The following is a 57671-nucleotide window of genomic DNA, read 5'->3' as shown; positions in this document are numbered from 1 at the left end:
GCAAAGCCCAGTTCCTCCTGATACTGGAACAGCAGGTAGCCCAGCATGTGGAACACAATGACGATAAAGACACTGCTCAGAAAGCCGCCCAGGGGGTAGGCGATGACCGGATGGAAGTGCACGAAGGCCATTTCCTGTGCAGCGGCCGAGGCCATGGTCATCAGTATCAGGAAGCCGTAAAGCACGAAGTAGGGCCAGCCAATGGACGAAATCAGTGCGGTGATGTTCAGTGGGTTCAGGGCCGGGAAGATGGAGTCTTCCATGGCCAGGATCATGATGGTTGCAGGCACGGCCAGGTAGGCCAGCGCGGTGACCACGACACCGGGAATCGGCCCCAGCAATGCGAACGCGGATACCACCGCGCCCACCATGACCAGAACAACCACGAAACTCTGCAGGCCAAGGGCAAAACCGTCCCCGGACCAGGCCTCGGCAACCGGGGGTGGTTTCATGTGGCCACTGGCGGTGTGGCGGATGACGGTGTAGCAGTACTTGATCAGCACCAGCAAAAGCACGATGTAAACCAGCCCCCCGATCAGGCCCGGGCTGAGAAACAGTGGCACCAGGGTGCAGACAATGATCACCAGCAGTGGATCGGAGTGGAACGGGTAGCGAAAGAACGCCGATAGCCGCTGCCAGAAAGGCTCGGCTTCCGTCGCCGCGCCCAGGTAACGCATCTGGCGCCCGCAGTGTGGGCACAGACCACTCTGTTGCCGAGGGTTGGCGTCCGGCATGCAGGCGGAACAATAGTGGATCAGGCACTCCCCGCAATGCCACTTGGCAGGTTCGCCGGGGTGGTAATGGCAATCGTTCTTCACAGCGTGGTTTCCTGGAGCAATTGGCCACATGGTTGCAGATTGGAGGGGAACAGGCTACCGGGTCGGTCACAGAATCATACCCACGCGAGCAAGGCATTGAACGGGCGTTGCACACATCACACACATGCGCTTTTTAATTATGTATATTAGTTAATGAATCGCCGGTCCAGGGAGAATCCACAGGGCCGGGTGGCTGTCAATATGACGTAAAGGAAGTCGTTATGAAGCGTGTTTTGCTGGTCCTGCTGGTGGCGGCCGTCGCTGGTGTGTTTTACGCCAACTACCGAATTACCAGTGAGGTGGAGGAGCGGCTGGAAGTGTCGAAGATGGGCCTGTCCATGTTCGGGGAGTTCAGCTGGGGAGATGTGTCGGTGTCGCCCCTGGGTGCGCTGAGTATCACCGACATCCGGTTCAGCCCCCATGGGTTACCGGAGGCATACCGGGTGGACGATATCCGCTTTGAAACCGCCCATCTGTTCGAGCTTTATAACATCGCCTTCCAGCTCGATCAGCTCGAGATACCTGATGAAATGCACATGGTCGTGTCCGGACTCCGGCTGGATATGGATTCCAACCTGTTCCGCGAGCTGGAGGCTGAAGCCTCCGGGCGGGGAAGCCTGATGTCCCGCCTGGTGACGGCCGGCTGTGGTGACCGCGATTACTTCAGCGTGGATGATTACCTGGACATGGGCTACGGCGTGTCGGTATCGGATATGACGGTGGGTTATCGAATGTCCCATTCCGGAACCCGTATGAACCTGGATCTGGACCTGGTGTCCCGGGGGATGATGCAGGTGGATACGGATATGGCTGTGGATCTCAACCCCACCGCCGCTCTGAATGCCTCCACCGTCAGTGATGCCAGCATCAGCCGCGTCAGGGTCGCCATTACCGATACCGGGCTGAACGACCGCCGTAATGCCTTCTGCGCCGACGAGGCCGGGGTGGCTCGCGCCACTTACCCGGAGTACCACCAGCAGGCCTGGATGCGGGAATGGAACCGGGAGGGCCTGGAGCCCAACGAGACCCTGGTGCACGCCTATCGGAGCTTTACGTCGGGCGCCAGTGACACCCTGATCCTGGCCATCGACCCTTACCCGAACCTGGATGCCAATGACCGTGCCATGAGCCTGGACCCCACCTACCTGTCCGGGCGCCTGAGCCCGTCGGTGGCGGTAGCGGGTGCGGACCCACAGCCATTCAGTGTCACCAGCGTGGAACCGGTGGTCGAACAAGTGACGGAAGAGGCCAGTCAGGAAGAGGATGCCCCGGATACGGCTCCACGGGATATTTCCGGAAGCCTTCACCAGCACATCAACCGGGATGTGCGCCTCACCCTGACCGATGGTCAGCGTCTGGACGGGCGCATCAAGAGTATCGGTAACGGCCGGGTGCAGTTCAACCGGCGGCTCCATGGCGGCACCATGGTAGTCCCCATACCGCTGGCTCAGATCAAGCAGGCCCGGCTGGCGGGTGAATGATGCGGATTGTCGGGGGCCCGCTACACGTGCCCCCGGCAGGTGATCAGCCCTCTTTCATACGGTCGGTATAGGGCGGCCAGCCCAGGGGCTTGCCCGCCAGCAGGTGAAGGTGGATGTGAAACACCGTCTGCCCGGAGTTCTCGCCGCAGTTCATGACCACCCGGTAGCCATCGTCTGCAAAACCCATGTCCTTTGCCAGGTGCGCCGCAACCCAGTAGAGGTGCCCCACCAGTTCGCGGTCATCCTGCTGGATGTCATTGATGGTGGCGATGGCCTTCTTGGGGATAATCAGCAGGTGTACTGGCGCCTGTGGGTTGATGTCCCTGAATGCCAGGCTGAGGTCGTCCTCGTAGACAATATCTGCGGGAATCTCGCGGTTGATGATCTTGGTGAAAATGGTTTCCGCCATGTCTGGGTCCTTGTTGGTTGTGTTGGTGGTGATCCGTTTCGCCTCTCTGAAGCCGTCTCGGTGAACGGGAGGCTACCGCTGTCCGGTCAGCCGTCCCGGGCCAGGCGCCCGGTTCAGAAGTGCCTCGACCGGTGCCGGCAGGCCTTCATCCAGGCCCATGGCGTATCGGGCCACACGGTTGCGGGCGAAGGGCAGGCCCTGGGCCAGGCCCAGGCCCAGATTGCGGGCCGCCCAGACCGGTGTCAGCGAATTGCTGAACAGATGGTAGAACATATCCATGGTCAGCATCATACGGCGGTTGGCCGGGCGGCGCTGCTCCTCGTAACGGGCCAGCAATGCCGGTGCCGCCGGATCCTGGCCCTTGCGCCGTGCTTCATCCAGCAGTTCCTGAAGGCAGCGGGCGTCCTGGAAGCCCAGGTTGACTCCCTGGCCGGCCAGCGGGTTGATGGTGTGGGCGGCGTCCCCGGCCAGCACCACGCGGCCCCGGGAATACTGGTGGGCATGCTGGCGGGCAATGGGGAAGCTGGCCCTCGCGGACAGGGCGGTGAGCGGGGGCAGCTCGTCCGGGAAAGCAGCCTGAACCCGGGCCAGGAAATCCGCTTCCGGCAGCGCCTTGAGCTCGGCCAGGGTCTGCGGAGCGTCATACCACACCAGTGATGCCCAGCTCTCTCCGGCGTGGGCCGGGCCGGCATCGTGCAGTGGCAGGAAGGCCCGCGGGCCGGTGCTATGGAAGGCTTGCCAGGTGATGTCCTGCGGCGCCCCCCGGTAACGGACGCTGGCCACCAGCGCCTGCTGCTGGTACTGGTTGCGGGTGACGCCAATACCGGCCAGCTGGCGCACTCGTGATCCTGCGCCATCGGCCCCGATCACCAGGCGGCCGCGAACGGCGGTGTCGTCTTCCAGGGTGGCCGTGACGCTGTCGCTCTGCTCCTCCAGCCGCTGAATGCCAGACCCGGAGAACAGGGTGATCTCGTCCTGCCCACTGGCGCGTTTCCAGAGAGCGGTCTGGGTGACGCGGTTTTCCACTATATGGCCCAGATGCGAGGCTTTCAGGTCCTTCGCGGAGAAGGTGGTCCGGGGCGGCTGGCCGGGCAGCCACTGGCTGATGGGATGATCGCGGGCCTCCCAGACCGACAGGCGCAGGTAAGGGGTGGCGCGCATGGCCATCATGTCGTGCCAGACACCAAGGCTGCGGAGGTAGTTTTCACTGCCCGCACTGAGTGCCGACACCCGGATGTCGGGGTCGTCATGGTCACTGAAAGCCGGGGCCTGTCCCTGGTCAATCAGGGCAATGGTGTGGCCCCCGCTGGCAAGGCCATTGGCAATGGCGGCGCCAACCATGCCGGCGCCGACCACGATAAAGTCGAAGGTCTGAGTCATAAGAGCGTTCCTGGTCAGATGCCCCAGTTTACGGACCTTGCCGGTGCAGGCAAGCGGGCATCCTTGTCCGGGCTCAATATCCGGCCAGTTCCCAGTGCTCTATCTGTTCATCCGACGGTACGCTGCTTTTGCGCCGGCGCTGCATCCACGCCGGTTTTTGGGTGCCCGGGCGGATGAACCCCTTCTCGATGACCACCGGGTCCACCAGTGCCAGGAAATCGTCGGTCTTCATGTGGATGGATTCTTCATGGGAGCCGGCCGGGAAAGCGATATCCGGCTGCTGGGTCAGTGCTTCGCAGCAGTAGACCGCCATGTCAAAGAGGTTGCCGAAGGGCGGTATGGCGCCCACCTCGCAGTCGGGAAAGCGATCCTTGAATTCCATCTCGTCGGCCAGTTCCAGGAAGTCGGTTTCCAGGACATTGCTCAGACGATCCCAGTGAATGCGCCAGGTGGATGGCATGACCAACATGGCCATCTTGCCATCCAGTTCGATGATCACCGTCTTGGCCACCCGGTCGCCGGGTATATGGCCATGGTGGGCGAGTTGCTGGGCAGTATAGGCGGGGGGATGGGAGAGGGCGATGAAATCGGCCCCGGACTTCTTGAGGAAGGCTTTCAGCTTTTTTCCCGGCATAGTGCTACCTCCTGCCAGTGCGACGTATTGGCTGTGCCATGACGGCACGCAGCTATTGTCCAGCTTAGTCATTTGCACGGGGATTGCGAGAGGGTGGAGCGAAAGACTGTGATCCAGGACGCTTGTGGATCATGACGGGATTGGTGTAACCAGAAGGAGAGCCGCCCCATGGCAGGGCGGCCCTTCGGGAGCCGGGATTATTCGGCGTCGGTTTTGCCTTGCTGGTAGACGTGAAGGTCCCGCTGGGGGAACGGGATGGTAATGCCTTCGGCATCGAACGCCTTCTTGATTTTCTCGTGCATGTCCCAGTAGACCGGCCACAGGTCGTCGGTCTTCGTCCAGGGGCGGACAATGATGTTGACCGAACTGTCCCCCAGAGATCCCACCGAGATGCGCGGTTCGGGTTCCGGCAGTACGCGTTCGTCGTCCTCCAGGCAGCGCTTGATAATGGCCCTGGCCTTGTCGATATCGTCATCGTAATGGATGCCGAAGGTCATGTCGCAGCGGCGGGTGTCATAGAAGCTGACGTTCACCAGCGACGAGTTGGCCAGGGAGCCGTTGGGGATGATAACGCGGCGATTGTCGAAGGTGTTGACGATGGTGTACAGGATGTTGATTTCGTCAACGGCGCCGAGGAACCCCTCGGCCTCAATGGTGTCACCCACCTTGAAGGGCTTGAAAATCAGGATCAGTACCCCGCCGGCGAAGTTGGCCAGGCTGCCCTGGAGGGCCAGGCCGATCGCCAGGCCGGCGGCACCAATAATGGCAATGAACGAGGTGGTGGCAATGCCCACCATGGAGGCTACGGAAATAAGCAGCAGAATCTTGAGGATGATGCTGACCAGGCCGCACAGGAAACTGTTGAGGCTGGGGTCCTTGGCCTTGAGCCGGGCATCGAGGAGGTTGACGACCCGGTGGATCAGCCAGAGGCCCACCAGCAGGGTGATAATGGCCAGCAACACCTTGGGGGCGTACTGAATGAGCATCTCAACACCTGTGTCGATCCATTCGCTGGCCCTGCCACTTGCGCTAAATAGCTCTTCCATACTGTCTCCTGATTTTTTTGGTGATTTCGGGTCCTGAAGGGAAGCCTCAGGGGCCAGCTGGCGCCCTGGCTGAGCAATCCGGGCGACTCCGGTTTATACGGTCCTCGCCCGCTGAGCCCATTCCATCAGCGCATCCGGGCCGCCAGTCATGGTGATGCGACCGGATTTCTGGCCGAGCTGGTAGTCGTACATGGGATCATAGTAGTCGGTCAGTAGCGACTTGATCCAGATTTCGTGACCGGACAGATCCCCTGTCCGGGCCTGTGTCTCCAGTGCCTCCTCCATGATCCCGCGCAGTCGCTGATGGCGCTCACCGCCGAGGCGCTTGCGGATACGGTCCAGGGCGCTGAGCAAATAGTCGCAGAAGTTTTCCCAGCCGGCTTCCTCCCCATCGCGATCCTGGTAGTCGCGCACCATGGCTTCCACATAGTCTTCACGGATAATGGCGACGCGTTCGGCCATGGGCCTTTCCAGGACCAGAAGCGGTGCTGATGCCATACGCTCGCTCAGCTCCGGAGGCAGATTGCAGCGCCCCACCAGGCGGCTCTCGTCTTCCAGATAGATGGGGCCACCCCTGTCCTGTGCCTTGAGCATGGATACCGCCATCGCGTTTTCAAAGTCGATCTGGGCCGGCTGCGGTGTGACCTGCCGGCCAAAGCTGGAGCCACGATGATTGGCCAGCCCTTCAAGGTCCACCGGGTTCGGCATGTGATGCAGTACCCGGGTTTTGCCAGTGCCGGTCCGGCCACTGATTACGTGGAAGGTGCCCTGTTGGATGACCTCATCCAGCGAGTCGATCAGAAAACGGCGCAGCGCCTTGTAGCCACCCGTGACCAGTGGGTAGTCGATACCGGCTTCCCGGAGCCATTGCTGGGTCAGACGGGAGCGCAAGCCGCCGCGAAAGCAGAACAGGTAACCCTCCGGATGCTGGATGGCAAACCGTTTCCAGGCGGCGATGCGCTCGGCCTTGATATCACCGGAAACCAGTTGATGGCCCAGGCGGATGGCCTCTTCCTGGCCCTTTTCCTTATGGCAGATGCCCACCCGGTGACGTTCGTCGTCGTTCATCAGGGGGGCATTGCTGGTATTGGGGAAGCTGCCCCGGGCGTACTCGACAGGCGCACGCACGTCCATCAGCGGAATGTCGTTGAGAAAGAGCTGGCGGAACTGGTCGGTATCGGGTCGGGTACTCATGCCTGCGGGGTGTCGTCTGTTGGATATGGGGGCGCCAGTATAACGGATGAGCCGGGGGGCTGTCGTGACCGTATCGGGAGGGGCCACTTTCCGGGTTCGCCCGTGTAGAATACGCCCGTTGCGAATGCCGAGACGACCCATGACTGACCATCACATCATTCCCGAAGACCTGACCCGGATCATCAGGCGTACGCTGCCCCACGGGCGGCTGGCGGTATCGCGCCCGGCCGGCTGCCCGTCATTGCGGCTTTATCTGTTTGATCCCCGCGTGCTGGAAGGCCCCCTCAGCCACGAAGATGCCCAGGCGGTGGTGGCGGAGCCGGCCTACTGGTCGTTCTGCTGGGCCAGCGGGCAGGTGCTGGCGCAATGGATTCTGGACCACCCGGGCACGGTAGCGGGCAAACGCGTGCTGGATTTCGGCTCGGGCTCGGGCATCGTGGCCGTGGCGGCGGCCATGGCCGGGGCCGCCGAGGCGATTGCCTGTGATCTTGATCAGGATGCCCTGGCGGCTGCCAGGGCCAACGCCCGGCTCAATGGTGTCAGTGTCACCCTTTGTGACGACTGGTATCGGCGACCGTCGTCGTTGGATCTGATTACCGCGGCTGATGTGCTCTACGATCGGGATAATCGGCCATTCCTGCAAGCATTCCGGGAAGCGGCCGGGGGCGTATTGCTGGCAGACTCGCGGATAAGGGATCTGGAAGAGCCGGGGTACGATGTGCTGGGAATGGTGTCGGCCACCACCTGGCCGGATCTGAACGAGTTCGAGGAATTCAATCAGGTACGATTGTACCGGTCCGGCGAGGAGACACCGGAAAAGACGGTGCGCACGGGCGATGGGGTAAAGATCGGGGTGTGAAAAAAGAAGAGGGCAACCCTTGCGGATTGCCCTCGTCGGAACAGGTCGTGGCTTCCATGCTCTGTCGCAACCGTCCTGTTGCAGTATTGTCCTTGCCAGGTCCCTGGCGCCAGCATCCGAGCCAGCGGTCCGTAATTAGGTTTCCCTTAAGCCTTCTTTCCGTAGGGTCCCTGCTTCCCCTCACGATCCTGTGAGGAGCATCCAATGCGTCTTCCCTTTCCTTGTCATCCTTGACGGTTCCCATCTTACCAAGGGAAAAATTCCAGGCGCATGACAAAACCGTGATGTTTCCGTCTCGGAGTGATGCTGGAAACTCCAGGTCCTTTAAAAACAACAAGGTAGATATTTCGGCTGCCAGAGATTTCGCATTGCCCACGGGAAGTTCTGGCAGATTCTCACGCCAATGTAGGAAATATCGCACACGGGGAATGGCGAAATTCGCTAATCCGGTTGTCAGGCGGCCGGGCGAATACCTGTCAGCCGGAAAAAAAGTGACATCAGGCTGTAGCCGATGGTGATGCCAATGACGTCGGCGAGCAGGTCAGAGAGCGCGAAATCCCGCCAGGGCGTAATCGACTGGCCCAGTTCCAGCGCCAGCCCGAACCCGGTGAGCACCAGCAGTGGCGGTATCAGCCCGAGCCGGGGCCATCCCAGGCGGGTGAGCATGGCCAGCTCCATGAAGGCCAGCAGATGATTCACCTTGTCGCTGGCCGCCGAGGGAATCGGGTAGGGCTCGCTGGTGAAGCCCAGCCAGGTAATCGAGACAATGGAGATGCAGAACAGGGTTCGCCAGAGAAGTTGACAGGCAATCAGCTTATGAATGGATTCTGGTAGTCGCATAACCCGTCCGGTTGAGGTAGTACGGGGAACTCTGATGACTTATCACGTTCAGCGGCTCCCCGGCTTCATGATATGCTTTGCGCCCCGTTACTGCCACGCGTCATGAGGCTGCGAGCATGTTGCAAGGTAATTTTTTCAAGGGCCTGGGTTACCTTGGCGAAGGTTTCGGGCTGATCCGGCAGCCAGGGTTGCGTCTGTTCGTCATCATTCCTCTGATTCTCAACCTCCTGTTGTTCGTGGCTCTGATCTGGGCCATGGCCGAGGGCTTTGCCCTGTTGATTGCCACGGTCATGGCCTGGTTGCCTGACTGGCAGTGGCTGCAGGCCCTGGACTGGCTGTTCTGGCTGCTGTACGCGCTGGTGATATTGCTGCTGTTCGCGTACGGCTTTGTGATCATGGCCAATCTGATTGGTTCCCCCTTTTACGGGTTCCTGTCGGAACAGACGGAGAAGTATCTTACTGGTCAGGAGATGAGTGACGACGGTGGCTGGATGCAGATACTGAAAGACATTCCCCGCGCACTGGGCCGGGAAATACAGAAAATCGTCTATTATCTGCCACGGGCACTGCTGCTTTTTATCATCGGGGTGATCCCCGTGGTCAACCTGGTGGCGGCGGTGCTCTGGTTTGCCTTTAACTGCTGGATGATGTCTCTGCAGTACGTGGACTATCCGGCGGACAACCATCGTGTCAGTTTCGGGGCCTTGCGTCGCCGTCTGGCGGCGCGCCGCCTCAGTGCCCTTGGGTTCGGTTTGCCTGTGGCCCTGCTGGCGATGGTGCCGGTGGTGAACCTGTTTGTGGTACCGGCGGCTGTCTGTGGCGCTACCGCTTTCTGGATCAGGGAGCCTGATCCCACGGCGATCGCGCATCGTTAAATCTGGTTCGGCCCATTACAGGCCGGTCTACACCATCATTGAACTGTTTGGGAGGATTCTTGGAAGCACCTGCTTTTGCCATTGGCCAGCGCTGGGTCAGTCATTCGGACGCGGGCCTGGGCCTGGGTATTGTTACGGAAGTGGCCGGTCGCACGGTGACCCTGGGGTTCCCGGCCGCCGATGACGAGCGTACCTATGCCATTGATAGCGCGCCCTTGTCCCGTATCGCCTTCCAGATGGGAGAGGACATCGAACTCTTTGATGGCCAGGTGCTGACCGTGCAGGCGGTGGAGGACCGCGGTGGCGTGCTAATCTACCATGCCGTCGACGACAGCGGCAACCTGCAGGAGATCTCAGAGGTCCGGCTGGCCAGCCAGGTCAGTTTCTCGGCGCCCCATCAGCGGTTGTTCGCCGGCCAGTTTGATCGCAACGGGGCGTTTCGTCTGCGCCTGGCCACTCTGGAGCATCAGGATCGCCTCGCCAGGTCACCGGTGCAGGGGCTGCTCGGGGCACGTACCCAGCACCTGCCTCATCAGCTGTACATCGCCCATGAAGTGGCCCGCCGATACGCGCCCAGGGTGCTGCTGGCGGACGAGGTGGGGCTGGGCAAGACCATCGAGGCAGGCCTGATTCTTCACTATCAGTTGCACACAGGGCTGGCTCGCCGGGTGCTGGTGGTGGTTCCGGATTCGCTGGTTCACCAGTGGCTGGTGGAAATGCTGCGCCGCTTCAATCTGCGGTTTTCCATCGTTGACCACTCCAGTTACGAGGCGCTTTCCGAGCCGGACCCTGAGTTCGACGAGGAACAGCCCAACCCGTTCGACCAGAGCCAACTGGTGCTGTGTTCCCTGGACTTCCTGACCGGAAACACCCTGGCCCAGCGGGACGCGGTCGCCGCGGGCTGGGACCTGATGGTGGTGGACGAGGCGCACCATCTGGGCTGGAGCCCCGAACAGGCTAGCCCGGAATATTCCATGGTGGAAAGTCTGTCGGAGGAGACGCGGGGCCTGCTGCTGTTGACGGCAACACCGGAGCAGGCCGGCGAGGAAAGCCACTTTGCCCGCCTGCGGTTGCTGGATCCGGCTCGCTTCCATGATCTGGAAGCCTTTCGGCAGCAGGAGCAGGACTATCAGACCATCAACCAGGTGGTGCGGGAGCTGCTGGCGTCGGGACAGCCACCGGGGGCGGAACGTCAGGCCCTGCTGAAAACATGGCTGGGTGACGATCTGGATGAACTGATGTCGTCCGCGGACCCGGTCCGTGCCATTGTCGATGCCCTGCTGGATCGCCATGGCACCGGCCGGGTGCTGTTCCGCAACACCCGTGCTTCCGTAGGGGGCTTTCCGGAGCGTCGCCTGCATACTGTGGCTCTGCCGTGCCCGGAGCTTTACCAGCGTGAAGGCGAGGTCTTCGGAGAGCCGGGCCTGACGCCGGAGTATCGGTTTACCGATGAAACCTGGCTGGCGCAAGACCCCCGGGTGCAATGGCTGGAGCAAACCCTGAAGGACCTCAGACGAGAGAAGGTGGTGGTGATCTGTGCCCACGCCGAGACCGCCATGGCTCTGGAGGTTCATCTGCAGCTGCGGGCCGGTATTCGCAGTGCTGCCTTTCATGAGCACCTGAGCCTGATCGAGCGGGACCGGGCGGCCGCCTATTTTGCCGAGGACGAGCAGGGTGCCCAGGCACTGATCTGTTCGGAAATCGGCAGCGAGGGGCGCAACTTCCAGTTTGCCCGACACCTGGTGCTATTTGATCTGCCGGCCAACCCGGACCTGCTGGAGCAGCGTATCGGGCGGCTGGACCGGATCGGTCAGGGCGAGGTGATCGACATCCATCTACCTTACCTGCAGGGCACTGCCGGTGAACTGCAGATGCAGTGGTTCCACGAAGGGCTCAACGCTTTCGAGCAGAGCTGTGCCATCGGCATGCCGATTTTCGGGCAGGTCAGGGACCAGTGGCAGGCGGTTATTGATGGTGACCGCGGTCAGGCCGGTGAGCTGGTCAGCCGGACCGCTTCGCTGGCGGAAGGCCTCCGGGTGAAGCTGGAAGCCGGGCGTGATGCCCTGATTGAGCTGAACTCCTGCCGCCCGGAAGAGGCAAATGCGCTGATCGAGGCGATTGAACAGGAAGAGGACGATGGCCGGTTACGGGATTATCTGCACACCGCCTGCGACATTTTCGGTGTGGATGTGGAGGAGCACTCTGCCGACACCGACATCATGCGCCCCAGTGAACAACGCCATTCGGGCCAGCTGGAGCTGGTGCCCGACGATGGCATGACGGCTACCTATAGCCGGGAGAAGGCACTGCAGCGGGAGGATATCGCCTTCATGAGCTGGGAACATCCGGTGGTGACCGGGGTGATGGACTACGTACTGGGTGCGGGGCTTGGCAAGGCCGCCCTGTCCACCATCTCGGTCAAGGGTCTGCAGCCGGGTACGGTGTTGCTGGAAGCGGTGTTCGTGGTGCATTGCCCAGCGCCGGAACAGCTGCAACTGTCCCGTTATCTGCCGTTGTCCCCGCTGCGGCTGCTGGTGGATGTGAACGGTCGTGACCTGTCTTCGGTATTGCCCCATGATCGTCTCAACGGCCTGTGTTCCAACATCCCGCGCCGCACCGCCCAGTCGGTGGTGCCCAGGGTGAGGGCTGAGGTCGAGACCATGGTGGAGCACGCGCGGGAGCTGGCGGAGCCTCGGTTCGAGCCCGGTCGCGAGGCTGCGCTCGAGCAGGTGCGCGGCATGCTGCAGCCGGAAATCCAGCGTCTGGAGGCACTGCAGCGGCACAACCCCGCCATCCGCGATGAGGAAGTACAGTACTTCCGCGAACAGCTGGATGCTGCCGAAACGGCGATCAGCCGGGCAGAGCTGTCACTGGAGGGGATACGGGTGGTCATCAGCGCCTGATCAGCCATCTGACTTGTTCAGAAGGGATACTGGTGTTCACACTAGCCAGTTCCCATCCGTTCCGGTAGTTTTGACGTAACAACGCGTTGAAGATCAAGGATGGCCTGCCGGGCCTGACTCCATTTGGACTACTATCCGGAAGACAAAGCCGGAAGACAAAAGAGAGTGCCTATGATGACCCTGATACTGTTTGTTCTGGCCGCTGCGTCGCTGCTGGCGGTAATGCGTCGCGAGGCGGGAGCCAAACCCGCCATTGCGGTCATGGTGGTATTCGGCCTGCTGTCGTGGATCTTTGCCTCGGGCTGGCTGACGCTGTTGCTGTTTATCGGTGCCGCGGTAACCGCCGCTGCCGGCCTGCCCCGGTTCCGGCGCAGCTGGCTGACACCGCGCGTATTCGCCATGTTCAAGAAAGTCGCTCCGAAGGTATCGGCCACGGAACAGGTGGCCCTGGATGCGGGCACCGTGGGCTGGGACGGTGACCTTTTTACTGGTCGCCCCGACTGGCACAACCTGCTGATCAACCGTAACACCGGCCTTACCGAGGAGGAGCAGGCGTTCGTGGACAACCAGTGCGTCAAGGCTGTGTCCATGTGTAACGCCTGGGACGTGGCGGTCGAGCGGGCGGACCTGCCTGCTGAGCTCTGGGAATATATCAAGAAGGAAAAATTCCTGGGCATGATCATCCCGAAGCAATACGGCGGCCTGGAATTCTCCGCCAAGGCCCAGTCCGCAGTGCTCCAGCGCCTGGGGGCCAACGAGGTACTGATGACCTCCGTGGGCGTGCCCAACTCCCTCGGCCCCGGTGAGTTGCTGGTCAAGTACGGTACTGACGAGCAGAAGGACTACTACCTGCCCCGCCTGGCCGATGGCCAGGAGATTCCCTGCTTCGGTCTCACCGGCCCCCGGGCCGGCTCCGACGCCACCTCGCTGCCGGATACCGGCATCGTCTGCAAGGGCAAGTACAACGGCAAGGAAGTACTGGGCCTGAAGCTCAACTTCGAGAAGCGCTGGATCACTCTGGCGCCCATCGCCACCGTAGTGGGGCTGGCCTTCCAGATGTTCGATCCGGACGGCCTACTGGGCGAGGAGAAGGAACTGGGCATCACCTGCGCGCTGATTCCCCGGGACACCGACGGCATGGAAATCGGCCGTCGTCACTGGCCCATCGGCAGTCCGTTCATGAACGGGCCCATCGTGGGCAAGGACGTGTTCATTCCCCTGGACTTCATCATCGGCGGGCCGGAAATGGCCGGTGAGGGCTGGCGCATGCTGGTCGAGTGCCTGTCGGTGGGCCGCTGTATTACCCTGCCGTCCGGCGCCGCCGGTTCCTGCGCTACCGCCGTGGGTGTTGGTGGGGGCTATACCCGCATTCGCCGCCAGTTCAACAACCCGGTGGCCGACATGGAGGGCGTGCAGGAAGCCCTGGGGCGGATCGCAGGCTACTGCTACATCGCCCAGTCGTCGGTACTGCAGACTGCCAACATGGTGGACAACGGCGGCAAGCCGGCGGTGCCCTCGGCCATCCTCAAGTATCACCTGACGGAAATGCAGCGGTCCGCACTGACCGATGCCATGGATGTGCACGGCGGCAAGACGGTAACACTGGGGCCGCGCAACTACATGGGTATTGGTTACTCCGGCTCCGCGGTGTCCATTACCGTGGAAGGGGCCAACATCATGACTCGCAGCCTGATGATCTTTGGTCAGGGGGCGATCCGGTGCCACCCCTACGTACTTCGGGAACTGGCAGCCAAGGACAAGGATGACGAAAAGGCCTTCGACGATGCTTTCTTCAGCCACGCCGGTCTGATCTTCGGCAACGCCGCCCGCGCCTTTACCCAGGCGCTGGGTCTGGGCAAGGCCGAGGTGCCGTTCGACAGCACTGCTCGCCGTTACGCCCAGGCTGTGGCCCGGTTCAGCGCAGCCTTCGGCCTGTGTTCCGATGCCGCCATGACCACTCTGGGCTCGCAGTTGAAAATGCGGGAGCTGATTTCCGCGCGACTGGGGGACATGCTGTCCAACCTGTATATGGCCTCCATGGTGCTCAAGCACTGGCACGAGACCCAACCGGTGGAAGGCGAGGCGGATGTGCTGGAATACAGCATGAGCATGCTGCTGTCACGTACTGAGGATGCTTTGGACGAACTGCTGAATAACCTGCCCAACCGGGCGGTGGCCGTTGCCCTGAGGGTAATCACCATGCCGCTGGGTCGTAACTGGCACAAACCCCATGACGACCTGACCCGGCGTGTCGCCCGGGCTATCTCCACCGATACGCCGGTGCGGCACAAACTGCTGGCGCCGATATGGCATACGGAAGGTGACGACAAGGAAAACCCGGTGGCACGCTACAACGCCCTGTTGAAGGACAACGAGCGGGCGGATCCCATCTACCGCAAGGTGGCCAAGGCTGCCGCCAAGGGCGAGCTGCCAGCACAGGCGCTGCATCCGGAAGAGCAGTTTGAGGCGGCCTACAAGGCGGAGATCCTCAGCGAGGAGGAAATCACCTTCATGCGGGAGTACGAGAAGAACGTGCTCGACATGCTGACGGTGGATGACTTCCCGTTTGATGCCCTGGCCATGGACAAGTCCACACTGGTAGACCATAACCCGGCATGAATGGCTGGGCGTTTCTCGCCGTCAGTGTTGGCGCCGTGATCGGCGCCAACCTGCGCTGGGCGCTGAGCCTCTGGCTCAATGGTCCGGGGTACGGGGTTCAGCCCGGTACCCTGTTGGCCAACCTGCTCGGTGCCGGCCTGGCCGGTTTCTTTATCAGCTGGTTCAGCCACAGCTCCCTGTCGCCGGAGTGGCGGTTGCTGGCAGTCACCGGCCTGTGCGGCGCGCTGACGACCTTCTCAACGTTCTCACTGGAGCTGGTGGGGGCAATTGAAGCCGACCGCTGGCTGGTGGCGCTGGTTACCGTGCTGGTGCACGTGCTGGGTTCGTTGGCGATGGTAGGCGTGGGCATGTGGGCTTACGGCCTGTACCGGTCCATGGGCTGACGACCGACCGCCTGCAAGTCACGATTGTCGGTATACCAACGAAAAAGGCAGCCAATTGGCTGCCTTTTTATTCAGTAGCACTCAAAACATGTTTGGGGTGCTACCCACGTTGAAGCCTGATTTACAGGGGGACAACGTTCTCCGCCTGAGGACCTTTCTGGCCCTGAGTTACGGTGAACTCAACCTGCTGGCCTTCGGCCAGGGTCTTGAAGCCGCTGCCCTGAATGGCACTGTAGTGAACGAAAACGTCCGGGCCAGATTCACGGGTAATGAAGCCAAAACCTTTCGCTTCGTTGAAGAACTTAACAGTGCCGGTAACAGTAGACATACTTGATTTTCCTGTATTCATTTCACTTTCTAGATATTGCCCTTTTCACGCCAGCCGCTGGCTGTCTATCGTCAAAGGACCTTTGGGAGGAAGCCAGAGCGACAGGTTCAAAAATTCGACGAGTACACTACTAGGAGAGAGAAACGTCTTGTTCATGAAGTGCTTTACTGATCTTCCCTGATTTCTGACTCTACTCTTGCTTTTGGCGTAATGCCAGCCCTTTGGATACAAAAATTCACGTAGTTATACCTAGTGTCGCTACAGGCGGGCAGCAGCGCTTGCGCGCCGCTGCAACCGTTGTTTTACCGCGTGAAAATCTCCTGATAGAAACGCATGGTGCCTTCCCAGGAACGCTCTGCGGCGTCCTTGTCATAGCCGACGGGCATGTCGTGCTCTTCGGCGATGGCATCGGCGCCCGGATTCATGAACGAATGCAAAACCCCCGGGAAACTGGTGACGGAAAAGTCGGCTTCCGCCTGCTGCATGCTGGTCACGAATGATCCTACCTGGTCAGCCGGCACCATCTGGTCGGCACCGCCGGTGTATACCTGGATACGGGCAGTGATATCGCCGGGCTCGGGCGTGATCGGGCTGCCCAGGGAGCCGTGGTAGCTCACCACCCCGTCCAGGTCCATGCCCAGGCGGGCCATGTTGAGCACCACTGCGCCACCAAAACAGTAGCCCTGGGCCGCAATGAGGTCATCATCCACGGTACTGTGCCCGCGCAATTGTTCCATGGCAGCAGCAAACCGTGCCTGCAACACGTCCGGGTCGCCGGTGGCTTCCTTCATGAAAGCCTGGGCTTCCTTCGGGTGGTCGGTGACCTTGCCCTCGCCATACATATCCAGCGCAAAAGCGGTGTAACCGGCCGCAGCGAGTTTTTCCGCCTGATCACGGGCGAACTCGTTGTGGCCCCACCATTCGTGAACAACGAGCACGCCGGGCCGCTTGCCCTGGTCGCTGTCGTTCCAGGCCATGTAGCCGGTGAATGTCTCGCCGTTCACCGTGTAATCCACGGTTTCCGTCTGCAGTTCGGCGTAAACAGAGCCAGCGCTCAGGGAAAGGGCGATGCCGGCGGCCAGTGATACCAGTTTCGAAGTCATGGGCAAATCCTTTTAGCGGTAGTGGTTAGTGTCGTAGTTGAGCATAGAACACTTCGCTTTTACGGTGCCAACGACCCGACAGATGTCACGCTCCTGCTAGACTGAAACCTGAACAGGTTGTACCGGGGGGATAAGGCATGAGAATCGGCGTACCAAAGGAAATCAAGAATCATGAATACCGGGTGGGCATGACACCGTCGGCGGTGCGAGAGTTGACCCGGGCAGGGCATGAGGTAGTGGTCCAGGCTGGCGCCGGTGGGGCAATCGGCTTTTCCGATGACCTTTACCGGCAGGCCGGCGCGTCCCTCGAAACTTCCCCGGAAGCAGTGTTCCGCGATGTCGAACTGATCGTCAAGGTGAAGGAGCCGCAGGCGGGGGAGCGTCAGTTACTGACTCCGGACCAGACCCTGTTCACCTACCTGCACCTGGCACCAGACGGCGAACAGACCCGGGATCTGGTGGCGTCCGGCGCCACCTGTATTGCCTATGAAACGGTGACTGACGACCACGGCCACCTGCCGTTGCTGGCCCCCATGTCGGAGGTGGCCGGTCGCATGGCGGTGCAGGCCGGCGCTCATTGCCTGGAACGTGCTCAGGGTGGGCGTGGTGTGTTGCTGGGCGGTGTGCCCGGTGTCAGCCCGGCCCGGGTCACCATTATCGGTGCCGGCATGGTGGGGCAGAATGCCCTGGCCATGGCAGTGGGGCTGGGCGCGGACGTCACCATTCTGGATGTGGATATCAATGTGTTGCGGGAGCTGGATCACCGTTACGGCAACCGCATCCGTACGGTATTTTCCAGTGCCGACCAGCTTGACCAGTGTGTTACCGAAGCGGATCTGGTTATTGGTGCGGTGCTTATTCCCGGGGCCTCGGCACCAAAACTGGTGACCCGGAACATGCTCGGGCGGATGCCCGATGGCACCGTACTGGTGGATGTGGCGATCGATCAGGGCGGCTGCGCGGAAACCTCGCGGCCAACCACCCATGACGATCCGGTCTTCATTGAGGAAGGCGTGGTGCACTACTGCGTCGCCAACATGCCCGGGGCCGTGGCGAGGACGTCCACCCTGGCGCTGAACAACGCCACCCTGCCGTTTATTCGGCAACTGGCGGACAGGGGCCCGGTGGCGGCCATGAAGGAAAACCAGCACCTGTTGGCCGGACTCAATGTCTACCATGGCCAGGTAACGTTTCGCGAGGTGGCCGAGGCTCATGGTCTGGCCTATGCTGAGCCCCATTCCCTGCTGCCCTGACCGGTAGAGGTTCCTGAAACCCGATGGAGATACCATGAAACTGATCGGCTCCAATACGTCCCCCTATGTCCGTCGCATCCGCCTGCTGCTGACGGATACACCCCATGATTTCGTTCACCTGGACATCTATGGCGAGGGCCGGGACGAACTGCGCCGCAATAACCCGACGCTCAAGATTCCGGTACTCCGGGACGGTAGCCAGGAAGTCTATGATTCACGGGTGATCGCCCGCTACCTGAGCCAGAAGCTTGGCCTGACACCGCTCAGCTGGGACCAGGAAAACCAGCTGACCCTGATCGACGGGGCCAACGACTCCTGCGTCACCATGCTGTTGTCGAGGAAATCCGGGCTGGATGTGGAGGCCGATGTGATGTTCTGGAACCTGCAACGGGAGCGGATCATGACCACCCTGCGCACGCTCAATGCCATGGTGGAAGGGGGCGATTTCGCCGGCTGGGATTATCCGGCCGTCTGCCTGTATTGCCTGGTGGACTGGATGCACTTCCGGGAGTTGGTGGAGTTCACCGGCGTGGAGAGCCTGCTGGCCTTCCGTGACCAGCATCGGCATGAGGCCAGCGTGGCGGACACCGACCCACGCAACGCCTGAAGCGCCAGATTATTCGGGGCTTTCGTCAAGGCTGTCACGCACCCGGGCCAGTATATCCAGGGCGTGGCGGCGTTTGGCCGGATCGTACAGGTCTACCGTGAACATCAGCTCGTCCACTTCCACCGTGGCCAGGATCTGTTGCAGACGCTGACGAATGCTGTCCGCATCGCCCAGTACCTGCAGGCCCAGGAAGTCCTTGACGCCGGCTTCCTCCGCCGGGCTCCAGAGCCCATCCATGGACTCCACCGGCGGCCTCATCCACAGGGGCTGCCCCCGGAAAAGAGACAGAATGCGCTGGTAGCTGGTGGTGGTCAGATGCTCTGCCTCTTCAATGGTATCGGCCGGTACCGCCGGCAGGCAAAGCATGGCGTGGGGCCGGTCGAGTTGTTCCGACGGCCGGAAATGATCCCGGTAGACCTTGAGCGCTTCCCGGTACAGCCGTGGCGCAAAGTGGCCGGCAAACGCATAGGGCAGGCCACGCAGGGCTGCCAGCTGGGCACTGAACAGGGACGACCCCAGCAGCCAGATGGGTACGTTGGTGCCAGCCCCGGGGATCGCCTTCACCTGCTGACCCGGTTGCAGCGGCCCCAGCAATTTCTGCAGCTGCTCGACGTCGTGGGGAAACTGCTCGGCACCGATGCCGTCACGGCGCAGGGCCCGGCTGGTGATGGGATCCGTGCCCGGCGCGCGCCCCAGACCCAGGTCGATGCGCCCGGGATACAGGCACTCCAGGGTACCGAACTGCTCGGCGATCACCAGCGGCGGGTGGTTGGGCAGCATGACGCCGCCGGAGCCTACGCGAATACGGTCGGTCTGCCCGGCAATATGACCAATCAACACGGAGGTCGCAGCGCTGCTGATGCCCTCCATATTGTGGTGTTCGGCCAGCCAGAAGCGGTTGAAGTCCAGGCTTTCCGCATGGCGCGCATAAGCTACACTGTTGGTTAGCGTCTGTGATACGGAATCGCCTTCCCTGACGGAGGCAAGCTCCAGCAGTGAAAAGGGTTTATTGGATGGCATGGATGCTCCGGCGTTGGGTTAACAGTCTTGAGTACCGTCTGGATCGTTCTCGGGGCAAGTGAGCGAATCATCCGGGCGGCAATCCAGGCAGCATACTGCATGGCGCGGCGACACAGAAAGCAGGCTAACGGAGTTGTGGAGGTATTTGTTGTGCCATTGGCCGAACTCAGGACATCCCCTGTGAGAATTGCACTGATTTACCTGGTGCTGGGCTGTCTCTGGATCCTGTTTGCCGATCAACTGGTGGCCTGGTTGTTTGCCGACGCCAGTAATGAGGTGCAGTCGAAAGCCCAGACATTCAAGGGTTGGGTGTTCGTGTTGCTCAGTGCCGCGCTTATTGGCTGGCTGGTGCATCAGTCCATACAGAAGCTGAACCATGCCACCAGCTTCATGACCCTGCAAAGTTCCATGATCGAGAATGCCCATACCGGGATCCTGGCGGCGGACGCGAATCGTCGGGTTATCTACGCCAATCCTGCCATTGCGCGCATGAACAACGTCCGGCTGGACCGGATCCTCGGTCGTCCGTTGTCGGAGTTCCGCTCCGGTGCCCATGATGAGCGCTTCTTCAGTGAGCTCTGGCAGCAGGTGGAAGAGACCGGTCAGTGGCAGGGAGAAGTGGTGGCCTGGCGACGCGACGGCTCCCTGTACAATCAATGGGTGACGGTCACCCGGGTGAATGACAGCAAGCAGCAGGCCAGCTATTACGTGCTGTTTGTTACCGATGTCACCGAGGAAAAAGCCGACAAGGAAAGGCTGCGCTACCTGGCTTTCTATGACCCCCTGACCGACCTGCCCAACCGGGCCATGATGTCCGATCATGTCCGTAACGCCCTGCGTCAGACATCAGTAAACGGCGGTAGCCAGGTTGCGGTGATGTTTATCGACCTGGATGATTTCAAAACCATAAACGAGTCATACGGTCACCAGCTCGGGGACAGGCTGTTACAGGTGGCCGGGCAGCGGATCCTGCAATGCCTGTCCGATGGTGACCAACTGGGGCGCTTTGGCGGTGACGAGTTCGTGGTGCTGATGCCCCGCATTACCGGCCAGCAACAGGTAGAGCAACTGGCAACGCGACTGCTCGATGCCCTGGGGGCCGGGTTTCGCCTGGATGACCATACCCGGGTGATGGTGCGTGCCAGTATCGGGATCTGCCTGGCAAGGGGCGACCGGAGCAGCGACTACCAGAACGTGTCGCTGCTGTTCAGCCAGGCCGACTCGGCCCTGTCGGAGGCCAAGCTGGCCGGCAAGAACACTTTCGCCTTTTACAGTGCCGACATGACCCGCATGGCACGACGCAGGCTGGAGCTGGAGGAAGCGCTCACCACCGGGCTGGCCGGTGACCAGTTCGAGCTGTTCTACCAGCCGGTTTACAGCATAGGCTCCGGTGAGCTGATCGGAGCGGAAGCTCTCATCCGCTGGCGTCACCCCGACTGGGGGCTGGTTTCTCCGGCTGAGTTCATTCCCCTGGCCGAGGAAACCGGGCTGATCGTGGAGTTGGGAGGATGGGTTCTGGAGGAGGCGGCACGCCAGCTTCGGCAATGGCTGGACCAGGGGCTGGATCCGGGGTTCGTGGCCATCAATGTGTCCTCTCGGCAGCTGGTGCGCGGGCATTTCCCCGGGTTTCTCAAACGGGTCGTGAAGGAGGCCGGTATTCCGGCCAATCGTCTGGAGATCGAGCTGACCGAGAGCAGCCTGCTTGCCCTGGGGGATCGCACCACCGAGCTTCTGGCTGAAATGCGGGACACCGGAGCACGCCTGGCTATCGATGACTTCGGCACCGGATATTCCTCTCTCAGTTACCTGCGGCGGTTCAAGGTGGACAAGCTCAAGATCGACCGCAGCTTTGTGAATGAGCTGGCCATGGAGGGTGGTGGTGAAGGCATCGTCAAGGCGGTCGTCCGCCTGGGTCAGGCCATGGAGCTGGAGGTTCAGGCCGAGGGTGTTGAGCTGGAGAGCCAGCTGATCACTCTGGCCGAGCTTGGTTGCGACAGCTTTCAGGGTTTCCTTCGGGCCGCACCCATGCCTGCCGACGAGTTCCGGAAGCGGTTGGGAGAGGGCCATTCCGTCGCGTGAACCTGTCGCCGAAATCTTTATTGACCCAGAGCATGGCAACTCCCCGGCTCCTCGGGTGCAATGGATATCTGATTTTTTTATGCCTCTGTCTGTTGAAAATGGAGTTCAAGCATGACTGCCCCGTCTTCCCGAACTGATGCCGTTAGTGGTGAGAGCAGCGAGCACTGGTATAACCTGAGCCCGGGTGATGTGCGTGCCCGCCTCGAAGCCGGGGAACCGCTGGATAGTGCAGCGGTCACGCAACGCCTGCAACAGTATGGCCCCAACCAGTTGCCGGAGGCCGCCCCCCGGGGGCCTCTGGCCCGGCTGGGAAGGCAGCTGAAGAACTTCCTCATCTATGTTTTGCTGAGTGCGGCCCTGATTACGGCGCTGCTGGGTCACTGGATGGATACCATCGTGATTCTGGCGGTGGTGATCATCCAGACCCTCGTGGGCTTTCTGCAGGAAGGTAAGGCGGAACAGGCGCTGTCAGCCATAAGGCATATGCTTGCACCCCAGGCGGTGGTGCTTCGCAGTCACGGGCGCCACACCATCGGGGCGGCGGAACTGGTGCCCGGTGACACCCTGCTGTTGGAGCCCGGAGACCGGGTGCCGGCTGATGTGAGGCTGGAGCGTGTCCACGGCCTGCAGGTCGACGAAGCCATTCTCACCGGCGAGTCCATGGCAGTGGACAAGGCGGTCGCCAGCCAGCCCGAAGGGGCGGCCCTGGGGGACCAGCGCAGTATGGTCTTTGCCGGCACCATGGTTACCACTGGCACCGCCCAGGGTGTGGTGGTCCGCACCGGGACAGCGACCGAGATCGGCCGGATTTCCGGCCTGCTCCGTCATACCAACACCCTCAAGACACCGCTGCTGGAGCAGATAGACCGTTTCGCCCGGTACCTTTCGGTTCTGATCATCGTGGTGGCGGCGATGATCTTCCTGGCGGGCACCTGGTTCAGCGGTATGGCCATGAATGAGCTGTTCATGGCCGTGGTGGGTCTTACCGTGGCGGCGATTCCCGAAGGACTGCCGGCCATTCTCACCATTACCCTGGCCATCGGGGTTCGTCGTATGGCGACCCGCAAGGCGGTGGTACGACGGATGCCGGTCATTGAAACCCTGGGCGCGGTGTCGGTGATCTGTTCCGACAAGACCGGCACGCTGACCCGCAACGAGATGACCGTGACCACGCTGGTAGCAGGGGGAGAGCGTTATGAGGTCAGTGGTACCGGATATTCCCCCGATGGCGCCGTGGCCGGGCCCGCCGGGCAGCCGCTCACACCGGCGGTGAGCGAGCTGGCTCTGGCCGGTGCTCTGTGCAACGACGCCCACCTGAAGCTGCAGGAAGACCCGGTACGGGTGGAAGGCGACCCCATGGAAGGCGCGCTGAAAGTGCTGGCCCTGAAAACGGATAACGCGCTGGCCAGTGTGGACACTCAATGGCCACGGCAGGATGAGATTCCCTTCGATGCCGAGTACCGCTTCATGGCGACCCTCAATCATGATCATCATGGTCATGCCATGGTCTATCTCAAGGGCGCGCCGGAACAAATACTGGCTATGTGTGCCGAGGCAATGACAGCCGATGGCTCCATAGAGTCACTGGATACCGGCCCTTGGCAGCAGAAGATCGATGACATGGCGGCAGAGGGGTTGCGGGTGCTGGCTTTCGCCCGTTTGCCGGTGTCAGCGGACACCAGCTCGCTGGCTATCGAAGATGTCCGCCAGGGGTTGCAGTTCCTCGGCGTGGCCGGCTTCATGGACCCACCCAGGCCGGAAGCGGTGAAGGCGATTGCCGACTGTCATGACGCCGGTATACGGGTCAAGATGATTACCGGTGACCACGCCCGCACCGCCGGGGCGATTGCTACAAAGCTGGGGCTGCGGGAAACCGGACGGGTGCTCACCGGGGCAGAACTGGACCAGGTGGATGATGATGAGCTGGTTAACCTGGCAGCCGATGTGGATGTTTTTGCCCGTACCAGTCCGGAGCACAAACTGCGCCTGGTGAAGGCGTTGCAGGCGGGCCATGGTGTGGTCGCGATGACCGGCGATGGTGTCAACGACGCGCCGGCGCTCAAGCGCGCCGACGTGGGCATCGCCATGGGGGTAAAGGGGTCTGAAGCGGCGCGGGAAGCGGCTTCCATGGTATTGCTGGATGACAACTTTGCCAGCATTGCGGCCGCTGTCCGTGAAGGGCGCACCGTCTATGACAATCTGCGCAAGGGGCTGGCGTTCCTGCTGCCCATCAATGGCGGTGAGTCGGTCAGCCTGATAGCCGCATTGCTGCTGGGGCTGACCCTGCCCATCACCGCTCTGCAGATTCTCTGGGTCAATATGGTGAGTTCGGTGGTGCTGGCCATGACCCTGGCCTTCGAGCCGACCGAGGGGGGTGTCATGAAGCGCCCGCCCAGGGCCAGATCGGAATCCTTGCTGCAGCGGTCAGTGGTGTGGCGGGTGCTGGTGGTATCGCTACTGTTTCTGGCGGGAATCTTCGCGGCGTGGAACTGGGGCATGGACCGCACGGGCGAACTGGATTACGCCCGCACCATGGCCGTCAATACCCTGGTGGCCATGGAAGTGTTCTACCTGTTCGCGGTGCGTTATCTCGACACCCCATCAATCACCCTGCGGGGTGTGGTGGGTACGCCTATCGTGATTGGCGCGCTGGTGGCAGTGGTATGCCTGCAGTCGCTGTTCACCTGGTTTCCGCCGTTGAATGAAGCCTTTGGCTCGGCGCCCATGGATCTGGCGGGTCTGGTCTTTTCGGTCGCTGCCGGGGTGGTGGTGTTGCTCCTGCTGGAGCTGGAAACCCGGGTCAAGCGCCGGTTCCGCGGCCACCGGGAAGCGAAGCCAGGGGCGCCGGTCTCCTGATCAAAGGCATCAGTGGTCCGGCGGGTCACCGGGTTGGCCGGTGCCAGGCGGACGGTCAGGCGAGCAGGATGTCCGGCGCTCCATGGCCTTCCACGGCGGCAATTTCCTCATCGGTGAGGAAGGTGTCGGGAGGATGTCCGAGAAGCTGTGCGCCCTGATAAAGCGCGTGCGCCCAGGTGCACTGGTTCGCGAACAGCATGCCGGCTTCATTCAGCGTGCCGCCGTGGTTGATGTAGCCCAGGACCCGGCTGTGCCGCGGATCGCCACACAAACTACTGGCGTGTCCCCGGAACACTTCGGGGCGCATGTGGGTAAGCACCACCCGGTGCCGGTAATGACCGGGAATCAGGCGTTCGCGGTCCAGCTCCGGCAGGGTGCAGGTGGCTTCGAAGCGGTCCCGTGGTTGTCTGAAACGACCCGGTTCCTGAACATAGAGCAGTCTGAACGGTGTATTGGTGTCACGCAGTCGCTCGCAGGCGTGGATCAGCTCGGAGAGCTGGTATGCGCCATTGGCGACCAGCATCAGGGGAGTGCCCTGCGACAGATCCTCATCCACCACCTGGGCGCCGGTAGCGGCCAGGCTGCGGGCCTCGTTGGCAGTAAAAACACAGGGCCGATCACGCTTGGGCACCACCATGCAGGCCAGCTTGCCCCGGCTGGTGTAAATCTCCGGCAGCAGTGCCTGGGTACTGTTGTAGTCCGCCGGGAACAGTACCCGCACCATATCGCTCATTTCCCCCAGCAGTGCCTCGCAGAAGGTGGTGTCCTGATGGGACTGCTCGTTCTTGCCGTTCTCCCAGCTATGGGAGGTGGCAATCACCGGAAAACCGAGCCAGCGGGCAGGGCGGTCCAGCTCTTTCTGGTGCCGGGCAAAGATCAGTTCCTGGCGGATCGCCCCGAGCATCTTCACGCAGAAGGCCTCGTAACTGGCCACCAGGTTGAGGCCGCCCTTGTTGGCCAGGCAGGCCGATACCACGGCCTCTTCGTTGAGGGCGGTGATAATGTTGCCATGAACCGATTCCGCATCGCTTTCCGGGTCATCCACCCGGTGGCGGAGGGCATGCAGCACGCCGGATAATCGGTTGCTGGTCAGCTCATCGGGGTTGCCTACGCGCGGTCTCAGCCCGGGATTGCTGGCCACCAGGGCCTGGAAGAAGTCATCCACCGCCAGCATGGGCGAGCAGATGTCAGTACGGGCGGGTAATTGCGGAATGGCCGGCGCATCGGGATTTCGGGCCGCCAGGGGGTGATCCTTCTCCGGCGGGCGCTGCTGGCGCTGGTGATTACTGAGCTGTGCGATGGCGTCCTGCAGTGACGCTTCCGGTACGTGCAGAATGCCCGCGTGGTGGTTGAACAGGTCCCGGGCCCGGGCATCGGAGCGGGGGTTGCCGGGCAGGGGCAGATTGTGGGCGGCATTGCTGCCGGCACCATGGAAGCCGTAGCCCTTCACGGTTTCGGCAATACCATAGGGAATCGGCAGGGGGTAGTGGCGCAACCCCTGACGGTGTTCCCGGCTGGCCGTCTTCAGGCGCCGCTCCATGATGAACAACGTGCAGACAAAGGCGGCCGGGTCGCGGCCATCGAAGCGTATGGGATCGAAGCCGCAGCGGTTCAGGTGGGTGATGAACCCGTCCAGACCCTGGCGGGTGCCCAGTTCGGTGCGTTGTTCGATGCGTCGGCCGTTGGCAATCATCACCGGCAGTGGCAGACCGCAGTCCTCCGCCCGCCACCAGCGCGGGGCCCAGTCGCTGCCACGCTGTTCTTCCGCCGCGCCGTCCGACAGGAACGCCACCAGGGTTTCCCCCGGCAGCGGCATATGGACGTACTGCAACTCGGCAAACCCCAGGTAGCCGCCCTCCATGATGCCGCCGGCGGTATACGGATTGACGTGACTGCCCAGGGGCGCCTCGGTGCGTCCGTCCGCCCGCTGACGATAGCTGTAGAAGTCGGTAACCAGATGGTCCAGGCCACCGGTGCCGCCATAGCGGGCAGACTGCTCGGGATTCAGGTTGCCAAGCAGGGCATTCAGGGCGTCGATGGCGGCCACGCAGTGCCCCTGGCCCATCAGCCAGCTGCGGGTGTCACCGGTCAGGGCATTAAGGGCCATATAGGCGGCGTAGCCGGGTACCATGTTGAGGGCGCCGCCGGTATGGCCTTCCGGGTTCATCTTGAAGTCACTGGACTGAAGCGGCGTACCATCCGCATGTACCCGCAGGGCGTAGGTCATGTGCACCACCAGCCAGAGCCCGGCGCTGGTGATCCGGTCCAGAGCGGCCAGGGTGCGGTATACCGACGAGGTATCCGGCTGCAGGCCCTCGGCCACCAGTTGCTCCGCCAGGACCAGCACCTGCTGTTGTGTGTCCGGCAGGTGACGGATGACCCCGTACCCTTCGCGCCAGAGGCGAAAATCAGGATCCATGCCGGCCACCTCGTCCAGCATTTGCAGATCGGCAAAGGGTTTGCTCATGGAAAGCCTCCGGTGCGCGGGTTGTGACTTGTCTGACCCGGCGTCTTCCGGGGTCAGGGGTTCCTGCCATCCACCGCATAGATTAACCGGCCAGCCATAATGACGCTTTGATTTGGGTCACTCCGGGCATCGTGGACGCATGGGTTATGATGGTCTCCCCGATGACAGGAGCGTAGCCATGATTCATGTGTTTACCACTGGTGGCACCATCGACAAGATCTATCACGATGCCAACAGCGAGTTTGCCGTCGGCGACAGTCTGTTGCCCGAATTGCTGACCGAAGCAAACGTTACCTTGCCCTGGCGGGTGACTGGCCTGCAGCGCAAGGACAGCCTGGAATTGACGGATGTGGACCGTCAGCAAATGCGGGACGCCGTGGCGGCCTGTCCGGAAGAGCGGATCATTATCACCCATGGTACCGACACCATGGCGGAGTCGGCGGATGCTCTCGATGGCATTGCGGGCAAGACCATCGTGCTGTTCGGTGCCATGCAGCCGGCCCGCATGCGCCACAGCGATGCGGTTTTCAATCTCGGGTTTGCCGTGGCGGCGGTGGGCCTGTTGCCACCGGGGGTCTATGTTGCGATGAATGGCGAGGTGTTCGAGGCCGGCAGGGTAAGGAAAAACCTGAAGGCGGGGCGTTTTGAGCGGGACTGACGGTTATCGTCCCCGAACACTATTCCAGTGGCGCAAGCTCTCGGATTTCAGGGTCGGTGAGGCGGCGGAACTCTCCGGGGGCCAGGGAGTCATCCAGGGTCAGGGTGCCGATCCGGTGACGGTGAAGGGCTTCCACATGATTGCCGATGGCCGCGATCATCCGTTTGACCTGATGGTAGCGGCCTTCGGTGATGGTCAGGTCAATGATCCTGTCTGACTGGCGTTCAACAGTCGCCGGTCGCGTGCTGTTGTCGTCACTGCGCAGTTGCAGTCCGGTTTCAAGTTGCCGCCGGGCCTCGTCGCTCAGCGGGTCCGCCAGGGTGACCCGGTAGGTCTTGGGGCAATGGTGGCGGGGCGACGTGATGCGGTGGCTCCATTGCCCGTCGGAGGTCAGCAGTAGCAGGCCGGTGGTGTCCAGGTCCAGCCGGCCGACCGGATGTACCCGGTCGGCCAGTGCCTGCGGCAGCAGGTCAGTCACCACTGGATGGGAGGCGTCGGTCGTGGCGCTGAGGAATCCTGCGGGCTTGTTCAGCATCAGGTACTGGTGCCCTGGCAGGATCACCGGCAGGCCATCCAGTGACACCACCATACCGTCCGGGACGATTGTTGCAGCCTTGCGGGTGGGGTGGCCATCCAGCGATACCCGTCCGGCCCGGATTGCATGGCGCGCGTCCTTGCGGGACAGGGCCGTGCAGCGTGACAGGTACGCATCCAGGCGCATGGTCAGGAGCAGGTCTCGCCGGCGGGCAGTGCCTCGAAGGAGGCCATGCAAAGCACCTGGGCTTCGCCACTGAGCCGGGACCAGAACGCGCGCAGGGCGTCGTTGCGCATGGCGGGGCGAGGTTCCCGGGTACTGGCGGTGGCCGACCAGTGACCATCAGGGTCCTGGCGGGCGATCACAAAGGTGAAGGGGTGGGCGCCGGGCACCCCCAGCCGGATGTCGGTGGCCAGCAGCCGGTTTTCACGGACCCGGACATCGAGGAAGCCATCGGTAAACCAGATCAGCCGCTGCCCTTCGGCAAAGGATGCCAGCCGGTCGATCAGGGCCGGGTCCCGGGGGAATCGCTCAACGGTCAGCGGGCGATCACCCTCGAAAGGGCCGGTGACGATTTCCAGCCGCTCGTCGGTGTCCAGCACGGTGACCCGCCACAACAGCGTGGTGAAAGGCATCGGCTGAACCATGCGCGGCGCCTCTGCCAGCCCCCGGTCTGCCAGCTGGTCTTCAACCCGGCTGTCCACCAGCGCCTGGGCGCCGAGCGCCCATAACAGATACGCGGAAGACAGGGCCAGCGATGCGTAAAGGGCCCGGTGGGCCGGCGGTCTCAGCAGGCCATAGAGGATGGCAAACAGCAACGGTAATGTATACAGCGGATCGATAATGAAGATGCTGTTGGACCCCAGTGGTGACCCCAGTGGCCAGAACAGCTGGGTGCCATAGGTGGTGAGCGTGTCCAGCAGCGGGTGGGTCACCAGTATCAGCAAGGTAAAGGCGAGCCAGCGGCGCAGTGACAGCTGGGGTTTCCAGCGATGGAGCGCCAGTGCCAGGGCGACCCCGAGTGGCACCAGAATGAACAGTGAATGACTGAAACCCCGGTGCTGGGTGAAGTTGGCAACGGCGCTGCCGTAGTCCAGCACCACATCCAGGTCCGGCAGCGTACCCAGGGCAGCGCCGCCGATGATGGCCGCGCGACCCAGGGTGCGGCTGGCGATGGCACCGCCGATGCAGGCGCCGAGGGCAGCCTGGGTTACTGAATCCATACCATCAAATCCGACTCGATAGACTGGTCAATGCTTGTACGCTGCCTGTTGCCCGCCGGATGACGGTTACGACGATGCCGGCTGCACGCCCAGCTGCTCCAGCAGGTCCGGCCCCGGGAAGCCATCGGCAATCAGGCCTTCGCGGGCCTGGTAGCGGCGGATGGCGGAGCGGGTGTTGGGCCCCAGAATGCCGTCGGGTTCGCCGGAGTCATAACCCCGCGCATTGAGGGCGGACTGTAGTTCCAGCACGTCGTCACGGGACAGGGTCGGTGCGTCCTCGGGTGGCGGATTCTTCAGGCCGCCAGCGCCGGCAATACGGTCGGCGAGATGACCCACCGCAATGGCGTAGTACTCGGAACGGTTCCAGCCCATGATGACGCGGAAGTTGTCATAGGCCAGAAAGGCCGGACCACGATGCCCCGCCGGCACAACCAGCCTGGCATCGATGGGTTCGTCTGCCAGCGGGTTGCCGTAAACATCGGTGACCCCCAGCTGGTTCCACTGGCTCAGGCTGCGCTTGCCGTCCCCGGCCAGGGAATAATCGAAACTCTCGGGCAGCAGCACCTCCCGGCCCCAACGATAGTCAGGATCCCAGCCCATGCTTTCCAGGAAACGCCCGGCCGACATCATGGCGTCGGGTACGCTGTTCCAGAGATCCCTGCGGCCGTCGCCGTCGGCATCGGTGGCATGCCTGAGGAACACCGACGGCATGAACTGCACATGGCCCATGGCACCGGCCCAGGAGCCTTCCATGCCCTGAGCTTCGATGGCGCCTTCGTCAATAATCTTGAGAGCGGATACCAGCTCGCCGGAAAAGTAGGTGCCCCGGCGCTCGTCGCAGGCCAGGGTGGCCAGTGCGCTGGGCACGGGCATTTTGCCGAAATAGCTGCCATAGTTGGTTTCAAGACCCCAGAATGACACCAGGTAGGCCGGTGGTACGCCGGTTTCCCGGCTTACCCGGGCCAGCAGGTCCCGGTGTTCCTCAAGCATTTCACGGCCTTTCTCGATGCGGGTTTCGCTGACCCGGCGACCAAGGTAGTCGGCAAATGTGGTGGTGAACTCCGGCTGGCGGCGGTCCAGTTCGATCACCCGGGGCAGGAACTCGGCCCCGGCCAGAACCTGCCGGGCGGTGTCGTGGGAGACACCTTCGGACACGGCCCGTTCCTCAATGCCGGTAAGGCACTGGTCGAAACTGGCCGGTTTCTGCGGTGGCTCGGTGGTCTCATCGGTATTGGCAAGGGTGGCCGCAGGCAGGCCACCCAGGGCAAGTCCACCGGTTACCATCAGGGCCCTGATGAATGGGCCCTTGGCCTCGGGGCAAAAACGGGATGACATCCATTGTCTGTATCTCAGGGTCTTGACCACGTAAATCTCACTATCCGGTTTGTCAGCGCTTATAGTAGCGTGTTTGGGATCGTGTTAAACAGCCCATGCCAGTGCCTTTTGATGGATCCGGTGCCCGGCAGGAGAATTGGGGAACAATCGTTATGGCAGTACTGAAAGCACTGGTGGTTGATGACGCCAGTTTTGTCCGGGATCTGGTCAAGCGAACCCTGCGCCAGCGCTTCCCGGTGATCGAGATGACCGAGGCGCAGAATGGCCGGCGGGCCCAGTCGCTGATGTCCCGCAATCGCTTTGACCTGATTCTGTGTGACTGGGAAATGCCCGAGATGTCGGGGCTGGAACTGCTGCAATGGGCGCGTGCCGACGACAGCTACCGTACGGTGCCCTTCATCATGATCACCAGCCGGGGTGACAAGAGCCACGTGGTGGAAGCGGTGCAGCAGGGAGTGTCGGAGTACCTGGGCAAGCCGTTCAGTCCGGAGGGGTTGAGCAGGAAGGTCATGAAAGTCATGGGCAAGACGCTTGAGCGCGCCATGGCGGAGGATGGTCGATCCACCTCGGCGCCAGGGGACGCCTTCCGGGGATCCGCCGACCTGCTCACTGGCACCAAGCCTGCCGCTGCCGTCAGTGCGCCGGAAAACGCGGGCGCCGGGGCGGAGCGGAACAGCCGGCTGGTGGTGGCGGCGATACGTTTTGCCGACAGTACCCTCAAGTGCGTGATCAAGGATATTACCCTTTCGGAGGTAAGGGTCATTGCCAGGCGTGACCAGTCGTTTCCCGGTATCCTCGATCAGGCGGTGGTCGACATGGAGGTGGCTGAAGGCCGGATGGCCAGGCTCAATGGCTATGTGCACCAGTTGCAGGCGGTGGACAAGCGCCAGGACACCGACTTTGTCAGCGTGACGGTGCGTTTCGTGGACGATGATCCGACCAAGCTCGAGGACCTGTCACATTTCATTGCGGGCTTCCGGCGCTGAGCCGGGCGCAAGGCTGGCCGTTTGCCGTTCGGGTTCCGGCTCGTCCAGCCGCGACCGGGGGAAGTGGCAGATGAACTCACTGCCATCGCCGATTTTACTGAGGATTTCCAGCTCGCCGTCGTGGTTCAGCAGCACATGCTTGACGATGGCCAGGCCCAGCCCGGTACCACCGGTTTCCTTGTGCCGGCTTGGGTCGGCCCGGTAGAAGCGTTCCGTCAGGCGGGGAATGTGGACGGGGTCGATGCCGATGCCGGTGTCCTTCACCGACAGGTGCCCACCCTCGCTGTTGGTGAACCAGGTGATGAAGATGCTGCCACCGGTGGGGGTATACTTCACCGCGTTGAAGATCAGGTTGGAAAAGGCGCTGCGCAACTGGTCCTCATCACCCCGCAGATGATGCCGGTCGCCAATGTCCAGGTGGAACTGATGGCCGCCGGATTCGCCACTGAGTGCCCTGGCGTCCTGGCAGATCTGTTCACACAGGGCGCTGATGTCCACGGTCACGTCTGCCCCGTGTTGTTCCCCGGTTTCCAGTTTCGATAACAGCAACAGGTCGGTGATCAGGGCCTCCATGCGCGTGGACTGCTGGGCCATGGTCTCGATGGCGCGCTTCCACCGGGCCGGTAACTCGTCGGAGTAGTCCACCATGGTTTCCAGGTAGCCGCTGATGACGGTCAGGGGGGTGCGCATCTCGTGGGACACGTTGCTGACGAAGTCCCGGCGCATCTGCTCGAGTTGAAACAGTCGGGTAACGTCCTTGACCACGATCAGCCGGTCATCCTCGCCAAACAGGCTGATCTGGATCTGCAGGTGCAGATGTGGCCGGGCCGGAGAGTTCAGTTCCAGTGGTTCCCGGTAGTCGCGCCCGTCAAAATACGCCTTGAAGGCCGGGGCCCTGAGCAGGTTCTGGATGGGCTGGCCGCGGTCGGTCTGACGCTGGAGCCCCAGCAGGTAGGAGGCAGACCCGTTCCACCACACCAGCACACCTCTGGCGTCGGTCATCACCACACCGTCGCGCATGGCATTGGTGGATTCCTGCAAACGGTTGAACTGGGCCAGCAGCCGGTCCTGGGTGGCAAGATGGCCTTGATGCAGCTTGTGCAGACCATCGAAGATGTCACCCCAGAGACCGATGCTTGCCGGGGCCTCCTGGCCGGCGCCGGGATGGCTGAGCCATTGATAGAGCTTGCGGGCCTGGGCCAGGGTCCAGGCCAGGTAAAGCAGCAGCCCGGCAAGAAGACCTTCCATGGGGTATCCGAAAGCTGCCCCGACCCCAGTGGCCATGGCCAGGATGAGGAGGATCAGCCTCAGATATCGCGACCACTTGTAGTTCATGAAACTCCGACCTGCTCCTGCATTTGCCCGGGCGGACCTTTGCTGCCCCGTGTGGTCAGCGAATGAACCAGACGGGACATCAGATTACCGATGATGCGCCAGCGGCCATCAGGCAGCCCTGGTCGAGAACCGGTAGCCGGTGCCGCGCACGGTCTGGATCAGGTGATCATATTGCTCGCCGAGGGCCTTGCGCAAGCGCCGGATATGTACATCCACCGTGCGTTCCTCCACATACACGTTGCCACCCCACACCTGGTCCAGCAGTTGTGACCGGGTGTACACCCGCTCCTGATGGGTCATGAAGAACTGCAGCAGGCGGTATTCCGTGGGGCCCATGCTGATGGCGCCCTCGGGGCCGGTGATCCGGTGGCCGACCGGATCCAGGGTCAGGCCATCCACCTCGATCGGGGATTCCACGCCTGCCGGTGTGGTCCGCCGGAGCACCGCTTTCAGGCGGGCAACCAGTTCCCGGGGGGAAAAGGGTTTGGTGATGTAGTCATCGGCGCCCACCTCCAGCCCCTGGATCTTGTTGTCTTCCTCGACCTTGGCGGTGAGCATGATGATGGGGATTTCCGCCGTGGTTTCCTCCTTCTTGAGGCGGCGAGCCAGCTCAACGCCACTGGTGCCGGGCAGCATCCAGTCCAGCAGCACCAGGTCCGGCTGCCTGTCCACGATCAGGGCGTGGGCTTCGCGGGCGTCCGCCGCCTCCAGGTAATTGTAGTCTGCCATCTCCAGCGCTACGGCAATCATCTCGCGGATAGGCGCTTCATCGTCAACGATCAGAACGGTCTTGGTCATTGCGCTTGTACCTGTAGTCCTTTAGTTGTTGCTGCCTCATTACAACGGGGATCTGTTACAAGTTTATGACATGGGCCATGTTCCATCCGAAAAAGTACGGATCAGGTCCGGTTTCGCGCCGGCGGGCTCAGAAAAGTCTGTCCAGGGCCAGACCGGCAAAAACCACGAATCCCGCCCAGTTGTTGTTCAGGAACGCCTCGAAACAGCCCTCGCGGGTGCGATTGCGGGCCAGGTACTGGTGCCAACCGAACAGCGCGGCCATCATTGCCACCCCCAGGTACCAGAAGAAGCCCAGCCCCGCCTGGCTGCCGACCATGACCAGGGTGACCACCACCAGTGCCTGCAGGCAGCCGATGATCCGCAGGTCGGCGTCACCGAACAGGATGGCGGTGGACTTGATGCCGATCTTGAGGTCGTCCTCCCGGTCCACCATGGCATAGAGGGTGTCGTAGGCGACGGTCCACAGCACGTTGGCGGTGAATAACAGCCAGGTGAGACGGCTCAGTTCGCCGGCCTCCGCCGCCCAGGCCATCGGAATCGCCCAGGAAAAGGCCGCCCCCAGGAACAGCTGGGGCAGGTGGGTGTACCGCTTCATGAAGGGATAGATAAAGGCCAGCACCAGCCCGCCGAACGACAGGTAGAGGGTCAGCGTGTTGGTGAACAGCACGACCAGCAGGAAGGACGCCAGTACCAGCCCCAGGAACAGGGCAACGGCCTCTTTTGGCTGGATGCGCCCGGAGGTGAGGGGGCGGTCCTTGGTGCGCCTGACATGCCGGTCCACCTTGCGGTCGGCGAAGTCATTGATGGCACAGCCTGCGGCGCGCATGAAAAAGACGCCCAGGGTGAACACGATGACGTTGCCAATGGCGGGATAGTTGCCGTCGGCCGCCAGCCACAGGGCCCACCAGGTGGGCCAGAGCAACAGCAGTGAGCCAATGGGCCGGTTGATGCGCAACAGTTGTGCATAGTCCATCAGGCGGTGACGCAGGCTGGGGGATAGCGTGACCAGGGTCATCAGTGCTCCATCGGCGAGTGATCGGACGCCGGCAGTTTATCATTATCCGGCGGGTCCGTAAGGGGCCGATAGAGGGTTGGTCAGAGCGGCCGGGCCAGAAGCTCCGGAAGGAAGTATTCGCCCACCAGCAGCCGATGATCCCGGTTGCTGAATATCGATCGCCGGGCACAGCGGGGGTCGCCGGGGCGGACCGGGTGACATAGTCCCGTCTGCAACGGGCCCCGGCTCCACTCCCGGTGACTGAACAGCCACGCGCCGAGCGGCACCCGGCCCAGGTGGCGAAGCCGCCGGCCGCGGCCGGACAGGGTGTCCAGCGGTATGATGGTGCGCGCCAGTACCCAGGGGGTGCCGTCGCCACAGAGCCGGACTTCGCGGATCCAGGCCCGTTGCCGGTGGGGAATGCCCAGGGTCAGAGCTTCCTCCCGGGTGGGCAGGCAGAAGCCCTCATGGGCCACTTCGACGTGAAAGCGCTGCCGGCAGCGCAACTGCAGGTGGCGGGTGAGGGAACCTTCTGCCTGTAACCAGAAGGCAGCAGTGCCAGCCAGGGCGGGGCGATTCAGGCGCGCCTGCCGGAAGGACCGGTACCAGCGGACCGGTGGCACGATGGAGTGGCTCCCGTGATTGCTCACCGCCGGTTCACAGACCCTTGACGGCATAGATGCCCGGTGCGTTGCGCCAATAGCCCTTGTAGTCCATGCCGAAGCCGAACAGGAAGCGGTCTTCCACCTCGAGCCCGGTGAAGTCCGCCTTCAGCCCCGGCCGGGCCTTGCGGTCATGCTGTTTATCCACCAGCACCGCAGTCAGCACCTTGCTGGCACCATGGGTGGCGCAATAGTCAGCAATGGCGTTCAGGGTGGTGCCCTCGTCGAGAATGTCGTCGACGATCAGCACAGTGCGCCCGTTCATGTCGGCGTCCGGTTGCAGCTTCCACTCGAGAATGCCGCCAGTGGTTTCCTGGCGGTAGCGGGTGGCATGGAGGTATTCGGCCTGCACCGGAAACTTCAGCCGGGGCAATAGCTGGCCGGTCAGGATCAGACCGCCGTTCATCACGCAGAACAGCAGGGGGTTGCTGTCTTCCAGGGCGGCGGTGATATCCCGCGCAAGACTGTCGATGGCCTGGTAGACCTGCTGTTCGGGAACCAGGCAGTCGGCTTCCGCCATGACCTGCCTCAGCTCGTCGACGGGGTTACTCATAGTCGTCGGATCCTGTCGTAAAACGCGCAAGTATAGCGAAAATAATGGCTGTAAGGGAGTGCCCCTTTCAGCTGCCGGATACGCAAAAACAACCATTGTGGCAGGCCGTGATTCCCGCACAGGGCCCGGTATTACGCAATGGTCCTTTAGCGGTACCTTCCGTATGCGTATTATGTATCCGAAACTTTCCGGTGCGCCGTAAAAGCACCGATCTGTTCCTTCAGGAGGACAAGCGTGAAGAAATGGCAGTGTGTAGTGTGTGGCTTTATCTATGATGAAGCCGAAGGCTGGCCGGACGATGGCGTTCCGCCGGGTACCGCCTGGGAAGATGTACCCGAGGACTGGGAGTGCCCGGACTGCGGTGCTGGCAAGGAAGATTTTGAAATGATCGAGATCGGCTGAGGACCGGGCCATGACAGACACCCGTCGTGATCAGGCCCCGGTGATTATCATCGGTAGCGGTCTGGCCGGGTACTCCCTGGCCAGAGAGCTGCGCAAGCGCGACAGCGATCTGCCGTTGATGATGATTACCTCCGATGATGGCACCAGCTACTCCAAGCCCATGCTGTCGACCGGCTTCACCAAGGGCAAGAGCGCCGATGAGCTGGCCCAGGCGGACGCCGGTACCATGGCGGACCAGCTCAATATGGAAATAAGAACCCACACCCGGGTGACCGGCATTGATCCGCAGGCGCATCAGATCCTGATTGGCGAAGAACGGCTGACCTACCACAAGCTGGTGCTGGCCTGGGGCGCCGATGTTATCCGCCTGCCAGACGCTATCAGCGCCAGCGAGCGGGTGTGCTCGATCAATGACCTGGAGGACTACCGGTATTTCCGGCGGATGGTGGAAGGCCGTCGCCGGGTGATCCTGCTGGGTGCCGGCCTGATCGGGTGCGAATACGCCAACGATCTGCGTAATGGCGGTTTCGATGTCACCGTGGTGGCGCCGTCCACACAGGTGATGCCGGGGTTGCTGCCGGAACCAGCCGCTGATGCGGTCAGGCGGTCCCTGGAGGCTGAGGGAGTTACCTTCCATCTGGGTGTGGCCGCCGAGTCAGTATCGGAAGACAATGGTGGCGCGCAGGTACATCTCAGTGACGGTGCTATGCTGCAGGGAGATGTGGTGGTTTCCGCGGTTGGCCTGCGGCCCCGGACCCGCCTGGCAACGGCTGCCGGACTCGATGTCGGGCATGGCATTCGCACCGACAGGCAGCTGGCGACCAGTGCCGTGGATATCTACGCCTTGGGGGATTGTGCCGAAGTGGAAGGCCACGTACTCATGTACGTCATGCCGCTGATGGCGGCGGCCCGGGCCCTGGCGGCAACGCTGACCGGTGAGCCGACGCCGGCGAAGTGGGGTGCCATGCCGGTTCTGGTCAAGACGCCCTGCTGTCCGGTGGCGGTATGTCCGCCGGCAGAGTGCGGTGGCGGGCACTGGGATGTGCAGCGTGACGGTAACAATGTGCGGGCGTTGTACCGCGATGCCGCCGGTGAACTGCTGGGGTTTGCGGTGACCGGCGACTACGTGATCGAAAAGCAGGCACTGTCGAAAGAGGTGCCGCCGGTGCTTGCCAGCGCCTGAGCGACACCACGCCTGTCTTGCGCTTCGCGGCCGTATCCGGTAGAAATTGCCGCTTCGTAAGCTAAGCATTAATTTCCGGCAAGCATAAAGCCAATGTTGGCTGTTGCCGGATCAGCCTTTTTCAGGAGCAGGCATGCAGGACATTACCAGAGCGCTGGTTGAACTGATGGATCTCGCCCCCGCGGGTGATGATCACTTTCAGGGTCAGAGTGAAGATCTCGGTTTTCCCAATCTGTTCGGGGGACAGGTACTGGGCCAGGCGCTGATGGCGACCACCCGCACCATTGAAGGCCGCATGCCCCATTCCATGCACGCCTATTTCCTGCGCCCTGGCAACGCCCGGGCACCGATTGACTATGAGGTGCAGCGGGTCCGGGACGGCGGCAGTTTCTCGGTCCGGCGGGTGATCGCCCGTCAGGACGGCAAGGAGATCCTTACCGGATCGGTCTCCTTTCATATAGAGGAAGAGGGCTTTGATCACCAGATGGACATGCCGGATGCGCCGGCGCCGGAGTCCCTGAAGAACGAGCAGGAACTCAACCGGCATTTGCTGAAACAGGTGCCGGAAAAGTTCCACGACCAGTTGACCCGCAATCGTCCCATCGAGATCCGCCCGGTGGACCCGATCAATCCCATGGCCCCGGAGATCAAACCGCCCAGCAAGCAAAGCTGGTTCCGCGCCCAGGGCGAGCTGCCGGACGATCGCATTCTGCATCGTTGCCTGTTGGCCTACGCATCGGATTTCGCCTTCCTGGGCACGTCCCTCAATCCCCATGGGGTGGCGTTCCTGACCCCCAACATGCAGGTGGCCAGCCTGGATCACGCCATCTGGTTCCACCGGGATGTGCGCATGGATGACTGGCTGCTCTATGACAAGGACAGCCCCAGTGCGTTCGGAGCGCGTGGGTTCAACCGGGGCAATGTCTACAGCCGGGACGGCGTGATGGTGGCCTCGACAGCGCAGGAAGCGCTGATCCGGCGCCGCAAGCCCTCCAAATAGCAGTGCTCACCCCGGTTAATCGATGAGCAGGGAGGCTTGTCACTGGCGAAGCACCGGCAAGTCCCTGTCCCCGGGGCGCAGCTGCGCGATCAGGTCCGCCAGTGGCTGCGGTTTCGCCAGTACGTAGCCCTGGATCATGTCGCAGCCCATTTCCCGCAGCAGCTCCGTGGTTGCCTCGTCTTCCACGCCTTCCGCCACCACCTGGTAACCCAGGTTGTGACACATGTCGATGGTGGTCTTGACGATGATGCGGTCGTCGGTGTGGGTCAGCAGGTCGGTGACGAGAGAGCGGTCGATCTTCACCTCGCAGGCCGGTAGCTGCTTGATGTAGGACAGCGATGAATAGCCGGAGCCGAAGTCGTCGATGGCCAGGGGAATGCCGGCGTAATCCAGGGAGCGCAGGGTGCGCATGGAGTTGGCCGGGTCCTGCATCATCGAGGTTTCGGTAACTTCCAGAATCAGCCGGCCGCGATGCTGGTGGTGACTGGTCATCAGGCGCTGGACAAACAGCGGGAAGTCACGCTCCCGCAGGTTATTGGGGGAGATGTTGATGGATACGGTCAGGTCCAGCCCTGCTTCCAGCAATACGTTGCGCGCCGCCAGCGCCTGCTCCATTACCCAGCGGGTCAGCGGCCGTATCAGCCCGCTCTGCTCGGCCAGGGCGATCAGCTGGTCGGCATGCACCGCGGGCTGACGGCCCGGCCAGCGGATCAGTGCCTCCACCCCGACAATCTCATTGCTTTTCAGGCAGCGCTTGGGCTGGTACCACAGTGCCAGCTCGTTGTGTTCCAGGGCATGCCTGAGTTCGGTGACCAGGGTCAGGCGTTCCGGGCTGTAAGGGTCCCGGGCGGGGGTGTAATAGGCCATCCCTTTCTCGATGGCAATGGCGGACTCCTGTGCCACGTAGGCCTGGTGGACGAGGGTGTTCAGGTCCTGGCCATGGTCCGGGAATATCGCGACACCAATGCAGCTGTCCATGGGCAGCTGCATGCCCAGGTAATCAATCGGCTCGCGTAGTTGCTCCACGCGCTGCGGGTCGTAGGTGGCGGCCCCGGCGTCCATCAGGTAGGCAAAGGTGGCGGGCTCCAGCACTGCCAGGCAGTCGTCGTCCCGGGGGCCGACCGGCTGCACGCCAGGCAGTTCCAGTGCGATCTGGTGTAGCCGCAGGGCGACCAGTTCCAGCAGGCGGTCGGAGTTGCGGTGGCCCAGGGTCTTGGTGATGGCTGCCAGGTTGTTCAGCCTGAGCACGCACACCGCCCAGCGTTTGCCGGGCTTCAGGTTGAGGGTTTCACTGGCGGTCATTTCAAAACAGGTGCGGTTGGGCAGCCTGGTCAGCGGTTCTCTCATGGCCTGGTCCAGGGACCGCTGTTCAGCACGGCGCTGGGCGGACAGGGCCGCCAGTTCCGCCTCCCGGGAGCGGGCCTGGGATTCCCGTTCCAGGTAGATGCGGTTGGCCAGCGCCGCCGTCAGCACCAGGGCCTGTATGGTCGACCCCAGCTGTACCCCGTGGGTGGTGATGAAACTGTTGGGCAACAAGCCAAACATATTGGCGATGGTGAGCAGGCAACCAATGGTAAGCGCCCCCCAGGACAGGGTGTAGATGCCGGACAGAGGATGCCCGCGCAGCCACAGCACCGGTCCGATCAGGGCCAGCAGGAGACAGGTAGGCACCGCGATGGCCAATGAAAGCCAGCTGGACAGGTTGTGGTCGAAGACGGCTACGCCCAGCAGGGCGAACAGATTGAGGTAGATGGCTGCCTGAACCGAATGCCGGATCCAGCCGCCCATGCGGCTCAGCCCCAGCAGCTTTCGGGAGAACAGGGTAATCGATATGGCTGTCAGTGGTATGGCGACGAGGATGCTGTAATTCTGCTACGCCGGGCTTTCGGGCCAGAGTAGCGGGTAGGTGATGCCCCTCAGCGACGCCAGCAGGAACAGAAAACTGGCGGTGGTCGCCAGGTAGTAAAGGTAGATCTTTTCCCGCAGCCCCACGAACACCATCAGGCTGAACAGGATGATAGTGATCAGTACGCCGTAGTAGAGAGCGTGGAGCTGGTCCTCCGTCGATAGCTGCGCCAGCAGGGAGCGGGGTTCCCACAGCTCCATGGGCACATGGTGGGCACCCCGGGTCTGGATGCGCAGCAGGATGCCGTTGTTGGCCTCGGGTATCCGCGTTATCGGCAGCAGGAAATTGGAATGGGGCATTGGTCGTTCGGCAAAAGGGTATTGGTCGCCGGTCTGTACCATTTCTCCCGGCTGGCCGTTGGTCAGGGGCCAGAAACGAATGTTGTCCAGGTGGGGGTAACGTATCGCCAGGATGAGGCGGGTTTTGCCCGCGGGCAGGGGCATGCGATACCAGAATGCGTCGTCCTCATACCCGAAATTCGGGGTCTTGCCCGGCAGAGTCTGCCAGTCCTGCCTGGCCAGAGCCTGTTCCGGCGTGAGGGCGGGTTCGCCATGGGGCATGCGCAGGTATTCAATGGTCTCCAGGGTGTTCTTGCCCGAGGAATCCGCAAGGGCGGCAGGCACGGCCACGGCCACGGTCACAAGGGTGAGAAGGATGGTCAGAGCCGCCTTTCGAATCACAGGAATCCTGATTTGTTATCGTTGTTCCGGAGACGATCATTCTGCTTGAGTATCGGCACTAACGACATGTTACTTAAGTATCATGTTGGAACGGAGTGTTTCCGGACGATGACAGTGTGTAACAACATGATACGTGATGCGGCTCTCGCCTGAGCTGTGATGGAGTCGGCCCGGGCAACCGGTCAGGTTTTTGAACCTGTGACCTGGCGTACCCATTCACTGGCCCAGGGCAGGGCGTCCTCTTCCGGCTCCACGGTTTCCATGGCATCAATGCGCAGGGTTTCCCCGACCTTGCGTGCGGCCACTTCCCGGAGTGCCTCTTCCATCAGCTCGCCGGCACCGCAGAAGGTGTCGCCGTAGGAGCTGTCGCCCAGCACAATCACGCCAAATGGACGACCTTCCTGCATGGGCAGCTGGTCCCGGAGTTCGACGTAGAACGGCAGCAGGTTCTCCGGAATCTCTCCCTGGCCCGTCGTGGAAGTGCACACCAATACAGGCCCGGAGCTGTCCGTCAGGCTGGCCAGGGTGGGTTTTTCGTGCACGGTGACGGAAACGTCATCGGACGACAGTTGTTCCCGGAGTTTGCGGGCTGTCATCAGTGCACCACCAAAAACGCTGCCTACCAGAATCTGGATATCGGTCATGGGTCCGTTGCCTCCGGGCGGGGTGCCAAAAGCCCGCTATGGTAGCGGCGGGCCGCGAGGCCCTCAACCAGACCATTGGCGGAGTGCGCACCGGGCACCATCAATGGCTTGTGCGCATGGCGGTGCTATTGTTTCAATTTCATGTCAGAAATTTTATAGTGCCGCCCAATTATCATGCTGCATGAGAAACCCGATATGGCGCAATCATCCGGTTTTATTGATCAGGTTCTGACCAGCCAGTCGACGGAACGTTACCGTATAGGCTTCAGTCTCATTTTTCTCGTCATTATCGGCCTGGTGGTCAGTCAAATTGCCGGTGACCTTCCCAATAAATCCCTCCTGATTGGCGCTGCCGTGATAGCCGGCTACATGGCTATCAATATTGGTGCCAACGACGTTGCCAACAATGTCGGCCCGGCGGTAGGCTCCGGGGCGATTTCCCTGTTTGGTGCGGTCATGGTTGCGGCTGTGTTCGAAGCTGCCGGGGCCATTATCGCCGGGGGCGACGTGGTGTCGACCATCAAGGGCGGCATCATCACTCCGGAGCGCCTGGATAACGTCAATTCGTTTGTCTGGCTGATGACAGCGGCGTTGCTGGCCGGAGCGCTGTGGCTGAACCTGGCCACCTGGATGGGCGCGCCGGTGTCCACCACCCATTCCATCGTGGGTGGTGTGCTCGGTGCCGGTATTGCGGCCGGCGGCTGGGGCATTGCCGACTGGTCAGTGATGGCCAAGATTGTGGCGAGCTGGGTGATCTCGCCGGCCCTGGGGGGGCTGATTGCCGCCCTGTTCCTTTATGTGGTCAAAAGAACCATCCTTTACCAGAGTGACCTGGTGGCCAGTGCCCGTCGCTTTGTACCCTGGCTGGTGGCCATCATGGCCTGGGCTTTCGGTACCTATCTGATGGTCAAGGGTGTGAAAAAGATTATCGAGGTGGATTTCCTGGGGGCCGCTCTGGTGGGTCTGGCGGTCGCCGCCGTGGTATTTGTGCTGGTGCGGGTCAGGGTCAGCCGCCGTGCCGCCACCATGGAAAACAACGCCGATGGTGTCAACGCCCTGTTTGTCTGGCCGCTGATCTTCGCTGCCGGTCTGCTCAGCTTTGCCCATGGCGCCAACGACGTGGCCAACGCCATTGGCCCGCTGGCTGCCATTAACGATGCTCTGGCAGCCTCCAGCATCGTATCCGATGCCAGTATTCCACTGTGGGTCATGATGGTGGGTGCCCTGGGCCTGTCCGTGGGTCTGTTGCTGTTCGGCCCCCGGGTGATCAAGGTGGTCGGTTCCGAGATTACCGAGCTGGACAAGACCCGGGCCTTCTGTGTGGCACTGTCGGCGGCGCTGACGGTGATCCTGGCCTCGCAGCTGGGGCTGCCGGTCAGTTCGACCCATATCGCCATTGGTGGTGTCTTCGGGGTGGGCTTCCTGCGGGAGTACCTGAAGCGCAGTTACGCCACCCAGATCCACACGATTCTGGATAAGCACGACGATGCCGATCGTGAACGCCTGCAGCCGTTTCTCGATGACTTCCGTAATGCCAGTGTCGAGGAGATGGAAGCCCTGCTGCAGGAAGCCCGCAAGCACAAGCAGGACATTCCCCTGTCCAAGAAAGAGCGCAAGCGGCTGAAGAAGATCTATCGCGAGGAGCTGGTCAAGCGCTCTCACCTGATCCGCATTGCGGCGGCCTGGGTGATCACGGTGCCAGTGTCGGCCGTGCTGGCGGCGATTCTTTACTTCACCATTCGCGGGCTGATGATCTGACGGTGGTGATGCCATTCTGAGCCCCGCGGGGCTCTTGTGCGCGCTTTTTACGGCGAGGCAGGATCTGTAATCCCCCACTAACCACTGGTTGTCCGGGTGGGGTATCCTGCATACTCTTGATGGTCCCTTTCCCTGAACTTCTTCGGAGATGTCTATGAGTACAGCAAGCGAAAGCCGTCAGTCGAAGATGATTGGTGAGCTGCGGGTGTTTATCAAGAAGGTGCTGAGTGATCCCACGGTGGCGGTGAAGTGTGTCGAGGTGGCCCGTAAGCACCGGGGCAAGCCGGACGCGCACCAGCTGATCGCGGACGAGATCAGTGCCTCGACCACGGTTCGCATTCCCGAGAACTGGAGTGAGGCGGACAAGATGTTCCTCGAAATTCTGGACGATGTGCTGGACGATGAGGAGGCGCTTTACTGAGTCTTGGCTGGGATTGACCTTACAGTTCTGGTGCATGGCCGGGCAGGCAAGGTGTGGTTTTTCCGCCGCAATTCAGGGGCCGTCCCTGGCGCCCGCCTTGCTCCGGGCCGTTCCGGCCACGAATCACAGATTCGCGGCGTTCATCTGCCCACGAAGCTGCGCTTCGTAAACGCTTGCTTCACCCATGGCGCTGCTACAAAACCACACCTTACCTACCCGGCCTTGGATAGCCCGAGTTAACGCTGACCGCTCAGCCCGTGTCCTGTCTGGGTTAGGCGGGGTTTATGTTCAGGCTCTCCTGGCCACAGGCCCTCCCAGCACCGCATCCGCGTGCTGGTAAAGAATATCCATCTCGTCCTTCAGTCCCGGCTCGCCGGCCAGTTCCTTCTGCTCGGTCAGGATGTCGTCGAGGATCTCTTTCGTGGTCAGCGGGTTGGCCAGTACCACCCGGAACACGATACAGGGGAAGTGGCTGTAGCGGGCCGGCTCCAGGCGGGTTCGTGAGACAAAGGCCTTGCCCCTTTCCCGCTGGGTTTTCTGGATGTACTTGGTAACCCGGTTCAGGCTCATGTTGATGCGCTCCGCCTGCAGCGAGTCGGCGGCGGCCAGTGCCTGCTGAACCCGGGCCGGGCAGTAGCGGTAGGTGAGGATGTTGAGTTCCGGCGAGGTCACCAGTTCGAAATCCGGGTGCCCGGTGATCATCTCGGCGAAGGTGCGGGCCTTTTCGATGCCCTGGTTGATCAGGATTTCATAGCCTTCCCGCGCCAGAATCTTCAGGCCCGAGTGGATCAGCATGGCCATGCCCGGTCGCGACCCTTCCAGCGTGGTGCTACCCAGGTCCCGGGAACCCTTGCGGATGATGTATTGGGCGTGATGTTCCACCGCGCTTGCCATGGTGGGGTCGCGGAACACCACAAGCCCCACACCCATGGGCACGTACAGCTGTTTGTGGGCGTCAAAGGTGACCGAGTCGGCCTTATCGATGCCGCGCATCAGGTGAGCATGCTGACGGGAGAACAGAGTGGGGCCACCCCAGGCAGCGTCCACGTGGAAATGGGCGCCGAACTCCCGGGCCACGTCGGCCATGGCGTCCAGGGGGTCTACACTGCCGGTCTCGGTGGTGCCGGCAATGCCACAGATGGCCATGATCTTCACTTTCTGGCGCTGCAAGTCCAGGCACTTGTCCCGCAGGGCATCGATCTGGATGCGATTGTCGTCGTCGGTGTCGACGGGAATCAGGGAGTCGCGGCCCAGGCCCAGCACGTCGGCGGCCTTGCGCAGGGAATAATGACCGCGGCGGGACACCAGGATAGCGGCGCCTTCATGGCCGTAATACTTCAGCGCCCGGAACAGCCCTTCCTGATGCAGGCCACGGAAGCTGCCTTCCGCCGGAAACGCGCGGTTGCGGGCCACCCACAGGGCGGTAAGGTTGGCCACGGTGCCGCCGGAACACATGGCGCCCAGAGCATGGCGGGGGTCGTGCATCCACTTGCGGTAGTAGGCGCTGTCCTGCTGGTAGACCAGCCGGTGGATCATGCCCAGCACCTGGCGCTCCATGGGGGTGAAGGCCTTGGAGGTTTCCGTCTTCACCAGGTTCTGGTTCAGGGCGATCATGATCTTGGACAGCGGCAGCATGAAATAGGGCAGCGCCGACGTCATGTGCCCGATAAAACTGGGGGACGCGGTATGGACCGAGTTGGCCACCAGCTTGTCCAGCAGGAACTGCGCCTGCTCGGAGACGAAGATCGGCTTTTCGGGGATGGCGGAGTCGGCGAAGTTTTTCTCGACCTCGCTCAGGTCCCGTTCCACCGCCACAATATGTTCCTGCAGAAAACCGGCAAGGTTACCTGAGATATTCTGGTCGATTCGGCTCAGGGTGGATTCGGGAGCCTCCGGCACCGTGAATACCCGGTACATGGCCTCAACCGATGCCTGAGCTGACTTTTTCTTACCGGTCATACGCGCCACGCCATCTGTGGTATCCCCCGGGGGCTTTCCTGATGCCCGGCGAATTCAGCGGAACTTTCAACAGGAGGTATCATCCTCATCCCCTGTTCTGGTCCGTGGTCAAGGCCGCGTAGTATACGGCGTCATGACATTGGATGCCAAGCGACCAGCCCGGTGGGTACGGGCTCTTACAGCAGTTCCCGGTGGACCTCCAGGACCGGCGCATCGATTCGCTGCTCAATGGCCTTCTCAACCTGGTCAAGCCGTGCGGTCAGCTGTTGCGAGGTGCCGCCAATGGCAACGATACTCCACACGGCACTGTCCAGTGCCTCATGGTCACCGGTTTCGGCGACAGCCAGGTCCGGCTCCTTGCCCCAGATGGCCCGCATTGGCGTAAAGGCCTTGCGCTTGGCTTTCAGGTCTTCCACGCCATAGAGCTGGAAGTGCAGCGTCACGATGCCGATATGGGGCGTGATGGTGACGGGAGCGGCTTCCCGCTCCGCCAGCAGTTTGCGAAACGCGTCAGACATGGGGTGTGGCCCGCTCGATGATGGCTTTGGCGTCCACGCCGGCGGGCAGGGCGCCGATGTTGTGGATGCCCTGACTGTCGATACGGGACGCACAGAAGGCGTCGGCCACGGCCGCCGGCGCATGGCGGATCAGCAGCGAAGCCTGCAGGGATACCGCCAGCCGGTCCACCAGGTCCCGGGCCTGGAAGGCGATCTGGTCCGGGTTGGTGATGGCCGTGCCGAAGTCTTTTGTCAGCCGGTCAATAAAACCGTCGAAGCGGCGGTCGCTGCCCCGGGCCAGGTTGACCTCGCCGAGGAAGGCGTCGAGGCTCTCCGGCGACTTCTGCAGGGCCCGCAGGGTATCCAGGCACTGGACGTTGCCGGAGCCTTCCCAGATGGCGTTCACCGGGGACTCCCGGAACAGCCGTGGCAGAATGCAGTCTTCCATCAGGCCGCTGCCGCCGATGCACTCCATGGCTTCGTAGGCGTGGTTCGGTGTGCGCTTGCAGATCCAGTACTTGCCTACCGGGGTGGCCAGGCGCAGGAACAGCTTTTCCTGTTCGTCGTTGCCGGCGTCCAGGGCCCGGGCCACGCGCATGGCATAGGCCATGGCGGCTTCGTTCTCCAGGGCCAGGTCGGCCAGCACGTTCTGCATCAGCGGCTGTTCGCTAAGGCGTGCCCCGAAGGCGCTGCGGTAATGGCAATGGTGCAGTGCCTGGGCGGCGGCCTGGCGCATGCCGGAGGAGCTGCCGATCATGCAGTCGAAACGGGTCATGGCCACCATTTCAATGATGGTGGGCACACCGCGGCCTTCCTCGCCCACCATCCAGCCCAGGGCACCCCGCAGTTCCGCCTCGCTGGAGGCATTGGCGACGTTGCCCATCTTGTTTTTCAGGCGCTGGATCTGCCAGGGGTTCTTGCTGCCGTCCGGGCACCAGCGCGGCATCAGGAAGCAGGACAGGCCACCCGGGGCCTGGGCCAGCACCAGGAAGGCGTCGCACATGGGGGCCGATACAAACCACTTGTGGCCCACCAGTTCATAGGCCTGGCCGGGGCCTTCCTTGCCGGTGGGGAAGGCCCGGGTGGAGTTGGCGCGCACATCACTGCCGCCCTGTTTCTCGGTCATCGCCATGCCGATAGTGACCGAGCGCTTTTCCGAGTCGGGCAGGTTGCGTGGGTCGTAGCTGCAATCGAGGATCTTCGGCGCCCAGGTTTCCGCCAGATCCGCCTGCTTCATGATCGAGGGCATGGCGGCGAAGGTCATGGTGATGGGACAGCCGTGAGCGGCTTCCACCTGTGTGTGCAGGTAATACCTGGCGGCCCTGGCGACATGGGCGCCGGGGCCGGGCTTCTGCCAGGGGCTGCTGTGCAGGCCGTGTTCCATGGCCATGTTCATCAGCTCATGGTAGGCAGGATGGAAGCGAACCTCGTCAATACGGTGGCCGAAGCGATCATGAGTGTGGAAGGACGGCTTGTTGTCGTTGGCCTGGAAGCCCAGTTCGATAATATCGCTGCGGCCGGTCAGCTCGCCGTAAGTGTCCAGCTCCTGGCGGGCCCAGCCCGCGCCTTCCCGTTCCACGGCTTCCTGCAGCGCCTGGTCCTGCCGGAACAGGTTGTAGTTTTCCAGCGCCGGTGGCTGGTTGGTGACCTCGTGGGTCCGGGCCAGCCACTGGTCGGGGGTGAATTCGCCGTCAGGGGGTGTCGGATGCTTGGCGTTCATGTCGGGCCTCACTGTGTTTATCTAATTGTAATTATTATTAAAAATTGATGGATCAGGCTTGCCATCCGTTCAGTTACAAAAAGTAACAAAAAAGCATTCTGGTTGAGATAGCACTGTCATCATTTCCCGATTATAAAGACGCCAAGGCGCCCATGCACGTTATCCGGTATACCCCGGGTACGGCGGTGTCGAGCAGGAAACGGCCACGGGAGCTGCGAGCTTTCTGGAGCGCGTTTCATTTGAGTACCGGGGAAGTATCAGCATACACCCTGATTTTCGCTGATGGAGGTGAGCCATGAGTGAATTGGATGAAAGCAGTCTGGAGGTATCCGGCGGCTGGAATGATATGGACGATAACCACTCCATTGCCGGTCGCGCACGCATCCGGGCCCAACTGGAGGCGGATATCCAGGCGTTCCTGAGCGAAGGTGGCCGGATCGAACAGGTCGACACCAGTTTCCGTACGGATGCACCTCGCAAGGTCGAGGTGGGGTTCAACAATCGCAGTATGTAATCACAAGAGTGGCAGCCGGGCCTCCATCACTGGCCGGCTGCCGCCGTCTTCAGTCCGGAACGTGCCACCATTTTCCCGCTTGTGCCTGCCAGCCTGTCAGCTCCGCGCTGCCAGGATCCGTACTCATATGCCCCAGGTCATGCTCCGGTAACCTCGGGACGTGTATGATAGTTCGTTAAATAATCCAGTTATGGAGGGCTTTCGTGTTTTCACTCCCCAATCGTGGTTATCCTGCAACCCGTCTGCGCCGGAACCGGGTGGATGACTTTTCCCGTCGGCTGGTGCGGGAAAATCAGCTCAGTGTCGACAACCTGATTTACCCCGTGTTCGTGCTGGAAGGCGAAGGGCAGCGCGAGGCGGTGTCCTCCATGCCGGGGGTGGAGCGCCTCAGTATCGACCTACTGCTGGAGCATGCCCGCGAGGTGCATGATCTGGGCATTCCCGCCATGGCCCTGTTTCCGGTGGTGCCGGTGGACAAGAAGGACCTCGACGGCTCCGGCGCCTGGGATCCCGAGGGCCTGGCACAACGGGCGACCCGCTCCCTCAAGGAGCAGTTCCCGGGGCTGGGTGTGATTACCGACGTGGCGCTGGACCCGTTCACCACCCATGGCCAGGACGGCATCCTCGATGACAACGGCTATGTGCTCAATGACCGCACCGTGGCGGCACTGGTCAGGCAGGCGCTGTCCCACGCCGAGGCCGGTGCCGATATGGTGGCACCCTCGGACATGATGGATGGTCGCATTGGCGAGATCCGCCAGGCTCTGGAGCAGGCCGGTCACGTCAATACCCGGATCATGGCCTACTCCGCCAAGTATGCCTCCTCCTACTATGGTCCGTTCCGGGACGCGGTGGGCTCGGCCGGCAACCTGGGCAAGGGCAGCAAGGAAACCTACCAGATGGACCCGGCCAACAGCGACGAGGCCCTGCACGAAGTGGCCATGGACCTGGCGGAAGGGGCCGACATGGTGATGATCAAGCCGGGTATGCCCTATCTGGATATCGTCTACCGCGTGAAAACCGAGCTGCAGGTGCCCACTTTCGTCTATCAGGTCAGTGGCGAGTACGCGATGCACATGGCCGCTGCCCGGAACGGCTGGCTGGACGGCGAAAAGGTGATGATGGAAAGCCTGATGGCCATGCGCCGGGCCGGTGCCGACGGCATTCTTACCTATTTTGCGGTGCGGGCAGCGCGCTTGCTCAACGGAGGCTGATATGAGTATGGAGAAGGTGCCCGAAGTCGGGAAAGTGGGTGAAGTGGCCGCAGTGCCGCAACCTGTGGAGGTTCCCGAAAGGGTGTCTGATCTGACGGCCCGGGAAAACTATTTTAACCGCGAGCTGAGCCACCTGCAGTTCAACTACCGGGTGCTTCAGCAGGCGCTGGACGAGCATCACCCGCTGCTCAACCGGCTGATCTTTCTGTGCATCTTCAGCAGCAACATGGACGAATTCTTCGAGATCCGCGTGGCCGGTCTGCGTCAGCAGATGAAATACGGCCGCGAGATGGTGGGTCCGGATGGCATGCTGCCGGAGCAGGTGCTGCAGGAAATCAGCCAGGTAGCTCACGAGTACATCAGCGAACAGTACGACATCCTCAACAAGGTGCTGATTCCTGAAATGGAGAGGGAAGGCATCCATTTCGTGCGGCGCCGTGACTGGACGCCGGCCCAGGCGGAATGGGTACGCCAGTATTTCGAGGATGAAATCCTGCCGGTGGTCAACCCCATCGGCCTGGATCCCTCACACCCGTTCCCGCGGCTGGTCAACAAGAGCCTGAACTTCATTGTCGAGCTGGATGGCAAGGACGCCTTCGGCCGCGAGACCGGCATGGCCATCGTGCCGGCGCCCCGGTCGTTGCCACGGCTGGTGCGGCTGCCGGATGATGTCTGCAATGGTGGCGACAATCTGGTGTTCCTGTCGTCCATGATCCACGCCCATGCCGATGAGCTGTTTCCGGGCATGGAGATCAAGGGTTGCTATCAGTTCCGCCTCACCCGCAATGCTGACCTGGAGCTGGAAGACGACCTGGAGGATCTTGCCTCTGCCCTGCGTGGTGAGCTGCTCAGCCGCCGCTTCGGCGACGGCGTGCGCCTGGAAGTGGCGGATAACTGCCCCGAGGAGCTGATCCAGTTCCTGCTGCGACAGTTTGGTCTCACCGAACGGGACCTTTACAAGGTGCACGGCCCGGTCAACCTGACCCGCCTGATGGCGGTCAGCGGTCTGGTCAGCCGCCCGGACCTGACCTATCCGGGCTTCTCGCCGGCGGTACCCAAGCCCATCCGCAGTACTGAAGTGATCTTCGACGCCATCCGCAAACAGCCTATTCTGCTGCTGCACCCCTATCAGAGCTTCACCCCCGTGGTGGATTTCCTGCGGCAGGCGGCCAAGGATCCTCAGGTGCTGGCCATCCGCCAGACCCTGTATCGCACCGGAGCCGACTCGGAAATTGTCGAGGCCCTGATGGACGCAGCCCGTCGCGGCAAGGAAGTGACCGCGGTCATCGAGTTGCGGGCCCGTTTTGACGAAGCCGAGAACCTGGAGCTGGCCAGCCGCCTGCAGGAGTCGGGCGTGGTCGTGGTCTACGGCGTGGTGGGCTACAAGACCCACGCCAAGATGATTCTGATCGTGCGTCGTGAGGAAGGTCGCCTCAAGCGCTATGTTCATCTGGGGACCGGCAACTACCACGCCGGCAATGCCCGCCTGTATACCGACTACAGTTTCCTGTCGGCGGACGATGCCCTGGGTGATGACGTCAACAAGCTCTTCCAGCAACTTACGGGCATGGGCAAGGCGCTCAAGATCAAGAAACTGTTTCACGCGCCCTTTACCCTGCACAAGCGGTTGATCGAGCTGATTGACCGCGAGGCGGATCTCGGCGACAAGGGGCACATCATCTTCAAGTTCAATGCCCTGACCGATCCGGAAGTGATGCTGGCCCTGTACCGTGCGTCCCAGGCCGGCGTAAAAATCGACCTGATCATTCGAGGTATCTGCTGCCTGCGGCCGGGTGTGCCGGGACTGTCGGAGAACATCGAGGTCAGGTCCGTTATCGGGCGCTTCCTCGAGCATACCCGCGTCTATTGGTTCGGCAATAACAGCAAGCCAGAGGTGTACTGCTCCAGTGCCGACGCCATGGTCCGCAATCTGGTGAACCGGGTTGAAGTGGCCTTTCCGGTGGAGGAGCCCAGCCTGGCCAGTCGTCTGAAAGAAGACCTGGATGCCTGTTTACGTGACAACTGTCAGAGCTGGGTCTTGCAGCCCGATGGACGTTACCTGCAGAATCAGCCCTCACCGGACGAGGAACGCTTTGCGTCCCAGCTGGTCCTGCTGGACCGGTTGAGTGCCAAGTGACCGGGTCCGGTCTCGCGGCCCGTTCAAGAAGGAGCGGGTGGGATCAGTAAACAGGGAGGTTGGGGGAGCGCCGATTGTCGTGGCTACCTGACTGACTCCCTGAAATGGAGTAAAGGACATGAAAAAAGCATGGATTATTGCCGGCGGCGTGGTCGTGGTGGCAGCAGTAGCCGCCCCATGGGCCGTGGGAATGCTGACGGAACAGCACTGGCAGTCTGCGACCGGTGAGTTTAACGAGTCGCAGCCGTTCTTCGTCATAGAAACCGACCAGTATGAACGGGGCTATCTGGGTTCGACCGCCAGCGGTCAGGTCTACGTGGTAGACCCGGATACCGGCGAACGCCATCCCATGGGCTGGACCGGTGACGTCTCACATGGGATTACCAGCAGCACCATCCTGTTCAACTTCGACCTCCCCGACGATGAGGTGTTCGACAGGATCTTCCCGGACGACAAGCCCACCGTGAAAGTTACCACCAGTGCCTGGGGGTCATCCCTGGTGGAGCTGGACGTGCCCGCGATTGATTATACCGATGAAGCGTCTGGCGAGACCGTCAACGTCTCCCAGGGTTTCGCCACGCTGGAAGTGAGCAGCGATGGCGAGCAACTGGACTTCATCACCCGGTGGCCGGGCCTGGTGCTGCGCACCGCGGAGGCCCGCGTATCCCTGGAAAACCTGAACATGGAACAGCAGTCCACCCTGCTGACCGGCAGCCTTTGGACCGGCGACGGGTCGGTGACCATGGACAAGCTGTCGGTTGCTGTTCAGGGCGAGCCCGAGGTGGTTCTGGAGGGCCTGGAGATGAACAGCAGCTCCACCCCGGTCAAGGACGACAAGGCGGTATCGGCGACGGTCACGACAACCCTGGACAAGGTCGTGCATGGTGGCCAGAGCTATGGCCCCCACAGCCTGGACGTTCAGCTGCAGGAGATGGATGTCGCCGCCTGGAACGAGATGCTGGAGGCCATCGAAACGGTACAGCAGCTCAGTGCCTCGGCGGGTGACGATCCACAGCAAGCGTATGAGCAGCAGATGCAGGCGACCATGGCCGTCAGCGGCAGCATCGAGAAACTGATGGCCAGAGGAATGACCGCCATAACCGATCTGAATATCACGTCCCCGGAAGGTCCGGTGACCGGTTACCTGCGGGTATCCCATCCGGAGCAGCCGGACGAGGACCGGGTACCGCTGATGCTGATCGCCCAGACCATCGAGGGTGAGATGAGTGTGAAAATTCCGGTTGCCCTTGGTGAGCAGTACCCGGAGCTGGGGGAGCAGCTGATGCCCATGGTTATGCAGGGCGCTCTCGTGGAGGAAGGCGACTTTTACGTAATGGATGCTTCCCTGAACAATATGACGGTGAACCTGAACGGGCAGGAGATGCCCATCCCCATGCCGGGTATGGGAGGCGGTTCGTCCATGCTGCAGTAATGCCTGGCCAGCCCCGATAAAAAAAACCGGAGCCTTCGGGCTCCGGTTTTTTTATGCCCCGCCGGCGTGTAAGTGCCCACGGGAGAGTAGCGGGTATTGCACCATCAGCGAGTCCGCGGCTGCTTACCCGGAGAACTTCGCCTTGAGATCCTGATGCACCACTGGCGGGACGAATTCCGACACGTCCCCGCCCAGTGAGGCGATTTCCCGGATCAGGGAGGAGGAAATATAGGACAGGTGGTTGGACGGCGTCAGAAACACACTCTCCACCTCCGGAGCCAGGTGACGGTTCATGTTCGCCAGCTGGAATTCGTACTCGAAGTCGGACACCGCCCGCAGCCCGCGCAGCAGCACGTTACCCTCCTGCTGGCGAACAAAGTCCGCCAGCAGGTTGTTGAAGCCCACCACGCGGATATTCTCCAGGTGGCGGGTAGACTCCTCGCACAGTTTTACCCGTTCGTCGAGGCTGAACAGGGGGTTCTTTTTGGAGCTGTGGGCAACGGCTATCACCACCTCGTCAAACAGCCGCCGTGCCCGCTCAACCAGGTCGACATGGCCGTTGGTAATGGGGTCAAAGGTTCCCGGGTAGATAACCGTTGTCATGTGCGTGCTCCTTCTTATGCCAGAGGCCGCTGATACTAGCGAATAAAGAACCGATAGACCAGTTTGTGCAGCGGACCACCGTGGGGCGGATACACCAGCTTGCCGCTGTTGAGCTTTTGCTTGGCGAACACCGCGCGGCTGTGAGAGAAGGTGAGAAAGCCTTCATGGCCGTGGTAGTGCCCCATGCCGGAGTCACCGACGCCGCCGAAGGGCAGGTCGTCCTGGGCCACGTGCATCAGGGAGTCGTTGATACAGACGCCCCCGGAGTGGGTGCCCGCCAGCAGTCGCTTCTGGTCGTCCCGTTCATACCCGAAATAGTACAGCGCCAGTGGTCGCGGCCGGCTGTTGATGTAGGCCATGGCATCGTCCAGTCCCTTGCTGGGTACCACCGGTAACAGGGGGCCGAAGATCTCTTCCTGCATCACCCTCATGTCTTCGGTGGGGTTGAGCACCAGGGTGATCGGCATCTTGCGGCAGCCGTCCTCGAAGTGCTCCTGGGCCGGGTTGATCTCCACCAGTTGTGCGCCCTTGCTGTGGGCATCGGCCCGCAGTTCCTGCAGCCGCTGGTGCTGGCGGTCATTGATGACGCTGGTGAAATCGGGGTTGTCCCTCAGGGTGGGATACATACGGCCCAGGGCGTCCTGGATGGCGTCCACGAAGGCATTGATCCGATCCGACGGGCACAGCACATAGTCTGGCGCCACGCAGGTCTGGCCGGCATTGAGGGCCTTGCCAAAGCCGATACGCTCGGCGGCATCCTCCATGGGTACATCGTTGGAAATGACCGCCGGTGATTTGCCCCCCAGCTCCAGGGTCACCGGTGTCAGGTTTTCCGCGGCGGCCTTCATCACAAGCCGGCCCACGGTGGTGGAGCCGGTGAACAGCAGGTGATCGAAGGGCCGGCTGGAAAAGTCGGCGGCCACGTCTGCCTCACCATTGATGACGGCCACCAGATCCCGGGGAAAGGTGGTTTCCACCAGCTTGGCCAGCAACGCGGAGGTGTGAGGTGTGAACTCGGACATCTTGATCATGGCCCGGTTGCCGGCGGCCAGGGCGGCAACCAGTGGGCCTATGGCCAGGTACAGGGGGTAGTTCCAGGGCACGATAATGCCCACCACGCCCTTCGGTTGATAGAACACCTTGTTGCTGGCGGGCTGAAACAGCATGGAAACATGCCGCCGATCCGGGGCCATCCAGTCCTTCAGGTTGCTGATGGCGTAATTGATACCCTGAACGGAGGGAATGATCTCCGCAATCAGTGTCTCGTCCCGGGAGCGGCCGTTGAAGTCCTTGTCGATGGCTTCACAGAACTGTTCCTGGTGTGCGATCAGCGTCTTCTTGAGGCGTGACAGGTTGTCCTTGCGCTCGGTCAGGGACGGCAGCGGGTTTCGGCTGAAAGCCTGCTTCTGCTCGGCCAGTACCCTGGCGGTGAGCTGGATCTGCTTCTTGCTTTCGTTCAATGGCACAACCGTGGCACTCATGATGGGATCCTCGGCCAGATGATAGGGAGCCTTTTGAGCCGGGCGGGCTAGCCCGTGTATGGGGCGGCCCGGGACGTGGTGCGTCCGCGAAAGCGCGCTGCCGGCAGGCCTCACTGTTGGTTAGAGTTTATACGCTAAGCCGTGCGGGAATAAATGCCGGATTTCGGGAGCCCCCCGTGATCGTCCGGATTCACTGACGAATCGCGTGTCCGGGAACTTTCCGGCGAAAGTTTGATCATAGTCAATGCCGGTGCAGAAGGACTCGCCGGCGAGACTCAGGTCTCAGTACGTCGCTAACCCTGACGATTCCCGACCGGGACTTCCGGTCGGGTTTTTTATGGCGTCAGCCTTCCAGCCAGTTGGAAAGCCCGTTGCGACATTCCTCCAGCCCGGTCTTGCTGGTGGCGGAGAACATAATCAGGTGCTGCAGACACTGCGCATCCTTCAGAGCGTTGCGGATACCCTGCATGGCGTTTTTCGCCTGGCCGAACTTGAGCTTGTCCGCCTTGGTGGCAAGAATCATCAATGGCAGGTTGTTATGTTCGCACCATTCCACCATCATCTGGTCGAAGTCGGTCAGCGGATGGCGAATGTCCATGACCAGAACCAGTCCCGCCAGGCTGCGGCGTTCAGTGAGGTAGTGGCTCAGGTGCTGTTGCCAGTCATCCTTCATGTCCCGGGACACCTTGGCATAACCGTAGCCGGGCAAATCCACCAGGCGGCAGTTCTCCCGGTTCAGGGAGAAGAAGTTGATCAGCCGGGTGCGCCCCGGCGTCTTGCTTGTGCGGGCCAGCTTGCCGTTGGTGGTGATACAGTTGATGGCGCTGGACTTGCCGGCGTTGGAGCGTCCGGCGAAGGCGACCTCGCGGCCGCTGTCGGGCGGGCAGTCCGACAGTTGCGCGGCACTGAGCAGGAAACGGGCACTGTTATAGGAAATCGGCTTGGGTGGTTCAGTGGTCACAAAAAAGTCCTGGATGACATGGGTGATTGACCATGTGGCTGCAAACTGACCCATGGCATTTATTCATGGGCTCCTTGATGTATAATGCTACACCAATTTCCGGACAGTGCGCAGGGTACTACTGCCAAAATGGCCCGCCAGTCGGGGCTTTCCCCAGTTCTGCCGGTGGCACGAAGAATAACGTTTCTGATGAGAAATAAGCGGAGCGAGCATGAAAAAACTGATCGCAGGTGTGGTTCTCGGCCTGGGCCTTTCGATGACGGCTTATGGGGCGGGAGATCCTGAAGCAGGTGAGGCGAATGCCGGTGTTTGTGCTGGCTGCCATGGGCAGAATGGTGCTGCCCCCGTGATGGGAGTCTATCCCAAGATTGCCGGCCTGGGGGAAAACTACCAGTTCCAGCAGTTGCGAGCCATTCGCGATGGTAATCGTGAGGTTCCGGAAATGACCGGTCTGTTGAACAACATGAGCGACCAGGATCTGCGGGACCTGGCCGCGTACTTTGACCAGACCGAGATGCCCGTTGGCCAGGCCAGCCCGGACGGGCTGGATCAGGGCCGCAGTCTCTACAAGGGTGGCAACCTGGCTTCCGGCGTCGCCGCCTGTGCCGCCTGCCACAGTCCGGAAGGCAAGGGTAACGAGCCGGCAGCTTACCCCCATCTTGGTGGCCAGAATGCCGAGTACGTGATCAAGGCCCTGAACGACTACCGGTCCGGTGAGCGCGATGGTGCGCCCCAGTCGCAAATCATGATAGATATTGCATCCAAACTTTCCGACGCCGAAATTGAGGCCGTCGCCAACTATATTTCCGGCCTGAACTGATCATCAGTCAATGCCGCAACCACGAAAGCCCGCCGTGTGCGGGCTTTTGCGTTTTTGGCATCCTGACAGTGCTGTAACGGCGGTCGGCTGGATATGGCTGCAGAGC

The 57671-nt window shown here is 61.8% G+C and carries 48 protein-coding genes and 1 pseudogene (1 of these 49 only partly in view); 22 read left to right on the top strand and 27 right to left on the bottom strand.

Annotation, left to right across the window (positions count from 1 at the left end; all coding sequences use genetic code 11):
- Positions 1-818: the 5' portion of a DUF4013 domain-containing protein gene (locus IE079_RS00520; RefSeq protein WP_189571265.1), read on the bottom strand. It extends 655 nt beyond the left edge of the window; 818 of the gene's 1473 nt are visible here — the first part of the coding sequence; it begins with the start codon at positions 816-818; its stop codon lies off the left edge, out of view.
- A gap of 221 nt (positions 819-1039) precedes the next feature.
- Here IE079_RS00520 and IE079_RS00515 point away from each other — a divergent pair, with 221 nt between their 5' ends.
- Positions 1040-2299 (top strand): LSm family protein, encoded by a 1260-nt coding sequence (locus tag IE079_RS00515; RefSeq protein WP_189571262.1) that lies wholly within the window; start codon positions 1040-1042, stop codon positions 2297-2299.
- 43 nt (positions 2300-2342) lie between these two features.
- Here the strand turns inward: IE079_RS00515 and IE079_RS00510 are convergent, their stop codons facing one another.
- The 5 genes from IE079_RS00510 to mnmH form a co-directional block, all read right to left on the bottom strand.
- Positions 2343-2708 carry a histidine triad nucleotide-binding protein gene (locus IE079_RS00510; RefSeq protein WP_189571259.1) on the bottom strand — a complete coding sequence of 122 codons (366 nt, stop codon included), beginning with the start codon at positions 2706-2708 and terminating at the stop codon, positions 2343-2345.
- A gap of 72 nt (positions 2709-2780) precedes the next feature.
- The gene (locus IE079_RS00505) at positions 2781-4088 is read right to left on the bottom strand and encodes an FAD-dependent monooxygenase (RefSeq protein WP_189571256.1); all 1308 of its coding nucleotides are present in this window, start codon (positions 4086-4088) and stop codon (positions 2781-2783) included.
- A 73-nt stretch (positions 4089-4161) separates the two neighbouring features.
- A complete protein-coding gene (locus tag IE079_RS00500; RefSeq protein WP_189571253.1) occupies positions 4162-4722 on the bottom strand; it encodes an aminoacyl-tRNA deacylase in 561 nt (186 codons plus the stop codon).
- 197 nt (positions 4723-4919) lie between these two features.
- Positions 4920-5768 carry a mechanosensitive ion channel family protein gene (locus IE079_RS00495; protein WP_189571250.1) on the bottom strand — a complete coding sequence of 283 codons (849 nt, stop codon included), beginning with the start codon at positions 5766-5768 and terminating at the stop codon, positions 4920-4922.
- A 93-nt stretch (positions 5769-5861) separates the two neighbouring features.
- Positions 5862-6962 carry a tRNA 2-selenouridine(34) synthase MnmH gene (gene mnmH, locus IE079_RS00490; RefSeq protein ID WP_189571247.1) on the bottom strand — a complete coding sequence of 367 codons (1101 nt, stop codon included), beginning with the start codon at positions 6960-6962 and terminating at the stop codon, positions 5862-5864.
- Between the two features lie 139 nt (positions 6963-7101).
- On the opposite strand from mnmH, the gene IE079_RS00485 reads away from it, so the two are divergent.
- Positions 7102-7821 (top strand): 50S ribosomal protein L11 methyltransferase, encoded by a 720-nt coding sequence (locus tag IE079_RS00485; protein ID WP_189571244.1) that lies wholly within the window; start codon positions 7102-7104, stop codon positions 7819-7821.
- 453 nt (positions 7822-8274) lie between these two features.
- On the opposite strand, the gene IE079_RS00480 is transcribed toward IE079_RS00485, so the two are convergent.
- Positions 8275-8661: a VanZ family protein gene (locus IE079_RS00480; RefSeq protein ID WP_189571241.1), complete on the bottom strand. Its 387-nt coding sequence runs from the start codon at positions 8659-8661 to the stop codon at positions 8275-8277.
- Positions 8662-8777: 116 nt separating this feature from the next.
- Here IE079_RS00480 and cysZ point away from each other — a divergent pair, with 116 nt between their 5' ends.
- The 4 genes from cysZ to crcB all read left to right on the top strand — a co-directional run bounded on the left by cysZ (position 8778) and on the right by crcB (position 15441).
- A complete protein-coding gene (gene cysZ / locus IE079_RS00475) occupies positions 8778-9536 on the top strand; it encodes a sulfate transporter CysZ (protein WP_189571238.1) in 759 nt (252 codons plus the stop codon).
- A gap of 59 nt (positions 9537-9595) precedes the next feature.
- Positions 9596-12439, top strand: coding sequence for an RNA polymerase-associated protein RapA (rapA, locus tag IE079_RS00470; RefSeq protein WP_189571236.1), 2844 nt, complete (start codon positions 9596-9598; stop codon positions 12437-12439).
- A gap of 171 nt (positions 12440-12610) precedes the next feature.
- Entirely contained in the window at positions 12611-15058 is a 2448-nt protein-coding gene (locus IE079_RS00465; protein WP_189571234.1) for an acyl-CoA dehydrogenase, read from the top strand.
- Positions 15055-15441: a fluoride efflux transporter CrcB gene (crcB, locus tag IE079_RS00460; RefSeq protein ID WP_189571232.1), complete on the top strand. Its 387-nt coding sequence runs from the start codon at positions 15055-15057 to the stop codon at positions 15439-15441. Before IE079_RS00465 ends, crcB begins: the two co-directional genes overlap by 4 nt.
- Positions 15442-15562: 121 nt before the next feature.
- Here crcB and IE079_RS00455 read toward each other — a convergent pair whose 3' ends face one another.
- Together IE079_RS00455 and IE079_RS00450 are read right to left on the bottom strand one after the other, a co-directional pair.
- Positions 15563-15769: a cold-shock protein gene (locus IE079_RS00455; RefSeq protein ID WP_189571230.1), complete on the bottom strand. Its 207-nt coding sequence runs from the start codon at positions 15767-15769 to the stop codon at positions 15563-15565.
- A 302-nt stretch (positions 15770-16071) separates the two neighbouring features.
- Positions 16072-16872 (bottom strand): dienelactone hydrolase family protein, encoded by an 801-nt coding sequence (locus IE079_RS00450; RefSeq protein ID WP_189571228.1) that lies wholly within the window; start codon positions 16870-16872, stop codon positions 16072-16074.
- A gap of 137 nt (positions 16873-17009) precedes the next feature.
- Here IE079_RS00450 and ald point away from each other — a divergent pair, with 137 nt between their 5' ends.
- Together ald and IE079_RS00440 are read left to right on the top strand one after the other, a co-directional pair.
- A complete protein-coding gene (ald, locus tag IE079_RS00445) occupies positions 17010-18125 on the top strand; it encodes an alanine dehydrogenase (protein WP_189571226.1) in 1116 nt (371 codons plus the stop codon).
- A 34-nt stretch (positions 18126-18159) separates the two neighbouring features.
- Positions 18160-18732: a glutathione S-transferase family protein gene (locus IE079_RS00440; RefSeq protein WP_189571223.1), complete on the top strand. Its 573-nt coding sequence runs from the start codon at positions 18160-18162 to the stop codon at positions 18730-18732.
- Positions 18733-18741: 9 nt separating this feature from the next.
- Here the strand turns inward: IE079_RS00440 and IE079_RS00435 are convergent, their stop codons facing one another.
- The gene (locus tag IE079_RS00435; RefSeq protein WP_189571220.1) at positions 18742-19752 is read right to left on the bottom strand and encodes an LLM class flavin-dependent oxidoreductase; all 1011 of its coding nucleotides are present in this window, start codon (positions 19750-19752) and stop codon (positions 18742-18744) included.
- Positions 19753-19932: 180 nt separating this feature from the next.
- Here IE079_RS00435 and IE079_RS00430 point away from each other — a divergent pair, with 180 nt between their 5' ends.
- Both IE079_RS00430 and IE079_RS00425 read left to right on the top strand, forming a co-directional pair.
- Positions 19933-21831, top strand: a complete 1899-nt coding sequence (locus IE079_RS00430; protein WP_189571217.1) for a putative bifunctional diguanylate cyclase/phosphodiesterase — start codon at positions 19933-19935, stop codon at positions 21829-21831.
- A 111-nt stretch (positions 21832-21942) separates the two neighbouring features.
- Positions 21943-24687: a cation-translocating P-type ATPase gene (locus IE079_RS00425; RefSeq protein ID WP_189571214.1), complete on the top strand. Its 2745-nt coding sequence runs from the start codon at positions 21943-21945 to the stop codon at positions 24685-24687.
- Positions 24688-24742: 55 nt separating this feature from the next.
- Here the strand turns inward: IE079_RS00425 and IE079_RS00420 are convergent, their stop codons facing one another.
- Positions 24743-27154 (bottom strand): phosphoketolase family protein, encoded by a 2412-nt coding sequence (locus tag IE079_RS00420; RefSeq protein WP_189571211.1) that lies wholly within the window; start codon positions 27152-27154, stop codon positions 24743-24745.
- Positions 27155-27332: 178 nt separating this feature from the next.
- Here IE079_RS00420 and IE079_RS00415 point away from each other — a divergent pair, with 178 nt between their 5' ends.
- Complete coding sequence (locus IE079_RS00415) at positions 27333-27812, top strand: asparaginase domain-containing protein (RefSeq protein WP_189571208.1); 480 nt, start codon at positions 27333-27335, stop codon at positions 27810-27812.
- Between the two features lie 19 nt (positions 27813-27831).
- On the opposite strand, the gene IE079_RS00410 is transcribed toward IE079_RS00415, so the two are convergent.
- The 3 genes from IE079_RS00410 to IE079_RS00400 form a co-directional block, all read right to left on the bottom strand.
- Positions 27832-28533 carry a pseudouridine synthase gene (locus tag IE079_RS00410; RefSeq protein ID WP_189571205.1) on the bottom strand — a complete coding sequence of 234 codons (702 nt, stop codon included), beginning with the start codon at positions 28531-28533 and terminating at the stop codon, positions 27832-27834.
- 2 nt (positions 28534-28535) lie between these two features.
- Positions 28536-29570, bottom strand: a complete 1035-nt coding sequence (locus tag IE079_RS00405) for a metal-dependent hydrolase (RefSeq protein ID WP_189571202.1) — start codon at positions 29568-29570, stop codon at positions 28536-28538.
- Positions 29571-29636: 66 nt separating this feature from the next.
- On the bottom strand, positions 29637-30905 hold the full coding sequence (locus IE079_RS00400) for a lytic murein transglycosylase (protein WP_227712222.1): 1269 nt from the start codon (positions 30903-30905) through the stop codon (positions 29637-29639).
- Between the two features lie 152 nt (positions 30906-31057).
- On the opposite strand from IE079_RS00400, the gene IE079_RS00395 reads away from it, so the two are divergent.
- Positions 31058-31891, top strand: a complete 834-nt coding sequence (locus tag IE079_RS00395; protein WP_189571200.1) for a response regulator — start codon at positions 31058-31060, stop codon at positions 31889-31891.
- Here the strand turns inward: IE079_RS00395 and phoR are convergent.
- The 5 genes from phoR to IE079_RS00370 form a co-directional block, all read right to left on the bottom strand.
- Positions 31862-33226 (bottom strand): phosphate regulon sensor histidine kinase PhoR, encoded by a 1365-nt coding sequence (phoR, locus tag IE079_RS00390; protein ID WP_189571196.1) that lies wholly within the window; start codon positions 33224-33226, stop codon positions 31862-31864. The genes IE079_RS00395 and phoR overlap by 30 nt on opposite strands.
- Positions 33227-33334: 108 nt before the next feature.
- Positions 33335-34024 carry a phosphate regulon transcriptional regulator PhoB gene (phoB, locus tag IE079_RS00385; protein WP_189571193.1) on the bottom strand — a complete coding sequence of 230 codons (690 nt, stop codon included), beginning with the start codon at positions 34022-34024 and terminating at the stop codon, positions 33335-33337.
- 127 nt (positions 34025-34151) lie between these two features.
- The gene (gene ubiA / locus IE079_RS00380) at positions 34152-35039 is read right to left on the bottom strand and encodes a 4-hydroxybenzoate octaprenyltransferase (RefSeq protein ID WP_189571191.1); all 888 of its coding nucleotides are present in this window, start codon (positions 35037-35039) and stop codon (positions 34152-34154) included.
- Between the two features lie 80 nt (positions 35040-35119).
- Complete coding sequence (locus tag IE079_RS00375; protein ID WP_189571189.1) at positions 35120-35695, bottom strand: chorismate--pyruvate lyase family protein; 576 nt, start codon at positions 35693-35695, stop codon at positions 35120-35122.
- Entirely contained in the window at positions 35676-36233 is a 558-nt protein-coding gene (locus IE079_RS00370) for a hypoxanthine-guanine phosphoribosyltransferase (protein WP_189571187.1), read from the bottom strand. The genes IE079_RS00375 and IE079_RS00370 overlap by 20 nt, the downstream gene beginning before the upstream one ends.
- A gap of 234 nt (positions 36234-36467) precedes the next feature.
- On the opposite strand from IE079_RS00370, the gene IE079_RS00365 reads away from it, so the two are divergent.
- The 3 genes from IE079_RS00365 to IE079_RS00355 all read left to right on the top strand — a co-directional run bounded on the left by IE079_RS00365 (position 36468) and on the right by IE079_RS00355 (position 38818).
- Positions 36468-36635: a rubredoxin gene (locus IE079_RS00365; protein WP_189571185.1), complete on the top strand. Its 168-nt coding sequence runs from the start codon at positions 36468-36470 to the stop codon at positions 36633-36635.
- A 10-nt stretch (positions 36636-36645) separates the two neighbouring features.
- Positions 36646-37818: an FAD-dependent oxidoreductase gene (locus IE079_RS00360; protein ID WP_189571183.1), complete on the top strand. Its 1173-nt coding sequence runs from the start codon at positions 36646-36648 to the stop codon at positions 37816-37818.
- 133 nt (positions 37819-37951) lie between these two features.
- Positions 37952-38818, top strand: coding sequence for an acyl-CoA thioesterase (locus tag IE079_RS00355; RefSeq protein WP_189571181.1), 867 nt, complete (start codon positions 37952-37954; stop codon positions 38816-38818).
- A gap of 39 nt (positions 38819-38857) precedes the next feature.
- Here IE079_RS00355 and IE079_RS19055 read toward each other — a convergent pair.
- Positions 38858-41284 (bottom strand): annotated as a pseudogene (locus tag IE079_RS19055) (EAL domain-containing protein).
- A gap of 302 nt (positions 41285-41586) precedes the next feature.
- Positions 41587-42048, bottom strand: a complete 462-nt coding sequence (locus IE079_RS00345) for a flavodoxin domain-containing protein (protein WP_189571177.1) — start codon at positions 42046-42048, stop codon at positions 41587-41589.
- Positions 42049-42243: 195 nt separating this feature from the next.
- Here IE079_RS00345 and IE079_RS00340 point away from each other — a divergent pair, with 195 nt between their 5' ends.
- Together IE079_RS00340 and IE079_RS00335 are read left to right on the top strand one after the other, a co-directional pair.
- Positions 42244-43806 carry an inorganic phosphate transporter gene (locus IE079_RS00340; RefSeq protein ID WP_189571174.1) on the top strand — a complete coding sequence of 521 codons (1563 nt, stop codon included), beginning with the start codon at positions 42244-42246 and terminating at the stop codon, positions 43804-43806.
- 154 nt (positions 43807-43960) lie between these two features.
- Positions 43961-44227, top strand: a complete 267-nt coding sequence (locus tag IE079_RS00335) for a hypothetical protein (protein ID WP_189571172.1) — start codon at positions 43961-43963, stop codon at positions 44225-44227.
- Between the two features lie 288 nt (positions 44228-44515).
- Here IE079_RS00335 and panP read toward each other — a convergent pair whose 3' ends face one another.
- The 3 genes from panP to IE079_RS00320 form a co-directional block, all read right to left on the bottom strand.
- Positions 44516-46186: a pyridoxal-dependent aspartate 1-decarboxylase PanP gene (gene panP, locus IE079_RS00330; RefSeq protein ID WP_189571168.1), complete on the bottom strand. Its 1671-nt coding sequence runs from the start codon at positions 46184-46186 to the stop codon at positions 44516-44518.
- A gap of 176 nt (positions 46187-46362) precedes the next feature.
- On the bottom strand, positions 46363-46704 hold the full coding sequence (locus tag IE079_RS00325; RefSeq protein ID WP_189571165.1) for a DUF503 domain-containing protein: 342 nt from the start codon (positions 46702-46704) through the stop codon (positions 46363-46365).
- Complete coding sequence (locus IE079_RS00320) at positions 46697-48403, bottom strand: isovaleryl-CoA dehydrogenase (protein WP_189571162.1); 1707 nt, start codon at positions 48401-48403, stop codon at positions 46697-46699. Before IE079_RS00320 ends, IE079_RS00325 begins: the two co-directional genes overlap by 8 nt.
- Before the next feature lie 295 nt (positions 48404-48698).
- Here IE079_RS00320 and IE079_RS00315 point away from each other — a divergent pair, with 295 nt between their 5' ends.
- From IE079_RS00315 to IE079_RS00300, 4 genes are all read left to right on the top strand, one after another.
- Positions 48699-48917 (top strand): hypothetical protein, encoded by a 219-nt coding sequence (locus IE079_RS00315; RefSeq protein WP_189571160.1) that lies wholly within the window; start codon positions 48699-48701, stop codon positions 48915-48917.
- A gap of 203 nt (positions 48918-49120) precedes the next feature.
- The gene (gene hemB / locus IE079_RS00310) at positions 49121-50131 is read left to right on the top strand and encodes a porphobilinogen synthase (RefSeq protein WP_189571156.1); all 1011 of its coding nucleotides are present in this window, start codon (positions 49121-49123) and stop codon (positions 50129-50131) included.
- 1 nt (position 50132) lies between these two features.
- The gene (ppk1, locus tag IE079_RS00305; RefSeq protein ID WP_189571153.1) at positions 50133-52268 is read left to right on the top strand and encodes a polyphosphate kinase 1; all 2136 of its coding nucleotides are present in this window, start codon (positions 50133-50135) and stop codon (positions 52266-52268) included.
- Between the two features lie 118 nt (positions 52269-52386).
- Positions 52387-53700, top strand: a complete 1314-nt coding sequence (locus tag IE079_RS00300; RefSeq protein WP_189571150.1) for a DUF945 family protein — start codon at positions 52387-52389, stop codon at positions 53698-53700.
- Between the two features lie 123 nt (positions 53701-53823).
- Here IE079_RS00300 and coaD read toward each other — a convergent pair whose 3' ends face one another.
- The 3 genes from coaD to yihA form a co-directional block, all read right to left on the bottom strand.
- Positions 53824-54303, bottom strand: a complete 480-nt coding sequence (gene coaD, locus IE079_RS00295) for a pantetheine-phosphate adenylyltransferase (RefSeq protein WP_189571147.1) — start codon at positions 54301-54303, stop codon at positions 53824-53826.
- A 35-nt stretch (positions 54304-54338) separates the two neighbouring features.
- Complete coding sequence (locus IE079_RS00290) at positions 54339-55784, bottom strand: coniferyl aldehyde dehydrogenase (protein WP_189571144.1); 1446 nt, start codon at positions 55782-55784, stop codon at positions 54339-54341.
- Positions 55785-56127: 343 nt separating this feature from the next.
- On the bottom strand, positions 56128-56745 hold the full coding sequence (yihA, locus tag IE079_RS00285) for a ribosome biogenesis GTP-binding protein YihA/YsxC (protein WP_227712220.1): 618 nt from the start codon (positions 56743-56745) through the stop codon (positions 56128-56130).
- A gap of 211 nt (positions 56746-56956) precedes the next feature.
- Here yihA and IE079_RS00280 point away from each other — a divergent pair, with 211 nt between their 5' ends.
- On the top strand, positions 56957-57565 hold the full coding sequence (locus IE079_RS00280; RefSeq protein ID WP_189571138.1) for a c-type cytochrome: 609 nt from the start codon (positions 56957-56959) through the stop codon (positions 57563-57565).
- Positions 57566-57671 lie beyond the last annotated feature (106 nt).

This window comes from Marinobacter zhanjiangensis (assembly GCF_014651935.1).
In the GTDB taxonomy this organism is placed as follows: Bacteria; Pseudomonadota; Gammaproteobacteria; order Pseudomonadales; family Oleiphilaceae; genus Marinobacter; species Marinobacter zhanjiangensis.
Note: the sequence above shows the minus strand (reverse complement) of the source record. Positions and strands in the feature narration are given on the sequence as shown.

Excerpts from the sequence above, each read along its gene's own strand:
- coaD (WP_189571147.1), bottom strand. The coding sequence starts at position 54,303 with ATGACAACGGTTATCTACCCGGGAACCTTTGACCCCATTACCAACGGC.
- IE079_RS00375 (WP_189571189.1), bottom strand. The coding sequence starts at position 35,695 with ATGCCGTCAAGGGTCTGTGAACCGGCGGTGAGCAATCACGGGAGCCAC.
- IE079_RS00495 (WP_189571250.1), bottom strand. The coding sequence starts at position 5,768 with ATGGAAGAGCTATTTAGCGCAAGTGGCAGGGCCAGCGAATGGATCGAC.
- IE079_RS00340 (WP_189571174.1), top strand. The coding sequence starts at position 42,244 with ATGGCGCAATCATCCGGTTTTATTGATCAGGTTCTGACCAGCCAGTCG.
- IE079_RS00360 (WP_189571183.1), top strand. The coding sequence starts at position 36,646 with ATGACAGACACCCGTCGTGATCAGGCCCCGGTGATTATCATCGGTAGC.
- IE079_RS00420 (WP_189571211.1), bottom strand. The coding sequence starts at position 27,154 with ATGAGCAAACCCTTTGCCGATCTGCAAATGCTGGACGAGGTGGCCGGC.
- phoB (WP_189571193.1), bottom strand. The coding sequence starts at position 34,024 with ATGACCAAGACCGTTCTGATCGTTGACGATGAAGCGCCTATCCGCGAG.
- IE079_RS00395 (WP_189571200.1), top strand. The coding sequence starts at position 31,058 with ATGGCAGTACTGAAAGCACTGGTGGTTGATGACGCCAGTTTTGTCCGG.
- IE079_RS00345 (WP_189571177.1), bottom strand. The coding sequence starts at position 42,048 with ATGACCGATATCCAGATTCTGGTAGGCAGCGTTTTTGGTGGTGCACTG.
- IE079_RS00300 (WP_189571150.1), top strand. The coding sequence starts at position 52,387 with ATGAAAAAAGCATGGATTATTGCCGGCGGCGTGGTCGTGGTGGCAGCA.
- IE079_RS00400 (WP_227712222.1), bottom strand. The coding sequence starts at position 30,905 with ATGTCATCCCGTTTTTGCCCCGAGGCCAAGGGCCCATTCATCAGGGCC.
- IE079_RS00335 (WP_189571172.1), top strand. The coding sequence starts at position 43,961 with ATGAGTACAGCAAGCGAAAGCCGTCAGTCGAAGATGATTGGTGAGCTG.
- ubiA (WP_189571191.1), bottom strand. The coding sequence starts at position 35,039 with ATGACCCTGGTCACGCTATCCCCCAGCCTGCGTCACCGCCTGATGGAC.
- IE079_RS00435 (WP_189571220.1), bottom strand. The coding sequence starts at position 19,752 with ATGCCATCCAATAAACCCTTTTCACTGCTGGAGCTTGCCTCCGTCAGG.
- IE079_RS00425 (WP_189571214.1), top strand. The coding sequence starts at position 21,943 with ATGACTGCCCCGTCTTCCCGAACTGATGCCGTTAGTGGTGAGAGCAGC.
- ald (WP_189571226.1), top strand. The coding sequence starts at position 17,010 with ATGAGAATCGGCGTACCAAAGGAAATCAAGAATCATGAATACCGGGTG.
- IE079_RS00455 (WP_189571230.1), bottom strand. The coding sequence starts at position 15,769 with ATGTCTACTGTTACCGGCACTGTTAAGTTCTTCAACGAAGCGAAAGGT.
- IE079_RS00480 (WP_189571241.1), bottom strand. The coding sequence starts at position 8,661 with ATGCGACTACCAGAATCCATTCATAAGCTGATTGCCTGTCAACTTCTC.
- IE079_RS00410 (WP_189571205.1), bottom strand. The coding sequence starts at position 28,533 with ATGCGCCTGGATGCGTACCTGTCACGCTGCACGGCCCTGTCCCGCAAG.
- crcB (WP_189571232.1), top strand. The coding sequence starts at position 15,055 with ATGAATGGCTGGGCGTTTCTCGCCGTCAGTGTTGGCGCCGTGATCGGC.
- panP (WP_189571168.1), bottom strand. The coding sequence starts at position 46,186 with ATGACCGGTAAGAAAAAGTCAGCTCAGGCATCGGTTGAGGCCATGTAC.
- IE079_RS00465 (WP_189571234.1), top strand. The coding sequence starts at position 12,611 with ATGATGACCCTGATACTGTTTGTTCTGGCCGCTGCGTCGCTGCTGGCG.
- IE079_RS00320 (WP_189571162.1), bottom strand. The coding sequence starts at position 48,403 with ATGAACGCCAAGCATCCGACACCCCCTGACGGCGAATTCACCCCCGAC.
- mnmH (WP_189571247.1), bottom strand. The coding sequence starts at position 6,962 with ATGAGTACCCGACCCGATACCGACCAGTTCCGCCAGCTCTTTCTCAAC.
- IE079_RS00415 (WP_189571208.1), top strand. The coding sequence starts at position 27,333 with ATGATTCATGTGTTTACCACTGGTGGCACCATCGACAAGATCTATCAC.
- IE079_RS00370 (WP_189571187.1), bottom strand. The coding sequence starts at position 36,233 with ATGAGTAACCCCGTCGACGAGCTGAGGCAGGTCATGGCGGAAGCCGAC.
- IE079_RS00510 (WP_189571259.1), bottom strand. The coding sequence starts at position 2,708 with ATGGCGGAAACCATTTTCACCAAGATCATCAACCGCGAGATTCCCGCA.
- IE079_RS00440 (WP_189571223.1), top strand. The coding sequence starts at position 18,160 with ATGAAACTGATCGGCTCCAATACGTCCCCCTATGTCCGTCGCATCCGC.
- ppk1 (WP_189571153.1), top strand. The coding sequence starts at position 50,133 with ATGAGTATGGAGAAGGTGCCCGAAGTCGGGAAAGTGGGTGAAGTGGCC.
- IE079_RS00500 (WP_189571253.1), bottom strand. The coding sequence starts at position 4,722 with ATGCCGGGAAAAAAGCTGAAAGCCTTCCTCAAGAAGTCCGGGGCCGAT.
- IE079_RS00485 (WP_189571244.1), top strand. The coding sequence starts at position 7,102 with ATGACTGACCATCACATCATTCCCGAAGACCTGACCCGGATCATCAGG.
- IE079_RS00405 (WP_189571202.1), bottom strand. The coding sequence starts at position 29,570 with ATGGATTCAGTAACCCAGGCTGCCCTCGGCGCCTGCATCGGCGGTGCC.
- IE079_RS00280 (WP_189571138.1), top strand. The coding sequence starts at position 56,957 with ATGAAAAAACTGATCGCAGGTGTGGTTCTCGGCCTGGGCCTTTCGATG.
- IE079_RS00355 (WP_189571181.1), top strand. The coding sequence starts at position 37,952 with ATGCAGGACATTACCAGAGCGCTGGTTGAACTGATGGATCTCGCCCCC.
- phoR (WP_189571196.1), bottom strand. The coding sequence starts at position 33,226 with ATGAACTACAAGTGGTCGCGATATCTGAGGCTGATCCTCCTCATCCTG.
- cysZ (WP_189571238.1), top strand. The coding sequence starts at position 8,778 with ATGTTGCAAGGTAATTTTTTCAAGGGCCTGGGTTACCTTGGCGAAGGT.
- IE079_RS00515 (WP_189571262.1), top strand. The coding sequence starts at position 1,040 with ATGAAGCGTGTTTTGCTGGTCCTGCTGGTGGCGGCCGTCGCTGGTGTG.
- IE079_RS00315 (WP_189571160.1), top strand. The coding sequence starts at position 48,699 with ATGAGTGAATTGGATGAAAGCAGTCTGGAGGTATCCGGCGGCTGGAAT.
- IE079_RS00290 (WP_189571144.1), bottom strand. The coding sequence starts at position 55,784 with ATGAGTGCCACGGTTGTGCCATTGAACGAAAGCAAGAAGCAGATCCAG.
- IE079_RS00505 (WP_189571256.1), bottom strand. The coding sequence starts at position 4,088 with ATGACTCAGACCTTCGACTTTATCGTGGTCGGCGCCGGCATGGTTGGC.
- IE079_RS00325 (WP_189571165.1), bottom strand. The coding sequence starts at position 46,704 with ATGTCTGACGCGTTTCGCAAACTGCTGGCGGAGCGGGAAGCCGCTCCC.
- IE079_RS00450 (WP_189571228.1), bottom strand. The coding sequence starts at position 16,872 with ATGACTTCGAAACTGGTATCACTGGCCGCCGGCATCGCCCTTTCCCTG.